The organism is Nocardia sp. NPDC019395 (genome assembly GCF_040632335.1).
GTDB lineage: Bacteria > Actinomycetota > Actinomycetes > Mycobacteriales > Mycobacteriaceae > Nocardia.
In genome coordinates this window covers 1-57,671 of the sequence record NZ_JBEYBT010000013.1, presented here as the reverse complement: position 1 = coordinate 57,671, position 57,671 = coordinate 1, and the positions used below count along the sequence as shown (strand labels likewise).

Below are 57,671 nucleotides of genomic sequence, written 5' to 3'. Positions count from 1 at the left end.
GCCGATGACCATGCCGAGCCAGATCGATATCGTCAAGCGGCATATCGAGGCGGCCATCGCCAGCGGCGGCAAAGCCCTGCTGGGTGGCCCGGAATCGGTCAAGGGCCCCTACATCGACCCGGTCGTCCTCGTCGATGTCGACGAGGACTCCGCCGCCGTCAAGGAGGAAACCTTCGGCCCGACCGTCACCGTCACCACGGTGAGCAGTATCGACGAGGCGATCGACCTGGCCAACAACACCACCTTCGGCCTGGCCTCGGCCGTGTACTCGAAGAACCGCGGGCTCGAGATCGCCCGGCGCCTGAAGGTCGGCGCGACCTCGGTGAACTCGGTACTCGGCTTCGCCGCCATCCCCGGCCTGCCGTTCGGCGGCAGTGCCGATTCCGGGATCGGGCGTATCCACGGCGAACCGGGCCTGCGGGAGTTCGCGCGACCGCATTCGATCGCGGTGCAGCGCTTCGCGATCCCCGGTATGGCGCTCATGAGTTACCGCCGCACCCAGGCGAATATGAAGATGCTGCGCAAGATGGTGCCGATGCTGCACGGTCGCAACAAGTGATCGCCGGCCACAGATGAGCAGGCGGCCGGTGGTGCTCGGCGACACACTCGGGAGCACCACCGGCACGCATGTCACCCCGATGCGCCAAGATGGTCGAGTGAGTTTCTGGCCAGCGCCCCATGTCGACGCCCCCGTGCAGGCGACCGTCACCCTGCCCGGATCCAAATCGATAACGAACAGAGCGCTGGTCCTGGCCGCGCTCGCCGACGGTCCCTCGACCATCACCGGGGCGCTGCGCAGTCGCGATACCGGTCTGATGATCGCCGCGCTGCGTGCCCTGGGCACCCAGATCATCGGTGACGCCGATACCCTCGCCGTCACCCCCGGCCCGCTCCGCGGCGGCGCGATCGACTGCGGGCTGGCCGGTACGGTGATGCGGTTCGTCCCGCCCGTGGCCACGCTCGCGGCGGGCGACAGCTCGTTCGACGGCGATATCGCCGCCCGCGTCCGTCCGCTGCACACCATCCTCGAGGCCCTGCGCGGCCTCGGCGCGTCGATCGACGGTGACGCGCTGCCGTTCACCGTGGGCGGTACCGGATCGTTGCGCGGCGGCACCGTCACCATCGATGCGTCCGGATCGTCGCAGTTCGTATCGGGTCTACTGCTGTCGGGCGCGCGTTTCGACGAGGGCGTGGTGGTCCGCCATTCCGGGAGCGCGCTGCCCTCGATGCCCCATATCCAGATGACGGTGGAAATGCTGCGCCGCGCGGAGGTCACGGTGGAGGCGCCGGCCGATCCCCGCGCCGAACAGGTCTGGACGGTCGCACCGGGTTCGATTCGCGCCGTCGACTGGACCGTCGAGCCGGATCTGTCCAATGCCACCCCGTTCCTGGCGGCAGCGGCGGTCACCGGTGGCACCGTGAGCATCCCGCACTGGCCGCGCCTGACGACCCAGGCCGGTGACGTCATCCGGGAAATCCTGGTGCGGATGGGCGCCGAAGCCGGTTTCTACGACGGCGCGCTCACCGTGACCGGCCCCGATCGGCTGGCGGGTATCGATATCGATCTGCACGATGTGGGCGAACTGACGCCCACCGTCGCGGCGCTGGCGGCACTCGCGGATTCGGAATCGCGGTTGCGCGGTATCGCGCATCTGCGCGGCCACGAGACCGATCGGCTCGCCGCCCTGTCCACCGAGATCAACCGGCTCGGCGGGCAGGTCTCGGAAACCGAGGACGGTCTGGCGATCACCCCCGCCCCGCTGACCGGTGGCCGCTGGCACTCCTACGCCGACCACCGGATGGCCACGGCCGGAGCCATTCTCGGCCTCGCCGTGCCCGGAGTGGAGATCGAGGATATCGGTACCACCGCGAAAACCCTGCCCGATTTCGTCGCCCTGTGGGAAGCGATGCTCGACCCGGACGCGGCCGCACCGGGAGCGGCTCACTGAGCCGGCGCGGCCGCACCACCGCCTCGTACGACGAATCCGATGTGCGGGTGCGTCCGGGGCGGAGTTCACGACCGCGGACCAAAACCCGCCCGCAGCACCGGGACGCCCAGCCCGCGATGGTGGTGTCGGTGGACCGCGGCCGCTGGGGTTGCGTTCTCGACGGCGATCCGGCGCGACCGCTGATCGCGATGCGGGCCCGGGAGCTGGGCCGCACGCCCATCGTGGTGGGCGATCAGGTGGATATCGTCGGCGATCTCTCCGGCCGGCCGGATACCCTCGCGCGGATCGTCCGCGTCGCCGAGCGGAGCACCGTTCTGCGCCGCACCGCCGACGACACCGACCCGTTCGAACGAGTGGTCGTCGGAAATGCCGAACAGTTGTTCATCGTGGTGGCGCTGGCCGATCCGCCGCCGCGTACCGGTTTCGTCGAGCGGGCGATGGTGGCCGCCTATGCCGGTGGCCTGGTCCCGGTGCTGTGCCTGACGAAACACGATCTGGCCGGGGATTCGGAGTTCGCCGCCGCCTTCGACGGTCTCGACCTGACCATTGTCTACGCCGGGGTCGACGACCCCCTCGATCCCGCGCTGGAACTGCTCGGCGGCCGGTTGACCTGCTTCCTGGGTCATTCGGGTGTCGGGAAGTCCACCCTGGTGAACCGATTGGTTCCCGCGGCCGAGCGGGCGGTGGGCGAAGTATCAGGGGTGGGCAAGGGCAAGCACACCTCCACCCAATCGGTCGCGCTGGCGCTACCGGGCGGGGGCTGGGTCATCGATACTCCCGGCATCCGCTCCTTCGGCCTCGCCCACATCACACCCGACGATGTGATCGCCGCTTTCACCGATCTGGCCGGAGCCATCGAGGATTGCCCACGCGGGTGCACACATCTGGGCCCCCCGGCCGATCCGGAATGCGCACTCGACGATCTGGCGGACAGGGCGGAGCGGGTCAGCGCGATCCGGCGCCTGCTGGTCGCGTTGAATTCCAACGAACAGTGGTGAGCTGCCGGCCGCCGGTTCGGCCGTGGTATTCGCTCCAGCGGTCGGGGCCGGTCGATCGCGCCTCAGTACTTCGGTTCCTTGGGTGGTAGCGACCGGGCGAACCGGGCTCCGCGACCTACCCACACCTCCAGCTCCGCCTCAACCTCCACCGCCTCGGCACGCACTCGCAACCATCCGTCCAGTTCCCTGCCCTGCATCACCATCGGCATGACCGATATATCGTCGACCAGAGCAGCGGCCTCGGCGGGAGCCATCCGGACCATCAACCCGCCCCCGCCGCTTACTGCGACCCCCATATGTCCGCCGAACAGAAAAGCCAGACCACCGAACATCTTGCGTTCGGCGGTATCGGGCGCGGCACCCACCACATCGCGCACACGTTCCGCAAGTTCTTCGTCGTATGCCATGGCCCTATGTCTACGCCGCCCAACCGACAGGAACTCCCGATCAGGGGCACCCGCAACCGGTCAATTAACCCTTTGTTATAGTTCAACCATAACAAGGAGGTAGCCGATGAACACACCGAGCACCATCCGGATCGCCCTTCTCGCAGGAATACCACCCCTCCTGTCCGCGGTCCCCAATATCGTGCTGTTGGCCGCGGCCGCCGATCGGCTACCGGACCCGATCGCCACCCATTTCGGCTCCGACGGTGCGGACGGGTTCACCGGCCGGGTGCCGACCATGGTCATCTCCGCCGGTCTCGGCCTCGGTCTCGCCGTGCTGTTCGCCGCGATCCTGGCAGTGGGATTCCGGCAGGGCAGGATGGTGCGCCGGCCGGATTCGACCGTGGACCCGAGCCGGCTACTCTTCGGGACCGCGTGGGGCGTCGGCGGATTCGTCGGAATGCTGATGCTGTTCAGCACTGTGGCGAACCTCGATATCGCAGATCCAGCCCAGGTCACCCTCCCGGGCTGGACCTTCGTCGTCGCCGCGGCCGTCGGCGTACTTTTCGGCGGCGCGGGCTGGCTCGCCGCACCGGAGAGCCCGATAGCAGCGGAACCTTCGAGGGTCGTTCGACCGCTACCGATCGGCGCGACCGAACGAGTGAACTGGTCGCGGCGGATCACCGCGCCGTGGATGTTGCTGACCGGGGTCGTCTCGGCGCTGATCGGTATGACGCTCGGTATCGTCGCACAGCCGTTCGCGGGGGTGGTTCTGGTACTCACGGGCGCACTGGTCGCCCACCTCGCACTGGTCCGAGTGGTCGTGGACCGACGCGGGCTCACGGTGGGGACCGGATTGGCCGGCTGGCCCCGGTGGCGGCTGGAACCGCAGGAGATCACCGAGGTTTCCACAGCCGATATCTCACCGGCCCACTACGGCGGCTACGGTATCCGGCTCATCCCCGGCACCACGGCCGTGGTGCTGCGCGGGGGGCCGGGCATCGTCGTCACCCGCCGGTCGGGCAGGCGGTTCGCGGTATCGGTGGACGATGCCGAAACCGGAGCGGGTGTACTGGCCGGTGTTGTGCACAGGTCGGCCTGATCATGCTGGTCCGGGTGGATCCGGCACGGTCGGAACCACTGGCCGATCAGATCGCGGCGTGCATACGCCGCGCCATCGCCGACGGGGAGGCCCCGGCCGGCCTGCGCTTACCCGGCGCCCGCGAACTGGCCGCATCCCTGGACGTCAGCATCCACACAGTGCTCGCCGGGTACCAACGTCTACGCGACGATGGACTGATCGAACTACGCCGGGGACGGGGCGCCACCGTACGCGCCGGAGCACCGGAGGGCCGGGCCGCGGTGGCCGAGCTCGTAGGACAGCTGGTCGCCGCCGCCCGGCATATCGGCCTGGGTGAAGAGGAACTGGTCGAACTCGTCCGTGCGGCGGCTGCGCGCTGACACAGGAACATCCGGACGCTCGCGACCACCGGCCGGCTCAGCGGACGTCGCTGTATCGGACCCGACCCGAACACCCGAACCGGGAGCGAGCTCACCCACCGACCCCCGCGGCGACCGGCGCGTACCGGCCGATATGCGAGCCGAGTCCGTAGTGGCCGCGCAGTGTGGTCTCGGTGTAGTCGGTACGGAACAGTCCGCGTGCCTGCAGGATCGGCACCACCCGGGCGACGAAATCGGTCAGGCCGCCGGGCAGGTAGGGCGGCATCACGTTGAAACCGTCGGCGGCGCCCGCTTCGAACCAGCGCTGCAGATCGTCGGCGATCTGCTCGGGTGTGCCCGCCACGGTGCGGTGGCCGCGACCGCCACCGAGTTCGGCGATCAGCCGGCCCACCGTCAACGACTCCCGTTTCGCCAAATCCTTGACCAGCTGATAGCGGCTCTTGTTGCCCTGTATCCGGTCGATCGGCGGCAGCGGTGGTAGCGGCGCGTCCAGCGGATATCCGCTGAGGTCCACCCCGACCATCTGAGAGAGCTGGCGCAGCGCGTACTCCGGGGAGATCAGTTCGGTGAATTCCTGTTCCAGTCGCCGCGCGGCAGCTTCGGATTCGGCGATGAACGGCACGATACCGGGCAGGATCTTCACCTCGTCCGGGCCGCGGCCGGCCGCGACAGCGCGTGCTTTCACATCGCGGTAGAAATCCTGCCCCTCCGCGATGGAGCGCTGCGCGGTGAAAATCGCCTCCGCCCAGCGGCCGGCGAAATCCTTACCGCTCCCCGAGGACCCGGCCTGGACGAGCAGGGGCCGGCCCTGTGCGGACGCGGGCACATTGAGCGGGCCGCGGACGGTGAACCGCTCCCCCGCGTGGTCGACAGTGTGCACCTTGTCCGGGTCGGCGAACACCCCGGCGTCGGTATCGAGGACGAGGGCGTCGTGCTCCCACGAATCCCACAGGGCCGTGGCCACTTCGACGAATTCTTCCGCCCGCCGGTAGCGGCCGGCGTGCTCGGGGACCGCGTCGTAACCGAAATTGGCGGCCTCGTCGGTACCCACCGAGGTGACGATATTCCATCCCGCGCGGCCTGCACTGATCTGATCGAGCGAGGCGAGCGCGCGGGCCAGGTTGTACGGCTCGGTGTAGCCGGTGGAGGCCGTGGCGATCAGACCGATCCTTTCGGTCGCCACCGCCATCGCCGACAGAAGTGTGATCGGCTCGAAAATCGTCTGCGTATTGCGCTCGATCCGGTGCCCCACCGCGAGGTAGTCGGCGAAGAACACCGAATCGAGCTTGCCGCGCTCAGCAGTTCGCGCGAGCTCCTGGAAATACCCGACCCGTTGCACATTGCGTGCGTCGGTGCGCGGATGCCGCCAGGCCGCCTCGTGGTGGCCCACACCCATGAGGAACGCGTTGAGATGGAGTTGCGAGGACATCGGTGCCCCTCTAGAGAGCCACACGCCAGCGGGACAGCCGGCGTTCGGTGAATACGAGCACAGCGTTGAAGATCAGGCCGACCAGCGCGATGGCGATGATCCCGGCATACATATCGGGGATCTGGAAATTGAGCTGCGAGGCAGTGATCAGATATCCCAGCCCGGCTTTCGCCCCGACCATCTCCGCCGCGATCAATACCAGGATCGAGGAAGCGGCGGCCATCCGCAGACCGGTGAAGATGGTGGGCACGGCCGCGGGCAGGACCACTTTGTACACGATCGCGAACTGGGAGAAGCCCAGCGACCGTGCCGATTTGATGAGCAACGGGTCCACGGTCCGCACCCCGGAGATGGTGTTCAGCAGGACCGGAAAGGCGCAGGCGTAGATCACCAGGGCGACCTTGGATGTCTCGCCGATACCGAGGATCAGAATGAAAACCGGCAGCAGGGCCAGCGCCGCGGTATTGCGGAACAGCTCGAGTACCGGGTTGAGGAAATCGGCGACCGGCCGGTACCAGGCGATCGCGACCCCCAGCGGTACCGCGAACGCGACAGCGATCACGAAACCGGTGAGCGCGCGGGTGAGGCTGGTGGATACGTGCTCCCACAACTGACCGTTGCCGACGAGCTCGAAGAAGGTGCCGGCCACCTCGGTGAACGGCGGCAGGAACACCTTGTCCACGAGGCCGGCCCGGGGTGCGGCCTCCCAGAGCGCGAGGAAGGCCAGGATGGCGATCGACGGTTTCACCACCCGCCAGGCCAATCCCGTGGCGAGCCTCCCCCATCGTGGAACGCGACTGTCCGTGGGAGCGGCCGGGCGGGCGGGGACGGATTCGGTGACGGGCGAAGCGCTGTCGAGTGTGCCGGTGGCGAGTGCGCTAGACATGCTGAACCTCTTCGGTCGTCGAGATATCGGCGAGTTCGAGCGAGCGGGCGCGTTCGACCTCGTCGTGCAGCAGGGACCAGATCCGGTGCCGCAGCTCCCGGAACTCCGCGCCGGAGCGGATATCGTCGGAGGTGCGGTCGATATCGATATCGACCACCGTCTTCACCCGGCCGGGCCGGGAAGTGAGCACAGCGACGCGCTGCCCCAGGTAGATCGCCTCGTCGATACCGTGCGTGATGAACAGGATCGTCTTACCGGTGCGTTCCCAGATGCGCAGCAGTTCGTCCTGTAGCGATTCCCGGGTCTGCGCGTCGAGCGCGGCGAACGGTTCGTCCATCAGCAGCACCTCCGGGTCGAAGGCGAGACTTCGGGCGATCGCGACCCGCTGCTTCATACCACCGGAGAGTTCGTGCGGATACCGGTCGGCGAAACCCGCCAGACCGACGAGCTCGAGATAGTGCTCGGCACGTTCCCGGCGTTCGGAACGCGGCACGCCCTTGGCTTCGAGCCCGAATTCGATATTGCGGCGGGCGGTGCGCCACGGCAGCAATGCGTACTGCTGGAAGACGATTCCGCGATCGAGCCCGGGCCCGGCGATCGGGGTTCCGTCGAGCAGGATCTGCCCCGAGGTCGGGGTGCTGAGTCCACCGAGTAGATCGAGCAGCGTGGATTTACCGCATCCGCTGGGGCCGACGAGGACCAGGAACTCACCGGCGGCGAGGTCGAGGGTGATATCGGAGACCGCGGACAGCTCGGACTTCTGCCCGCGCAGCGGGAACGTCTTGCTCACCTGAGACAGACGGAGTTTGGGTGTACCACTCATTTCGCACCGGCCGATGCTTGTCCGTCGGGGCCACCATCGGCGGGGTAGGTGCCGTTGGCGTAAGGGTTGTACTCGTTGGTGTAGAGGTCGCCGGCCACGATCTCGCCTTCGTCGAGTTCGCCGTTACGTACCAGCCAATCGATCCAGGTCTGTAGTTCTCGTTCGGCCACGACAGCGCCCGGCACCGGGATACCGGAGCTGCGCCAATACCGGATGGCGTCCACGCTCTCGGCACGCCCACGCTTGTTGATGATGTCGGTGAAGCGGGCGACAACCTCGTCCCTCGGTCGTGTCTGCGTCCAGCGAATGGCGCGTGCCGTGCCCTGTACGAAATCACGGACCGCCTCGGGGTTGGCGGCGATGAAATCGTCACGCAGGACATAGGTTCCGTAGCTGAAGGCGCCGAACAGGTCGCGGTCGGTGAACAGCGGCCGGATACCGCCACGTTCGAGGGCCGTCTCCCGCTGGACACTGTTGAGGGTCGCGACATCGATCTGGCCCTCGCGCAACGCCTGTTCGGTGTTCACCGGAGGCACCACGGCGAGCTGCACGGTTTTGATCTCCTCCGGCGTCAGCCCCTGCTGGGCGAGCCACTCCCGGGTCAGGAACTCGTGGTGCGCGCCGAGCGTATTCATCCCGACCTTCTTGCCGATCAGGTCACGTGCCGACCGGATCGGGCTGTTCTCCAGCACGTAATACCCGGTGTACTCGGCCGCGTCGGCACCGTAGGAACTGAGGACCGAGGTGATCGGTGCGCCGGCCGCGTTGAGTTTGACCACGGCACCGTTGAACGCGGACCCGAACTCGATCTCCCCGGTCGCGGCCGACTGGATGTCCTGCGGACCGCTGGTGGTGTCCCCCACCCACTCGAGCTGGACTTTGTCGTAGTAGCCGAGGTCGGCGGCCAGTTCGTGGAAGCCCACTTTGCCGGACCAGCCCTGGTACCGCAGGACGGTCTTACCGTCGGCGGTCTCGGTCGCTTCTCCGCCCGCACCGCAGGCGCACAACAGCAGCACAACGGCGGCGACCAGCGCGGTCACAACCGACCTCAGCGGCCGGTTGGGCACTCGTGGTTTCAGGCGTCCTGGCATGGCTTCGATCCTTCGATTCGGCTGCCCGTCATCGTGCGGCCGTGGATACGAACTCTGAACCGTTTGCGTCAGCACGAGTCGAACCCGCCACGGCCGTCACCGGCGCGCCCACCTCCGGTCCCGCCCTCGGCCCGACCGGTCACTGCGGCATCCGCAACGGGGATATCGCGTCGAATTTCCCTGTGCGCCATGGGGAATTCAATGTCCTGCGATGTAATCCGGAGGCGTGTCCGGCGTGCGCCGCGGACGTATCCGCGGAGGCGCGCCGCGCCGGTCCGGTTTCCGAAGGGAAGGTCAGTTCCGATGGTTCAAGAGCCGGGCACCTGGGCCGGTCTGAAGCAGGACGCATCCCAAGATCTCCTGTATTTCGATCCCGCCGCCGCGGTGACCGGCGCAGACGCCGCCAGTCGGATGATCGAACAGATGATGGCTATGAAGGCCGCGATCGGTGACTACGGCCTCGACAGCGTTATCGACCTCACCGGGGGTGTGCTGGGCTCGGGCAAGGAACTTGCCGCGATATACAGCAAGCGGGCCGAGCGGCTCGCCGTCGTTCTGCAGGACCACATCAATATCGGCACCGAAATGGCCAACGCGTTCATCCAGGCCGGGCTCTACTACAAGCGGGTCGAGGAAGAGAACTCGGACGCGCTCGACAAACTCGCCGACTACGACGTACCGACCGAATCATCGGCGGAGATCCCGGTAGCCGACTCCAGATACAGCGATATCGACGTACCCGACGGAGTACCGCACGACGCGGGCCGGCCGGGGACCCAGGACGACTTCCGGTACTACGACGCATACGACGTACCGGATGAACTGCACGACTACGTCGGCCGGCAGGAATCGATATCGCCGGATGCCGTCGGATTGGAAAACAGTGCGGCGCTCGGAATGCCGGAATTCCGTGGGCTCGCGGACAACACGGGATGGGCGATATTCGGGCTGCTGGGGTATTCGGAGGGCTGGTGGCGGCTGGCCGCGAATACCAGAAACGAATTGCAGAAGTTCGAAGAATCCATCGAAAGCATCCAGAACAAGTGGCGCGGTGACGCCGCGGACAAGGCCCGAACCGCTACGAAGAACTACTCGGACGCGATCGCCCCGCTGTGGAAATCGATGTTCTCGATGAGTGAGAACATGCACTACAGCGCCGAATGGCTACGGCGCACAAAGATGTCGATGCCGCATGAAGATCTCAAGTTCAACAGCGATTCGGTCAGGCAGACCGTACTGCGGCGCTACCGCGAGGAGTGGGAGAAGCACTACTCCGACGGTATGAAGAACTCCCTCCGGGAGATGCCGGTGATCGAAGGGCCGATCGCCGAGCCCAAACCGCCACCACCGCCGCCGCCGAACAACGACGAGAACAACAACAACGACGAGAACAACAACAACGGCGGGAACAACAACGGCGGGAACGGAGACGGCAACGGCAGCGGAAGCGGGGGAGGAAGCGACAGCGCGCAGACCCCCGAGGAGGCATACGACGAGGGCTACGACGAAGGGTACGAGAAAGGCTTCGAGGAAGGGTCCCAGCAGGGCGGGGGCAAAGGCGAAGGTCAAGGCGGCGGCCAAGGCCAAGGCAGTGGCGGTCAAGGCGGCGGCGAGGACCAGGGCGGCGGCGAGGGCCAAGGCAGTGGCGAGGGCCAAGGCAGTGGCGAGGGCCAAGGCAGTGGCGGCGGCCAGGGCAGTGGCGACGACCGAGGCCAAGGCCAAGGCGGCGGCCGAGGTGGCAACCAGGGTGGCAACGGCGGGGGCGAGAATACGCCCGATGTACCCAGCTACGACCAGGCGGAGTACGAATCCGACGACAAACCGGCCGGCGATACCCACCAGGAACCCACCGAGAACGAACCCGGCGACACCGGCCAGGGCATTACGGCTCCGGTCACCGGCACCACCATGCCGAAGAATCCCACGGCCGCCGATGTGCTCAGCAAGCTCACCGGTATCCCCAAATCGCAGCTACCCGATTCTCTGAAGAACATCCCGATCACAGGTCAGGACGGCAAGCCAGCGACCCTCGCCGACGCGTTGGCGAAGATCACCGGCATCCCAGTCGACGAGATGCCGCAAGAATTGCAGAACACCCTCCTGAAAGAGCTCTACTCGCAGGATTCGCCGTACGGATCGGATTCCACGCTGTTCGGCGACAAGGCAGAGCCCTCCGGAACCGACGGCAAGGAGCCGGTGCCCGCCGGGGACAAGAGCACGACGCCGATGTCTCCTCTGCTCAGCGAAGACCCCGGCGCGATACCGTCCGGGGATACCTCCGGGCAGAGCAAGAACAGCCTGGACCAGCTGGTGAACATGCTGACTCAGGGGGTCCAGGCGTTCACCCTGAACGGTGCCGGCTCGATGCCGGGAATGGATCAGCTGGCCCGGATGCTGGATCCGGCTCAGCTGCAACAGCATCTGGGCGGCCTGCTGGATCCACAGGTGCCCCAGCCTGCGATGGGTGGTCTCCCCGGCGGCGGAGCCGCGCTTCCGGCCGGCGATTCGTCGCCCCCGGCCCTCGCCCCGTATCCGGGGTCCGAACCCAGCGCCGGTCCCTTCCCCCGGGCCTCCCTCCCTACCCCGGGCGTCGAACTAGCGGGATATTCGGGATCACCGGGCGGTTCGTCGAACCCGGGTGGAATGCCGGGTATGCCGATGATGGGGTCGCCGGGTGCGGGCGCGGGCGCGGCCAGCACACCCGGGCAGACGGGTAACCACACCCCCGGCGAGTTCCTCACTTCCCACGAGAATCTGGACGAGGTCTTCGACGACACCCCGTCCAAGGTGCGTCCGGTGATCGAGCAGTGATTCGTACCTGGGCCCTTACCGACCTCGAATTCGTTATGCTGTGTGAGGAATTCCGCCAGGGCGGCTTGCCGGAACCGTTCACCTACACCAGCCGGACCCGGCTGGCCGCGGACTACCGCAGAGAGAAGGCCGAAACGCTGCGTGCGCTGCACGACCGCGACGATTCCGATCTCTACGCGATGGCCGATGCCATCTCGCGTCCGGATGTCACCATTCTGGCGAAGGCCTGGGATGACCAGAACCCCGAGGAACCCGCCGGCTGGACCCGGGTGCACGCGGTCCGGCAGCGGGCGCGCGGTTTCGTGATCACCCAGCGGCCCGGTGAAACAGTCTGGCACAGCGGCGGTTTCGATGTGACCGCCTGCGACCCGCACGACCTCGCCGAATCGGTCCTGGCCCTGTTTCCCGAAGCGAAGGCAGGCCGGATGCAGCAGATCACGCTGGTCGATCCGGAGGCCGAGCCGGATGCGCGGCCGTACATCCCGCTGATCTCCGATGATGACGAACCCGAGGACGACGAGGCCTACCGCAGTGCCGCCTTCCTCGCGGCACCCGCGACAGCGGCCGGAACTGTCCAGGTCTTCCAGGGCCGCTCCATGTTCGGGCCGCGCGGACGCGTCGATATGGGGATTCGCTGGCGGGATCTGCCCGACGACGGACGCTATGTGATTCCGATGAACCAGGACGTCGAAGTGGCGACCGGGATGGGCACCAAACGAATGATCGAATGGATCCAGGAGCAGGTCGCCGAGGTACTGCTGCGGCTGGACCGGAATCTGGAACACGAGGAGTGAAAGCGGGCTCCGGCCGGAGTGCGGTGCTCGCACCGAGGACGACGCCGACACCGTGGTGGAATGCCGTTCGGCGGTTCTACCCCGAATAGCAAACAGTCAGCATCGATTCCGGATACTATGCGCGCACATCGATGCAATACCTCCGCGATGGTCACGGGATATCGATGCGATCGTCCGGGCCCGCGGCGTCCGGATTTCTGTGTACGACAGCTCCTCCCATCCGCGTGTCATTCGAGCACAGAAGGAACGATGTTCAGAATATTGATCATCAGCGCGGTAGCATCCGCGATCGTGTTCGGCAGCTCCCCGGCCATCTGGGCGAATCCCCACTCGGGCACGGCCCGGCCGGAGGCTGCGGGAAAAACCGGCCCGCACCGGCCGGCCGGTAAAGACGATTCCGTCGCCCAACTCCCCTTCAGCGATCGAGAATTCCTCCGGGCCAGCGCATTCGACGACGAGGATCGCCCCCTCCAGGACGGGGCGATCGCACTCGCCCGCGCTCAATGCGAGTACCTCGACAAAACCGGCAACACCGCGGCGAATCGCACCTACCTCGCCGAGGAAGCACGTCCGTTCGTGGAGTACCCGTACCTCTTCTTGGAAGCGGCGGTCCACTCCTACTGTCCGCGGCACACCGTGCTGAGCTGATCGGAACCGTCCCCGGCGGGAACTCCCGGGACTCCTACGAAGACCGCGGGACCCCACCGTAATGGTGGGGTCCCGCAGTTCCGGAATCAGTTCTTACGACGGGACTTCGGCCCCTTACCCTGCTTCGTCTGTGACCGGGCCGCCTCGCGACGCTGGCGGCGGGTGCCCTGCGGCTGATCGTCGCCACCGTATTCCTCGGCATCGCTGTGCACCGCCGTGCTCCCGCCTTCCGCCGGACCCGAGTAGCTGAGACCCCGCGGACCCGACTGGTCGATACCGCGGGCCCGCAGGGCCGGCGGCGCACCGTTCAGGATCGGCAGTTTCTCGGTCGGGTACTGGCTGCTGGGCGGCAACGGCTGCGCACCGATCGGCGAGCGCAGCCCGCCGTCGACCTGCACACCCTCGGGCTGCGGCTGCTGGACCTCCACCTGGACGTTGAACAGGATGCCGACGGCATCTTCTTTCAAGCCTTCCAGCATGTTCGCGAACATATCGAAGCCCTCGCGCTGGTATTCGACCAGCGGATCACGCTGCGCCATGGCGCGCAGGCCGATGCCCTCCTTGAGATAGTCCATCTCGTAGAGGTGCTCACGCCATTTGCGGTCCAGTACCGACAGCAGCACCTGACGCTCCAGCGTGCGCATACTGCCCTCGCCGGCCAAACCGTCGATTTCGGACTCGCGCTGTTCGTAGGCGGCGTGGGCGTCGTCGAGCAGCGTCTCCCGGAGATCCTCGCGGGTCAGTTCACCGGCCTCGCCGACCGCGGTCTCACCGGTGAGGTCCTGGTGGCTCATGCTCACCGGGTACAGCGTCTTCAGCGCGCCCCACAGTTTGTCCAGGTCCCAGTCCTCCACATAGCCCTCGGCGGTGGCGCCGTCGACATACGCGGTGATCACATCGGTGATCATGCTCTGGACCTGCCCCTCCATATCCTCACCGCGCAGGATCTGGTTGCGCTCGCCGTAGATGACGGTGCGCTGCTGGTTCATGACCTCGTCGTACTTGAGGACATTCTTGCGGATCTCGAAGTTCTGCTGTTCGACCTGGGTCTGCGCGCTCTTGATGGCCTTGGAGACCATCTTCGCCTCGATCGGCACATCGTCGGGCAGATTGAGCCGGGTCATGATCGATTCCAGCGCGGCACCGTTGAACCGCCGCATCAACTCGTCACCCAGCGACAGGTAGAACCGGGATTCGCCCGGATCGCCCTGACGGCCGGAGCGGCCGCGCAGCTGGTTGTCGATACGCCGGGAATCGTGGCGTTCGGTACCCAGCACGTACAGACCGCCGGCCTCCCGCACCGCCTCGGCGTCCTCGGCGACCTGCTTCTTCACCTTCTCCAGGGCATGGCCCCAGTTGGCCTGGTATTCGTCGGGTGTGTTCACCGGGTCCAGCCCCTGCTGGCGCAGCAGAGTGTCGGTGATGATGTCCGGGTTACCGCCGAGCACGATATCGGTACCGCGGCCGGCCATATTCGTCGCGACGGTGACCTGACCGGGACGACCGGCCTCCGCGATGATCTGCGCTTCCTTCTCGTGGAACTTGGCGTTGAGCACGTTGTGCGGAACGCCGCGCTTGGTCAGCTGTTTGGACAGATACTCCGAACGGTCCACGCTGGTGGTACCGATCAGCACCGGCTGCCCGGCTTCGTAGCGTTCCACCACATCGTCGACCACAGCGGCGAATTTCGACTCTTCGGTCTTGTAGATCAGATCCGCCTGGTCGGCCCGGACCATCGGCCGGTTGGTCGGGATCGCGATAACACCGAGGCTGTAGATCTGGTGCAGCTCGGCGGCCTCGGTTTCGGCCGTACCGGTCATACCGGACAGCTTGTCGTAGAGGCGGAAGTAGTTCTGCAAGGTGATCGTGGCCAGGGTCTGGTTCTCCGGCTGGATCTCGACCTCTTCTTTGGCCTCGATCGCCTGATGCATACCCTCGTTGTACCGGCGGCCGACCAGGATGCGCCCGGTGAACTCGTCGACGATGATCACCTCACCGTCCCGGACGATGTAATCCTTGTCCCTGGTGTAGAGCTCCTTGGCCTTGATGGCGTTGTTCAGGTAGCTGACCAGCGGCGAGTTGGCGGCTTCGTACAGGTTGTCGATCCCGAGCTGGTCCTCGACGTACTCCACACCGGCCTCGTGCACACCGATCGTGCGTTTCTTGATATCGACCTCGTAGTGCAGATCCTTTTTCAGCAAAGGCGCAATTCGGGCGAATTCGGCATACCACTTACTGGAGGCATCGGCCGGGCCGGAGATGATCAACGGGGTCCGGGCCTCGTCGATCAGAATGGAGTCGACCTCGTCGACCACGGCGAAATTGTGGCCACGCTGGACGAGATCGTCCAGCGAATGGGTCATATTGTCGCGCAGATAGTCGAAGCCGAATTCGTTGTTCGTCCCGTAGGTGATATCGGCGTTGTAGGCGGCTCGCCGCTCCGCGGGAGTCATCCCGGCCAGGATCGCCCCCACCTCGAGGCCGAGGAAACGGTGCACCCGGCCCATCCATTCGGAGTCACGTTTGGCCAGGTAATCGTTGGTGGTGACGATATGTACGCCGTCGCCGCTGATCGCGTTCAGATAGGCGGGCAGCACCGAGGTCAGGGTTTTGCCCTCACCGGTCTTCATCTCCGCGATATTGCCCAGATGCAGCGCCGCCCCGCCCATGATCTGCACCTTGTAATGCTTCTGCTGCAGGACCCGCCAGGAGGCCTCACGCGCCACGGCGAAAGCCTCGAGGAGCAGGTCGTCGAGGCTTTCACCGTCGGCGTAGCGCTCCCGGAACTCATCGGTTTTGGCCTGTAGCTCGGGGTCGGTGAGCGAGGAGTAATCGTCCTCGAGCTCGATCACTTCGCGCGCGAGATGGGACAGCCGCTTGACCATGCGACCCTCACCAAAACGTAGCAACCTCGACAGTGTCAGCGCAGGCACGAGTCTCGTCAATCCTCTGGGTCGGTTTCGGCTCCGATGTTCGCGGCTGCACGTCCCGGTGACGGGCATGTAGCCACAGCTTGCTTCATGGTAATGCGGCTCCCATGGTAGGCGCCGCCGCGTACCCGGCCACTGTGCCTTCGTCACAATTTTCGACGGCGCCCGGGGTGTGGGGCGATATACCACCACCGGTCGCGGCGCAAGGTACTGAATTCTGTATCGGAAAATCCACACAATGGTGCGGGAACGGCTGCCGACTGGTCACAATGGAGTCCGGATTCCGGACTCCGAAGGGGCAGATACCAGCGTGATAGCCAGGCTGACACCGCAGGACGCCGACTTCTTCCGGCTGGAATCGACCACCCACCCGGTACACATCGGTTCGCTGATCGTCCTGGACAACACCGCCGGCGACGACCGGCTCCTCGATTACCGGGTACTGGTCGATCTGGTCGAATCACGCCTGCCACTGGTTCCCCGATACCGGCGCAAGGTCCGGGAGATCCCGTTGTCGCTGGGGCGGCCGGTCTGGGTCGAGGACAGCCGGTTCGATATCACCTACCACATCCGCCGCTCCGCGCTGCCGTCCCCGGGTAGCGACGATCAGCTGCACGAACTCGTCGCACGGCTGGGCTCACGGCCGCTGGACCCGGCCCGCCCGCTATGGGAGATATACCTGATCGAGGGCCTGGCGGATGGCCGCTGCGCCATCTACACGAAGTCTCATGCCGCCCTGGTGGACGGTGACGCCGCCCTGGAGATCGGCCATGTCGTCGCCGACAATGCCGAATCCCCGCGCGATATCGCCGACGACCGGTGGCAGCCGGGGCGTGAGCCCAGCGATACCGATCTGTTCCTAGGTGCGCTGGGTCATATCGTGGCGCAGCCCGCATCGGCGGTCGAGGTACTGCGCGAGGCCGGCGCGAACGCGGCCGGGCTGATCGGCACGGCGGGCAGAACGCTGGATACCGTGGCGTCGGCGATACGGTCGGCGGCGGGCGGCGCCCCGGACAGTCCGTTGAACGCGCGCACCTGCCGGCAGCGCCGGTTCGCCACCGCGGTGACCGACCTGGCCGACTACAAGCGGGTGCACCAGCACGTCGGCTGCACGATCAACGACGTAATGCTGGCGGTGCTGACCGGTGCGCTACGTAACTGGCTGCTGTCGCGCAACAAAGGAATGACCGAATCGACCGTGCTCCGGGCGGTCGTGCCGATGTCGGGGTACGGCAGCGAACCCCGCGCCGGCCGGACCCTGCCCAGCGAGATAACCCCGCTGCTGATCGATCTGCCGGTGGGCGAACCGAGCCCCGTGATGCGGTTGTCGCATATCGCCCACGCGACTTCCGAGGACGGCCGGCAGCGGCACGCGGTGCGCGCCCGGACGCTGGTGCATCTCGCCGGCTTCGCCCCGGCCAGCCTGCATGCGATGAGTGTCCGGGCGGCGAGTACGTTCGCAGACCATACGTTCAATGTGGTGATCACCAACGCGCCGGGCCCGCAGACGGCTATGTACGTCGGCGGTGCGCGGATGCTGGAGATGTACCCGGTTTCGCCGTTACTGCGCAATCAGGCCACGAGTATCGGGATCACGTCCTACGACGGGCGGGTCTGCTACGGACTCAACGCCGACCGCGAGGCAATGGCCGATATCGAGGTGCTGGCCGCGTCGGTGCCCGAATCGATGGAGGAGATACTCGGTGCCTGCCTCTGACCGCAAGACCATGCGCGTGTACGTGCCGGCTACCGTCGCGATGCTGCGGGAACTCGTGGACAAACGCGAACTCCACGCGATGGGCGGGACGGCCTTCGCGCTCACGCCCGCGCTGCGCGAGGCCTACGCGTCCGGTGACGACGAGGAACTCGCGGAGGTCGCCATGGCGGAGGCGGCACGCGCGTCGCTGCGGCTGCTGGCCGACGACGTCCACAGTTCGGCCACGCCGATGTACCGGCGGGCGGTGATCGCAGTGGATGTCACCGGCGCGACACTGCGCCCGGACCTGGACGACGCGGTGGTGAAACTGGATGGTCCGATCCAGTACAAACGGGTCGGCTCGGTACATATGGACCTCGCCGAGGCCGAATCCGCGGTGGCCAAAGCCGTGGACATCATCGACGCCGCGGACCTGGGCGACGAGGACGCCGAATTCGTCCTCGGCGACGCCGAGGATCACCAGCTCGCCTGGTACGCCACCCAGGAACTGCCGTTCCTCCTCGACTTACTGTGAGGCGTCCGAGCTTTCACCGCCCGATCCACGGACTCATCGGCGACGAGGAGAGCGTCGACACGCTGCCGGGATGAACGGCGGATCGTTGTGACGGCGCACGAACCCAGGCCAACCTACGATGCCGTAACCTGTGGGAAGGCGGTCGCCGACGGTGGCCACGACGACAGAAGGACGAAACGGCACCGATGTTTCTCGATAATGTCCGGGAGTGGCTGGAAGCTCCGGCGGCCGATGTCGCCGAGCGCGGCGGCAGGCTCAACCTGCTGCGCGGGGCGGTGGCCCGGGCGACCACCCCGCTGCTACCCGACGACTATCTGCATCTGGCCAACCCGCTGTGGTCGGCGCGGGAACTGCGCGGCCGGGTGGTGGACGTCCGCAAGGAGACCACGGATTCGGCCACCCTGGTGATCAAGCCGGGCTGGGGTTTCGATTTCCGGTACGAGCCCGGGCAGTACATCGGGATCGGCATCCTGGTCGACGGCCGCTGGCACTGGCGGTCCTATTCGCTCACCAGCCCGCCCGACTGGGACGACCCGCGCTACGGCAAGAAGGTCATCGCCATCGCGGTGAAGGCGATGCCGGAAGGGTTCCTGTCCAGCCATCTGGTGAACGGGGTGACTCCGGGCACCATTGTGCGCCTGGCGGCTCCGCAGGGCGCGTTCGTCCTGCCCTCGCCGCCGCCGCCGAAGGTGCTGTTCCTCACCGCCGGTTCCGGCATAACACCCGTTATGTCGATGCTGCGCGCCCTGGACCGCCGCGACGCGGTGACCGATGTGGTGCATATCCATTCCGCCCGCACCGCCGAGGAGGTGATGTTCGGGGCCGAACTCGAGGATCTGCACCGGCGGTATCCGGGATTCGTCTCGCATATCCATCTCACCGGCGCGAAGGGCAAGTTCGCCCCGGCCGCGCTGGACCAGCTGTACCCGGATTGGCGGCAGCGCCAGACCTGGGCCTGCGGCCCGCTGGGCATGCTCGACGAAATCGAGAAGCACTGGCACGCCGCCGGCCTCGACAACGCGTTGCACGTGGAGCGCTTCGAGGTGGAACGGTCCGCGACCACCGAAGGCGGCGCCGTCACCTTCGGAAAGACCGGGCGCACGGTGACTGCGGACGGGGCCACGACTCTGCTGGAGGCCGGTGAATCCGCCGGAGTTCAGATGCCGTTCGGCTGCCGGATGGGTATCTGCCAGACCTGTGTGGTGACCTTGAGTTCGGGCCGTGCCCGCGATCTGCGCAACGGCGCCGAACGTTTCGAAGGGGAAAAGGTGCAGACGTGCATCTCCGCCGCGGCCGGTGACTGCACCCTCGACGTATAGCCACACCGGCGCCCCCGGCAATTGCCGGGCGCAGGTATTCTCGGGGTGAGTCGCAGGTTGCGTCCCGGCCCGGGAAATCACGTAAAACGTGTTCTCGTTTCCGACGTGTTCCGCTCTCGTCTCCGCATATCGTGCCTACAGAAGGGACGCCGGTGGCCATCACCGACATCAGAGCCTTTGCCCACCTCACGGCCGCGGATGTCGAGACCCTGGGACAGGAACTCGACGGTATCCGCCGCTCGGTCGAGCAATCTCTGGACGAACGCGATGCCCGCTATATCCGGCACACCATCGCCGCCCAGCGCGGCTTGGAGCTCGCGGCCCGCGCCGTGCTGTTCGGCAGCCGCAACCGCTGGGCTTGGCTGGCCGGTACCGCGATGCTGTCCGTCGCCAAGATCATCGAGAATATGGAGCTGGCGCACAACATCAGCCACGGTCAATGGGATTGGATGAACGATCCCGAAATCCACTCCACGAATTGGGAGTGGGATATGACCGGACCGTCGGCACAGTGGCGGCGGGCGCACAACTACTCCCATCACACCTACACCAATGTGCTCGGCATGGACGAGGACCTGGGATTCGGCATTCTGCGGATGACCCGCGACGAACAGTGGCGCCCCCTGCACCTGGTGCAGCCGATCGCCAATATCGTCCTCGCCGCCGCCTTCGAATGGGGTATCGCGCTGCACGATTGGAAGATCGAGAAGCAACTTTCCGGGACCCCCCGCTTCCAGCTCGGAAGCGAACCGAACAAACTGTTCGGCCGCAAGATCGTCCGGCAGGTCGCCAAGGATTTCGTCATCTATCCGGCGATCACCGGGCCCGCCTTCACCGCAACCTTGAAGGCCAATGCCACCGCGAACCTGGTCCGCAACCTGTGGGCCTACGCGGTCATCTTCTGCGGCCATTTCCCCGACGGCGCCGAGAAGTTCACCGAGGAACAGCTCGAGGGCGAGACCCGGGGGGAATGGTATCTGCGCCAGATGCTGGGCAGCGCGAACTTCTCCGCCGGGCCCGTGATGGGTTTTATGAGCGGGAACTTGAGCTACCAGATCGAACATCATCTTTTCCCGGATCTGCCGAGCAACCGCTACCCGGAGGTCGCGGTGGCGGTGCGCCAACTGTGCGAGAAGTACGATCTGCCGTATACGACCGGCTCGCTGGGAAAGCAGTACCTGCTGGCCTTCCGCACCATCCACAAACTGGCACTCCCCGACCGATTCCTGCGGCGCACGGCGGACGACGCTCCGGAAACATCATCCGAGCGCAAATTCACCGGACTCACCTCCCGTCCGGGCGCCGAACACCGGCCGTGGAGTATCGATCCGGAGACCGGTAAACGGCGCGGTTTGAAATCCGCCCTGCACGACGCGAAGGTCGCGCTACGGGCCAAGGCCCAGCACGAGAAAGAAGTGCTGCGTGCCGCCGAGCGGACAGTGCGGGCCAAGGCCCGGCAGGAGCAGGATCTGCTCCGGCGGGCCCGGTACGCGCTGCGGAAAACGAAGACCGCTCAGTCGGCTCGGTAGTCGACGTCCGGTCTGCCCGAAGAGGGGTTTCGCCCTGTCGATTTCGGATGTAACGTCCGCTCCGGACCGGGCGATTATGCAGTCGAGTCCCGATAGTGATCTATAACGTCGATGTTGTCGCTCGGCTTATCACCCGGACTTGGGACATGCAATAGGGCGCACGCCACATTTTCTACTAAAATCTCCAAACCTACGGTGGCGTAACTTACGGTAGGGTAGCCCGCATGGCTATATCGGATGTCAAGGAATACGCGCACCTCACCGAGGCGGACGTCGAAGCACTCGGAGCCGAGTTCGACGCGATTCGCCGGGACATCGAATCGACCCGTGGCGAGCGCGACGCCCGCTATATCCGCAACGTCATCCGATTGCAGCGTGCGCTCGAAATCAGCGGCCGCACAGTCCTTTTCGCCAGCTTCCTACCGCCGGCCTGGCTGGCAGGCGTGGCACTGCTGGGCACCTCCAAGATCATCGAGAACATGGAGATCGGGCATAATGTGATGCACGGCCAGTGGGATTGGATGAACGATCCGGAGATCCACTCCAGCCGCTGGGAATGGGATAACGCGGGCCCGTCCAAACACTGGAAGCACACCCACAACTACCTGCACCACAAGTACACCAACGTGCTCGGAATGGACGACGATATCGGCTACGGGCTGCTCCGGGTCACCCGCGACCAGCGCTGGAAGCCGTTCAATATCGGAAACCCGGTGTACAACCTGATCCTGCAGTCGCTCTTCGAATACGGAGTCGCGATCCAGCATCTGGAACTGGGCAAGGTCGCGGCCGGTAAAGTCGCGCCGGGAACCCCGGAGCGGGCCGAATTCGACCGGAAGGTCGACGAGGCGCTGGCCAAGATCAAACGGCAGGCGTTGAAGGATTACGTCGTCTTCCCGCTGCTGACCGGCCCGTCTTTCTTCCACACCCTCACCGCCAACTTCGCGGCGAACGTCATCCGCAATATCTGGTCCAACGCCGTCATCTTCTGCGGGCACTTCCCGGACGGCGCCGAGAAATTCACCAAGGCCGATATCGACAACGAAACCCACGCCCAGTGGTACCTGCGTCAGATGCTGGGCAGCGCGAATATCTCCGGCGGTAAGCTCATGCATTTCATGACCGGGAACCTCAGCCACCAGATCGAGCACCACCTCTTCCCGGACCTCCCCAGCAACCGGTATGCCGAGGTCGCGGTCCGGGTGCGGGAACTGTGCGATAAGTACGACCTGCCGTACACCACCGGTTCGTTGCCCGTCCAGTACTTCAAGGCGTGGCGGACCATCCTGAAACTGGCACTGCCCAACAAGTATCTCCGCCACACCGCGGATGACGCTCCGGAAACAGCCTCGGAACGTAAATTCGACGGCCGGGCCGTCTCCACCATCGACCCGGTGACCGGAAAACGTCGCGGTCTGCGTACCGCGATAGCGAAGGGGCGGCGGCGAGTCGCCGTATCGTTCGCGCGCTGACGCTCGACGGGTTGCGGTTCGCCGGCACTCCGCTTTCCGCAACGTGGATACCAACCGCAACCCTCGGCGCGCTACTCAGTGGCCGAGTACTACTGATCGGGCCGGCATCGCCTGTCCACGGCCGCCGGTAGTAGCAGGCGACCGGACCGGCCGCCTGCTCGACCTCGTCGTCGACGCACTCCGTCCGCCCCTGGGCCGCTCATACGGGCGCCGGAACCCGAAGAGCGGCGAACGCGCCCGGACAGAGCAGCGGGCAATAGATACTGTTTCTGTGGGTACTGCGGAGATGAGCGTGTACGAGGCAATCAGGACGCGGCGTGATGTCCGGGCCGAGTACACCGGCGAGCTGGTCGACGACGCGGTCCTGTGGCGGATTCTCGAAGCGGCGCATTGCGCACCGAGTGTCGGCAACTCCCAACCGTGGGATTTCGTGCTGGTGCGCAACCGGGCATCGCTGCGGAAATTCGCGGCTCATGTCGCGGAGAAGCGGTTGGAGTTCGCCCGTTCGCTACCGGCCGATCGCGCCCGGACCTTCGACCCGATCAAGATCGAGGGTATCGAGGAGAGCGGAACCGGAATCGTGGTGGTCCACGACGATTCCCGCGGCGGTCCGCATATTCTGGGCCGGGCCTCGGTCCCCGAGACGGGCGTGTACTCCACAATCCTCGCGATCCAGAACCTCTGGCTGGCAGCGACCGCGGAACAGGTCGGTGTCGGGTGGGTGTCGTTCTACGACGCGCCGTTCCTCGCCGAACTCATCGAATTGCCCGCCGGTATCAGGCCGGTGGCCTGGCTCTGTATCGGCCCGGTCAGCGAATTCCAGCGCGTCCCCGATCTCGAACGGTTCGGCTGGCGTCACCGGCGGCCACTGGACGAGGCAGTGCATTTCGAGGGATACCGGAGCAGCCGTACGGAATGAACACGGCCGGCCCTTCGCGGGCCGGCCGACGTCCTTCCGGGCTATGCGAGCCTGATCAGGCCGTAATCGAACGCGTGCCGGCGATACACCACCGACGGACGGTCGCTTTCCTTGTCCTGGAACAGGAAGAAATCGTGGCCTACCAATTCCATCTGGTAGAGCGCGTCATCGACCGTCATCGGAACGGCCGGGTGGACCTTGGTACGCACAATATGGCCGGGACCCTCGTACTCCGGATAGTCCGCGGCGAAATCCGCGCGCTTGGCACTGTGCCGGGAATGGTCGTGGGTGGCATCGAACAGGCCTTCGGTAATGGCGTCATCGGCCAGATCCGCGGTGGCGTCGTGCACCGAAACCGGCGTTTTCTCCCCGTAGTGCACCCGGCGCCGATCCTTGGTGCGGCGCAGCCGGCTCTCGAGTTTGGCTGTGACGGCCTCGAACGCGGCGTAGAAGCTGTCCGCGCAGGCCTCGGCGCGAACAATCGGCCCCTTACCGCGCGCGGTGATCTCCACCCGCTGGCAGTTCTTGCGTTGACGACGATTGCGCTCGTGGAAAAGTTCCACATCGAAAAGGAAGATCGATGGATCGAAGCGTTCCAGCCGGGACAGCTTGTCCGACACATAGACTCGGTAATGGTCGGGCACTTCGACGTTGCGGCCCTTGACCACAATTTCCGCGCGGGTTTCCCGTGGCTGGTCGAGCTGGTCGTCCAACTGCGGCTGGGCTGTGTCCTGAACTGAAGGTCGTGAAGATGTCGTCACGCGTACCTCCCGGATCTGGCCGCGCACCTCCGACGCGCGCGGCGGGATGAAACCATGCCGGCCACGTCCCATCAGTCGGCCGGCACTCGTATCGCAGGCCCACCTCCAAACTCCCGGAACGGGGTGTGTGAACGCGACGCTAGTCCGCGGACCGGACGTTCGCCACTGTTCACGCAAATTTCGAGAGATTCACGCGGCGCAGGTCACCAAGATGTCATCGAGGTATGACCCGGCAGCCGCCATGGCCCGGGCACACGCCAGCGCCGTGGCACCGGTTGTGAGCACATCGTCGATCATGACCACCTGCGCGTTCCCCGCCGCGGCCGGTAGCGGTGCGGCGCTGATCCGACCGCGCAGGTTCCGCTCGCGCTCACGCGCCGAGAGGCCGGCCGAATCGCGGACTCCCCACCAGACTCGCAGACACGGTACAACCTGGCAACCATCCAGCGACCGGGCCGCCGCCCGAGCGCACCGCAGCACCGGATCACCGCCGCGCCGCCGGGCGGATGCCCTCCGGCTCGGCGAGGGTACAAGTATCAGCGACCGGCCCGGTGTCCGCAACTCGGCCAGCCCGGCGGCGAGCGCGAGCCCGAGCGGTCGTACGAGATCGCCTCTGCCACGTTCCTTCACCGCCAGTACGGCCTTGCGCGCGGGCCCGCGGTAGGGACTCAGCGCCCAGCACGGCACTCCCGGATCGTGACGCGGCCGGATCCGGGTCGGCGGACCGGCCACGGTCCGCGCACACTCGGCGCACCACAATGTGCCGGGCCGCCGGCAACCGCCGCATTCGGACGGCAGCACCAGATCCAGAAGCGTCCGCATACCGGCCGAGTATGCCGCCGGGTACCGACACACCCGGCTCGATATCAGCCGGGAAGTATCGGCACCGCGTCCGCGCCGAGGCCGGGGACCTCGCGCCAGTAGGGGTCTCCCCCTTCCGGGGTACGGGTCAATTCAAGAACAGCGCGCGAATCCGCCACGTACTGCCGCTCTACGGAAGCGGTGACCTGGCGGACCGGCGGGGTCAGATTCCGGCCACCCAGCGAGATCAAATCGGAACCATCGATCCGCACGGTGCGCACCGGGTCCACTGTGCCGCTACCGGCGAGGATGATCGTATCGTTGCTGTACCAGTCCAGCGAGACCGCCGGAGTACTCAGTTCTATGGCGATCTGCCGCGGTGCTGTCAGCGCGTAGCTGCCGTCCGGGCGCACCAGCACCAGCGCGATATATACCTTCCCATCGGCGATCAACGCCGCGGTGACCCCGTCGCGAGAGATCCGGAGTTCGGTGATCGGCGCTTGGATCGGCGTGGACGACCCTCCGTCGAACAGTTGAGCGGTGTCCACCCCCTCGGGTAATACTGTGCCGGTCTCACCGTTGGTGACCGCCCGGATCACCCGGTTACCGTCGACAACCGCCCAGGCCTCGCTACCATCCGCAGTCCAGGACGGACGGGTGATGGTGCCGCCGTCCGCGACCGGGAAGACCTCACCGCCGTCGCTACCCATCATCAGGATGCGCTGCGGCTGCGGCGGCGCCCGGCCCGCGTCGGCCACCGCGGCGATCCTTTTGCCGTCCGGCGACAGACCCACCGATTCCAGGTTCTGCACGGTGCCGAAATAACCGGGCGCCGGTTTCGGGCCGCCGTCGGCGTCGACCTCGACCAGCGTTCCGTCGCGTAACGCGTGCAGCGGGATCTGGGCCTCCGGTTGCACCGCATCGGCAATCGGGCCCAGATCGGTGACCGACCAGCCGCCGTCGGCGAACCGCTCGTCCAGCGGGCGCCCGTCGGACAGCAGAATGTAGGGACCGAGCACCTCGGCGGCGGACAGGGTCAGTATCACCTGCGCGGCGAACAGTTCGCGATCACGCGGGGACAGCTGATCGATACCGGAGAAGTCGATCCGGACGCCGCCGAGACCGACTCCCACCCCGACCGGATCACCGTTGGCCTTGGTAAGCGGACCCCGCACCGCGACCGGTGGACTCAGATAATTACGCACCACCGGCGCGATATAGGGCTGGGGGCCGGCGATCAGCATATCGATCAGCCGCCGCGCCAAATCGTCCGGACGAACGACCGAGATCCAGCGCAGATCCGGGACCACGTGCCGGCCGTCGCCGGAGACGAAATACAACGCCTGCCGCCGATAGGACTGGCTGAACGCGCTGTACTCCATGACCACACCGTCGGGGAGTTCATCGATCCGCCATTGGCCGTCGACCAGGGTCATCTCGATTTTGTCCTCGATGATCCCGTCCGCTACGTGGTAGGACCCGTCCTCGGCGAGTTCACCTACCTTACGAGCACGCAGGACATAGGTCGCCTCGGTCTCGGTGCGGGACTCGCGCAGCGTATCCGCGCGTTCGACGATGACATGCGAATCCTCGTCGTTCCACTGCGTGGACGCGGCCGGGGTCATGTACTGCCGGGCAGCCAGATGACCGTCCGCGGGATCGGCGGTGGCCTGCAGAAAATCGCGCAGCAGCAGATCCGGGTCACGGCCGGGGCTGGGGGGCAACGGCCGCTCGGCGGACGGTTCCTGGTTGATCGTGCCGAGAGCCTGGGGTTGGGAGGAGTCCGGCAGGCTCGCGCAACCGGCGACCACCACCATCGCCACAATGGCGAGGAGCGCCGTGATGAGGCTGGACTCCGCGCGGCCGCTGGGCGAGTCCGGGCGGCGGTGTGGGGGGCGCAGGGTCATGATTTCTGGTCTCCGGTGTCTGTGAACACGGGCCCGTCCGGTGCCGGCCCGGCGGCCGCCGGGCCATTCGGATTCACATCGGAATCTTTTGCAGGCGTATCGGTTTCCGGGGCAGAACCTTCGGATTCGGTATCGACCGGGGGGCCGGCGCGGCCTGCGCTGTCATCGGACCTGCCCGCACCGGCCTGCTCGCCGGTGCCGGACGATGCCGGGTCCGGCTCCGCCGCGGCCGCGGGCCGGGGGGCCCACGGTTCGGTCTCGGACACCGGAGGTCCCAGTTCCACCCGTTCGCCGGCACCCTGTTCGCCCTCACCGTCCGGGCGGCGGGGCGCTTTGCGCATCCCCGGTTCCAGCGGCAGCGGGCTGCGGCCCAGCTTCTGGCCGCGGACCAGCGGCAGGGTCAGCCGGAAACTCGCACCGACATTGGGGCGGCCCCAAGCCTCGAGTTTTCCGTCGTGCAGATTCGCGTCCTCGACACTGATCGACAGTCCGAGCCCGGTACCGCCGGAGCGGCGCATCCGCGACGGATCGGAACGCCAGAACCTGCTGAAGACCAGCTTCTCCTCGCCCGGCCGCAATCCGACACCCTGATCCCGCACCACCACCGCCAGCGCGTTGGCCTCCGTGTCACCGCGCATCCGGATGAGTACGGGTTTACCCTCGCTGTGGTCGATGGCATTGGCCAGCAGATTACGCAGCACGCGCTCCACCCGGCGCGGATCGACCTCGGCGACCACCGGCTCCTCCGGCAGATCGATCACCACCTCGACGGCGGCGTCGCGGGCGAGATGGCGCACAGTGGAGATCGCGGCGCGCACGCACATCCGCACATCCAGCGATTCCACCTGGAGTTCCGCGACACCGGCATCGTGGCGGGAGATCTCGAGCAGATCGTTCAGCAGGCCTTCGAACCGGTCCAGCTCGGTCACGAGCAGTTCGGCGCTACGGGCCAATGCGGGATCCAGATCGTCGCTACTGCCGTGGATCAGATCCGCGGCCATCCGCACCGTGGTCAGCGGGGTACGCAACTCGTGGCTGACATCGGAGGTGAAGCGACGCTGCAGATTGCCGAATTCCTCGAGCTGGTTGATCTGGTTGGACAGGCTCTCGGCCATTTCGTTGAACGCCTTGGCGAGCCGGGCGATATCGTCGTCGCCGCGCACCAGCATGCGTTCTTTGAGACGGCCGTCGGCGAATCGCCCGGCGATCCGGGCCGCGGACCGGATAGGCAGTACGACCTGGCGGGTGACCAGTGCGGTTATCGCGGCGAGGAGGATCAACAGCACCGCGCCGCCGACCATCATGGTGCCGCGCATCAGCGACAAGCTGCGTTCCTCGTTACCCAGGGGGAAGATCAGGTAGATCTCCAGCGTGGGCACTTCGGCGCTGGGACTGCCGATGATCAGCGCCCGGCCGTGATAACCGTCCGGATCGTCGACAGTGGCGAACTGGTAGCTCACCTGGTTGCGCTGGACGAACCGGCGCAGCGAATCGGGCACTTCCTGGACGGGGCCGGCGGTGATCAGCTGCTGCGGCGCACCGCCGATCATGCTGAGCGCCGAATCGAAGCTGCCCGCGGCGCCGCCGGACCGGCTGTCGCGCCGGTTGGACAATGAGTCACGGGCATCGGACAGGCGCTGCTGCTGGCTGGTGACATCGTGCACCCCGGCGAGTTGCCCCTCCACGGTGTTACGGACCCGGTCCATCTCCTCGACGCCGGCGTTGATCTTGGCATCCAGCAGCCGGTCGGTGATCTGGCTGGTCAGCACCACGCCCAGCACGGTGATGACGATCAGCGACAGCGTCAGCGTCGAGACGATGACGCGCAGCTGCAGCGAGCGCCGCCAGAGCAGCCCCAGCGATTTACCGACGTGCTGAAACCATTCGTTGACCGGAACCAGCGCCTGCCGCAACCGGGCCGCCGGCCCGCTCCCGCCCGGATCGGAACGTGTGCGGGACCCTTGATGGTCGCGCAAGTTACCGCCTCCGGGCCCTGCGGGCAGCGGAGCGGATCACGGCGGACCGGCCTTGTATCCCACGCCCCGCACGGTCAGGACGATCTCCGGATTCTCCGGATCCTTCTCGACCTTGGCGCGTAATCGCTGCACATGAACGTTCACCAGCCGGGTATCGGCCGCATGCCGGTAGCCCCAGACCTGTTCGAGCAGCACCTCGCGGGTGAAAACCTGCCGGGGTTTGCGCGCGAGCGCCACCAGCAGATCGAATTCCAGCGGGGTCAGTGAGATCTGCGCGCCCTCGCGGGTGACCTTGTGCGCGGGCACATCGATCACGATATCGGCGATATTGAGCAGTTCGGCCGGTTCTTCCTCGGTGCGGCGCAGCCGCGCCCGCACCCGCGCGACCAGTTCCTTCGGCTTGAACGGTTTGACGATGTAGTCGTCGGCGCCGGATTCGAGACCGAGCACCACATCGACGGTGTCGGTCTTCGCGGTGAGCATCACGATCGGCACACCCGAATCGGCACGCAGGACCCGGCATACGTCGATACCGTTCATCCCCGGCAGCATCAGGTCCAGCAGGACCAGATCGGGCCGGATCTCACGGACCGCCGACAGGGCCTGGGTGCCGTCGCCGACCACGTGCGGGTCGAAACCCTCGCCCCGCAGGACGATGGTGAGCATCTCCGCGAGGGCCATATCGTCGTCGACGACCAGAATCTTCGGCTTCATAGTTACTATGTTGTCATCTCCCGGGCTCGTAACGGGTCGCCACGCCACACAATGGCGCGTTCCCGCCGGATATCCAACACTAATTCGTTGCCGATGCGGCGAGCCGCGCGGCCAATGCCTTCATTTCGCCGGTGCGCGGGCCGGATCCTTCTTCGCTGGGCCGGAAAACCCACCAGGTTCCATACCAATCGCGCCGAGCGAGATCACGGTACACCGCGGCCGTTCTTTCCTGTAATCCACCATCGCGTTCATAGGCATCCAACTCCCTGGACGCATCGAGTTCGCCGCGCCGCCGGGCACGTTGGGCCGCGACCTCGACCGGTACATCCAGCAGCAACTGCACCCGCGGCACCGGAAGTTCGAACCGGCCGAATTCCAATTCCCCCACCCACCGCACGATTTCCCCGTCGGACGATTGGCCCAGCCGGGCCGCGTTGTACGCCGCATTCGAGGCGACATAGCGGTCCAGGACGACCACATCGTTGCCGGCCAGTAATTTCGCCAGATCGTCGGCCGCGGCGGCCCGGTCGAGTGCGAACAGAACGGCCATGGCGTTCACCGAACCGGCCAGATCGCCGTGCGCGCCGCGCAGTGCTTCGGCGGCCAGATCGGCATGCACCGACCGGCCGTATCGCGGGAAGGCCAGGGTGTCGGCACGTAACCCGAGCCCCTCGAGCTCGGCCACCAGATCGGCGATCAGTGTCCGTTTACCCGCACCGTCGAGGCCTTCCACCGAGACCAGCACTCCCATGATGAGCACCCTACTCGGACAGCCGCGCCCGCCTGCCGAGGCAGGCGGGCGCGACCGGAGACCGGAAAGGGAGCCGGATCAGTAGCGGTAGTGCTCCGGCTTGTACGGGCCTTCGACATCGACATTGATGTACTCGGCCTGGTCCTTGCTGAGCTTGGTCAGCGTGCCCCCCAGCGCCTCCACGTGGATGCGGGCGACCTTCTCGTCCAGCACCTTGGGCAGGCGATAGACCTCGTTGTCGTATTCCTCCGGCTTGGTCCACAGTTCGATCTGCGCGATCACCTGATTGGAGAAGCTGTTGCTCATCACGAACGACGGATGCCCGGTGGCGTTGCCCAGATTGAGCAGCCGCCCCTCGGACAGCACGATGATGGATTTACCGGAATCGCCGAACGTCCACAGGTCGACCTGAGGTTTGATATTCAACTTGGTCGCGCCGGAGCGTTCCAGGCCCGCCATATCGATTTCGTTGTCGAAATGGCCGATATTGCCCAGAATGGCCTGATCCTTCATCGCCCGCATGTGGTCGAGGGTGATGATGTCCTTGTTCCCGGTCGAGGTGATGACGATATCCGCGTCGGCGATGGCCTGCTCCACGGTCACCACATCGAAGCCGTCCATCAGCCCCTGCAGCGCGTTGATCGGGTCGATCTCGGTGACCTGCACCCGGGCACCCTGCCCGGCCAGCGATTCCGCACAGCCCTTGCCGACATCGCCGTAGCCGCAGATCAGCACCTTCTTGCCGCCGATCAGCACATCGGTGCCGCGGTTGATGCCGTCGATCAGCGAATGCCGGGTGCCGTATTTGTTGTCGAACTTGGACTTGGTGACCGAATCGTTCACGTTGATCGCCGGGAAGGTGAGTTCACCCGCGGCAGCGAACTGGTACAGCCGCAGCACGCCGGTGGTGGTCTCCTCGGTGACACCCTTGACGCTCTCGGCGATCGCGGACCATTTACCTTTATCGGTCTCGAACCGCTCACGCAGCAGGTTCAAGAACACGGTGTATTCGGCGGAGTGTTCCTCGTCGGCGGGCGGCACCACGCCGGACTTCTCGAACTGGGCGCCGCGCAGCACCAGCATGGTGGCGTCGCCACCGTCGTCGAGGATCATATTGGCCGGCTCGCCGGGCCAGGTGAGCATCTGTTCAGCGGCCCACCAGTACTCCTCCAGCGTCTCCCCCTTCCAGGCGAAGACCGGGGTGCCCGCGGGCTCCTCCACGGTGCCGTGCGGCCCCACGACCACCGCTGCCGCGGCATGGTCCTGGGTGGAGAAGATATTGCAGGAGGCCCAGCGGACCTCGGCGCCCAGTGCGGTGAGGGTTTCGATCAGCACGGCGGTCTGCACGGTCATATGCAGCGAGCCGGAGATACGAGCACCCTTCAGCGGCGCGACGTCGGCGTATTCGCGACGCAGGGCCATCAGCCCGGGCATCTCGTGTTCGGCCAGCCGGATCTCCTTGCGGCCGAAATCGGCCAGCGACAGATCCGCGACCTTGTATTCGACGCCGTTGCGGCTATCGGTGCTCAGCGATGTGCGAGGCAATTCGGAGGTCGTCATCAGCGTGGATCAGCCTTCTCTCGTTATCGGTCTCGATCGCAAGGCTAGCCGGTTCGGTGCCCCCGCGGTCCGGCCGTACCGGTCGGCCCCGGTACCGGGCGTGCACGTGCACGGCACGCCCGCGGTTCAGCCGGTGACCATCCCCGGGCCGGTCGGTGCGGCCTCGATCGCCCGCCGCTTCCGGGGGCCGAGATTGATGCGGGTGAGATCGCCGTCGTAGTGCGCGAGCACCCGTTTGTCCATGACCCGATGCCACAGCGGCGGGATCACCGCGAGGACCACCATGGCCGCGTACCCGGCGGGCAGTTGCGGTGCCTCCTCGGAACTGCGCAGGGTCTGGTACCGGCGACCGGGGTTGGCATGGTGGTCGCTGTGGCGCTGCAGATGGAACAGGAAGATATTGGTGACGAGACGGTCGCTGTTCCAGCTGTCGCGTGCGGTGCAGCGCCCGTATCGTCCGTTGGGGCGCCGTTCCCGCAGCAGTCCGTAGTGCTCGATGTAGTTGACGGTTTCCAGCAGACCGGCGCCGAGGACCGCTTGCAGCAACAGATACGGGAAGATCTGCCAGCCGAAGACCAGCATCAGACTCCCGAACAGCACCACGGTCATCGCCCAGGCCTGCAGGATATGGTTGCGCGGACTCCACCAGCCATTTCCCGTCCGGCGCAGCCGTAACCGCTCGAGCCGCAGCGCGGAGCGGAAACCGCCGACCACACTGCGCGGCAGGAATTCCCACAGGCTCTCGCCGAACCGGGCGCTGGCCGGATCCTCCGGCGTAGCGACCCGGACATGGTGGCCCCGGTTGTGCTCGACGAAGAAATGCCCGTAGCCGGATTGTGCCAGGGCGACCTTGGCCAGCCACCGTTCCAGGCGCTCGACGCGATGCCCGAGTTCATGGGCGGCGTTGATCCCGATACCGGAGACCAGTCCGAGCGTGCCGGCGAGGCCGATCTTGTCGGCGATGCTGAGTTCGCTGCCGGCCCACAGGTATCCGGCCAAGGTGAGCCCGACCAGCTGAATGGGCAGGAAGAGGTAGGTGCACCACCGGTAATAGCGGTCGTTGGAGAGAGTCTCGTAGTCCTCGTCGCGCGGATTCGTCCCGTCGTCGCCGACCAGGATGTCGAGCAACGGGATGGCCACCAGGACCATGATCGGCCCGATCCACCAGAACACCTCGAGGCCGGTATGCAGCACCAGCTGGGAGGGCAGCAGCGCACACGCGGGAGCGAGCAGACCGAGGATCCACAGATGGCGCTTGGGATCGGCCGATCCGGCCGACTTGCCAACCAATTGCACGTTTGCCCCGCTATTGAATACCGAACTTGCAGCGGGCTACATATTGGCAGACCCCGCGTCTCTATTGCGTCATTGTTCGGCCCAAACGTGGGGACTGTTACATGCCACAACCGTACCCAGGGGGCAGAACGGGCCGAGGTCCCGTCCTCGCACGGCCGCCGGTATCGGCCGAGGACCCGCCCGGCCCGGCTGCGTGGCGGTCATCCGGAACCCGGTTCGGGCGTCGCGCGTTCGGCGAGCACCGCGGCCACGTAGGGACTGAAGACCCGGGCGAGTTCGGCCGGGGCGTCGTGCCCGGGCCCGGGCGGCGTGGGTATGTAGCTGATCGCCAGCCGTACCAGCGCGTGGGCGAAGGTATCGGCTTGCGCCGGAGTGGGTGCCACCCAGCTGCGTTGCATCACCCCGGAGAGCCGTTCGGTGGCATGCCCGATCAGCGGTCCGGCGTCGAGAGTGATGAGGCGGAGTAGATCGAGTTTGACTTCACCGAGCAACAAAGACTGCACCAGCGGGTCCTGGGCGGCGTCCCGGAAATAGCTCGCGAGGCCTTCGCGAATGGAGGCGTCGGCGTCACCGATATTGGCGGCCAGCGCGGTCTCCACGTGATCGACGAGATCGTCGGCCAGGCGCACGGCGTAGGCCTCGGCCAGACCACCGCGCGAGCCGAATTCGTTGTAGAGCGTCTGCCGGCTCACCCCGGCACCGGCCGCCACATCGGTGAGCGTGATCTTCGACCAGTCACGCTGTCCGAGCAGTCCGCGCATCGCGTCGAGAATGGTGGTGCGCAGCAACTCATGCGCAGACCCCTGAGCCGATTTCCGGGATCCGGTAGCGGTCATAGCAGCGACCCTGGCACGTTCCACCTGCACGAGTCAAAGTTTCAAGTTCGTTCGATCTCGACCATGAAGAAATCCGCCTTCGCGGCGCCGCAGTCGGGACACGTCCAGTCGTCCGGGATATCCGACCAGCGGGTACCCGGCGCGATACCGTCGTCCGGCCAGCCCTGGGCCTCGTCGTATTCGAAACCGCACTGGGCACATTGATAGAGCTTGTATTCGGTCATCGGAGTGAACGGCCTTTCGTCGAGCGGCGCCCGCCCGGGTCAGGAACGGGCGGGCACCGGTTCGAAATCGATCTTTTCCCGGACCGCGCAGTCCGGACAGCACCAGTCGTCGGGCACGGCGGACCACGGTGTCCCCAGTGGAAAACCCTCGTGCGGCGCACCTGCCACCTCGTCGTAGATGTACTCGCAGACCGGGCAGCGGTAGGCGCTCATCCGGTAGCCCCCGGGGTCGCCGTCCGGTATCGAGCGAGTATTCGGTCCCGCTGGGGCGGATGGATATTGGCGCGGGTGATATCGCCGTCGTAGTGCGCCAGCACGCGTTTGTCCATCACCCGCCGCCACAGCGGCGGAAAGTAGGCGAGCAGGATCATGCTCGCGTAGCCGCTGGGCAGCTCCGGCGCCTGCTCCCAGCTGCGCAATATCTGATAGCGGCGGGTCGGATAGGCGTGGTGATCGCTGTGCCGCTGCAGGTGGTAGAGGAAGATATTGGTCACCAGATGGTCGCTGTTCCAGCTGTGCGTGGGCGCGGGACGTTCGTACCGCCCGGAGGGAGTGCGCTGCCGGACCAGCCCGTAGTGTTCGAGGTAGTTCACCGCCTCCAGCAGGCTGAATCCCACCACCGCCTGCAGCAGCAGATAGGGCAGCAGTTCCGGGCCGAACACGGCGGCGAGCGCGGCGTACAAAACCACGGTGAGGAGCCAGGCGGTGAGCACATCGTTACGCAGGCTCCACGGCCCGGAATCCAGACGCCGCAGCCGCGTGCGTTCCAGGTCCCACGCCGAACGCACGCTCCCCCAGACGGTCCGCGGCCAGAACGCCCAGAAGCTTTCGCCGAAGCGGGCGCTGGCCGGGTCCTCGGGGGTGGCGACCCGCACGTGATGGCCGCGGTTGTGCTCGATATAGAAATGGCCGTATCCGGTTTGTGCCAGGGCGATCCGCGAGAGGCGGCGTTCCAGACCCACTTTCTTGTGCCCGAGTTCGTGCGCCGTGTTGATCCCGATCCCGCCGATCACCCCTACCGTGAGCGCCAGTCCGATCTTGTCGGCGACCTGCAGTCCGCCGTCGACACCGAGCCAGTTCAGATCGCCGGCGGTGATCAGGTAGCAGGCCGCGAACAGGGTGGCGTACTGGCACGGCAGGTACAGATAGGTGAGGTAGCGGTAGTACCGGTCGTTCTCCAGCGCTGTCATCACCTCGTCCGGCGGGTTGGACCCGTCCGCGCCGAAGGCGAGGTCCGCGATCGGGATGACGATATAGAGCAGCACCGGGCCGAGCCAGTACGGGATATGGGCGAGGCCGTGCCAGCCGATGGCGTTGAGGCCCCAGATCAGTGGTAGGCCGATGGTGAACAAGCCGGTGGGCGCGAACAGCCCCCACAACCACAGGTATCGCTTGGGATCCCGCCAGGTTTCCGGCGGAGCCGATTCGTCGGGCACGGCAGACATCGCTGTCTCACTTCCTCACGCCGCGCTGTGATGCGCGCAACAATCAGCACCGACCATAGGCGCGAAGAAGCCCCGAAGTGGACATTTTTATTGATCTGTAAACCTCGGATCCGCGCTCGACCCCGGCGTTACCGGCGCCGCCGGACCCGGACACCACCGGTGGCCAGGACCGATGCCGCCGACCGCCCAGGCAGCCGCGGGCCGTGTTGTCAACGGCGCACGACAGGCCGGCACCGGCACGAGCCCCCAGTGAGTCGAAGTCTCATCGTGATCGAGCTCGTATCCGGCCACCGGCTTGCCGGCCGCCCGGGCTCACCCGGGATTCAGGGCCGGGCAGGAACGGGTTCGAAATCGATCTTCTCCCGGACCGCGCAGTCCGGACAGCACCAGTCGTCGGGCACCGCGGACCACGGCGTGCCCGGTGGGAAGCCCTCGCGCGGAGCCCCCTCGGCTTCGTCGTAGAAGTACTCACACACGGGACAGCGATACACGCTCATTCCGACACTCCAGCCCTGGCGGCCCCGTATTGCGCGAGCACTCTGCGCCGGACGGGCGGGTGGATATTGGCGCGGGTGATATCGCCGTCGTAGTGCGCCAGGACGCGTTTGTCCATCACCCGCCGCCACAGCGCCGGTATGTAGGCGAGCACGATCATGCCGCCATATCCGGCGGGTAACGCCGGAGCCTGCTCGCAACTACGCAGCGCTTGGTAGCGGCGGGTCGGGAAGGCATGGTGATCGCTGTGCCGCTGCAGGTGGTAGAGGAAGATATTCGTCACCAGATGGTCGCTGTTCCAGCTGTGCGTGGGCGCGGGACGTTCGTACCGCCCGGACGGAGTGCGCTGCCGGGCCAGCCCGTAGTGCTCCATATAGTTCACCGCCTCCAGTAGACCGATACCGATTACCGCCTGCAGAAGCAGGTACGGCAGCAGTTCCAGGCCGAATACCGCGACGAGCGCCCCGAACAGCACGACGGTCAGCAGCCAGGCGCTGAGCACATCGTTGCGCAGGCTCCACGGGCCGCTGCCCAGCCGCCGCAAGCGGGTGCGCTCCAGCCCCCAGGCCGACCGCAAGCCGCCCCGGACCGACCGCGGGTAGAAGGCCCAGATACTCTCCCCCATCCGGGCGCTGGCCGGATCCTCGGGGGTGGCGACCCGCACGTGGTGACCACGGTTGTGCTCGATGTAGAAGTGGCCGTACGCGGTCTGGGCGAGCGCGACCCTGGCCAGCCGTCGCTCCAGTCCCACCTTCTTGTGTCCGAGTTCATGGGCGGTATTTATCCCCACCCCGCCGATAATCCCCAGCGTGACGGCCAATCCGATCTTGTCGACCAGTTGGAGACCGCCGTCGATCACGGGCAGACTCACCTCGTCCGCGGTGATCAGGAAACAGGCAGCGACCAGCGTTGCGTACTGACACGGGAGATAGAGGTAGGTGAGGTACCGGTAGTACTTGTCGTTCTCCAATGCCGCCAGCACTTCGTCGGGTGGATTGGAACCGTCCGGCCCGATCATCAGATCGGCGAGCGGGACGACGACGTACAGCATGATCGGGCCGAGCCAGAAGGCGATGTGGATGAGACCGGGCCACCCGAGGGCATCGAGCGCCCAGACCAGCGGCAGACCGATGGTGAAGAGTCCGGTCGGCGCGAGCAGGCCCCACAGCCACAGGTAGCGCTTGGGATCCCGCCACGATTCGGGCGCTGTGGGTCTATCGGACTCGTCAGACATCACTGACTCACTTCTAGTAGGGCCCGGCAGGCATCGCTGCTCACTTCCGCAAACCGGCGCGCTCAGGTGCGCGCCCACACTCTTCACGACGGTAAACGTGCGACGGTCCCGACACGGATACGTTTATGAGTTCGGTAAAGAAGAGATACGCGTTGACGCATACGTTATGCGCCCACCGGACCCGGCCGCGACAGTACCCGTTGCCCGACCGCGAGCGGCCGGGCAACGCGGCCGTCAGCGGATCAGGACATCGGCATCGGCGGGCAGCGCGTCCACCGCCCACCACCGGAGATCGGTGGATTCCGCGCTGCGCACGGGTACCGCACCCGGTGGCGCGGTGATCCGGAACAACAGATCCAGATGACGCGTGGGCTGCCCGAGCGAACAGGTGATCGGATGCGCCTGGGCACCGTAGAGTTCCGGCTCCAACCGCAGATCCGCGATACCCGACTCCTCCGTGGCCTCGCGCAGCGCGGCCGCGGCCACCGTCTCGTCGGTGGCCTCGCAGTGCCCGCCGAGCTGGATCCACCTCCCGACCCGCGGGTGCAGGGTGAGCAGTACCTCGCGACGGTCGTACGAGAACACAACCGCCGAGGCGGTGATATGACCGGGGGCGTGCTCGCGCAGACAGCCGAGCGGAGCCGAACCCAGGAACGCCAGCATCGCCTCACGCAACGAGGCCTCGGCGCCGGTATCCGGTTTCCACCCGGTCAGCAGTTCGGTCGCCGAGGCATGCAGCGATTCCGCGCTCACAGTTCCACCAGACCCGCGGCCGGATCGCGCGGTGCACGCGGTGTCAGTTCCTCGACCGGATGGCCGACCGCTATGGCCCCCAACGGATTCCAGTCGCCGTCGAGACCCAATACCTCCCGGGTGATCTCCGGCGCGAAGATCGTCGAACCGATCCAGCAACTTCCGAGACCCTCCGTCGCCAAGGCGACCAGCAGTCCCTGAACCGCGGCGCCGACAGCAACCGTGAACATGGTCCGTTCCGCGGCCCGGCGCCGATCGTCCGGATAATCGTGGGCCCCGTCCGGCACACAGCACGGGATGATCACCTCCGGGGCGTCGAACAGGATGCGACCACGGCCCACCCGCCGCTCCACCCGCTCGGGGTCCATACCGTCGGCGGTGAGATCGGCCCGCCATTGATCGGCCATCGCCGTGAGCAACCGTTCGCGGCGCGCTCGATCCCGCACCCAGACGAAACGAACCGGCCGGGTGTGGTGCGGCGCGGGTGCGGTCAGCGCCACCGCCGTCGCCGCCCGGATCCGTTCCGGATCGACCGGGTCCGGGGCGAAGCTCCGTACCGAACGCCGTAGCAGCAGTGCTTCCTCGCGACCCCGCTGCAGCGCCTCGGCCGTGCCGAGCCAGAACAGGTCGTCGGTTCCCGCGCGAACCAGATCGGCTGCGGTGGAACCGTTGTCGGAGAGCGCCAGACCGCGCACCACCGCGATGGGAACGCCGCCCAGTTTGCCCTTCACCAGATCGGCGGCGGCGGCCAGTTCGTCCGCGATGGCCACCTCGGTGACCTGCAGTTCGTTACCCTGCCCGTCCACGGCACCCGAATAATCGTGCAGTACCCGCAATCCCGCGGAGCCGATCGCGATATCGGTCTGGCCGTTGCGCCAGGCGCGGCCCATGGTGTCTGTGATCACCACCGCCGTATTCACACCGAGCCGGGTCGCCAGAGCCGAGCGCAGGCCCTTGGCGCTGCCGTCGGGATCGGCTGGGAGCAGGACCAGTTCGTCACGCTCGACATTGGAGCCGTCCACCCCGGACGCGGCCTGCACGATACCGAGCCGGTTCTCGGTGATCAGCGTGCGACCACGGCGGGCCACGATACGAACCGATTCCTGTTCGACCAGCCGCCGGCGCGCGGCATCGCGCTGCTCCGGATCCGTCGGTGCCGCCACGATCCGCCCCTCGGCCTTGGCGACGATCTTGCTGGTGACCACGAGAACGTCCCCGTCCGCCAGCCATGGAGCGCACGCGGCGATATGTTCGGCGAGGTCGTCGCCGGGCCGGAATTCCGGTAATCCGGTAACGGGGAATATCTGCAATTGCGCGGCGGCATGATCGGTAATTACCTCGGGAAACGACTCCGTCACGGCTTCACTCCTGCCAGATCGAGGGCGGCGCGCACCATTTCGGCCGTCGTGGGCGGGTCTGTCATCAACAGGGGGACGCTGCGCACCTCGACGCCGGGCACCTCGGCGGAGTCGGTGGTGTGGATCAGCCAGCCGTCGAGAATGCCGGTGGCCGAACGGGATCCGTAGTGCCGGCCGACCGCCTCGGCGGTGGTCTCCACACCGATCACCGACAGACATTCGTCGGCCATCCCGCGCAAGGGCTTTCCATCGATAACCGGCGATACCCCGATGACAGGCGCCGCGGTGGTACGCAATGCACCCCGAATTCCGGGCACTGCCAGGATCGATCCCACGCTGACGACCGGGTTCGAGGGAGCCAGTAATACAACATCTGCATTAGCTATGAGTTCGGTCACATTTGGCGCCGGTTTGGCGTCATCCGCCCCGATTGTGGCGAATCCGTGAGTTCGAACGTCGGCACGATAGCGAACCCACCACTCCTGAAAATGGATCGCGCGACGTTCGCTGGGACTGTCCGGATCGCTGATAACAACATGCGTTTCGCAGCGATCGTCGGTTGCCGGGACAAGTTCGACGCCCGGTTGCCACCGATTGCACAGCGCCTCGGTAACCGCCGAGAGGGGATAGCCGGCGCGCAACATTTCCGTGCGAACCAGGTGCGTTGCGATATCCCGATCCCCCAGCCCGAACCAGTCCGGCTGGGCATGATATTTCGCCAACTCTTCCTTGGCGTGCCAGGTTTCTCCCAGCCGGCCCCAGCCGCGTTCCGGGTCGATTCCGCCACCGAGCGTATACATGCAGGTATCGAGGTCGGGACAAATTCTCAGCCCGTGCATCCAGACGTCGTCGCCCACATTGACGATGGCCGAAACCTTCGCTTCGGGCAGCAGCTCCCGTACGCCCAGCAGGAACCGCGCGCCACCGACTCCGCCGACCAGGACGGCGATACGGGGACCATTGGCGGGCCCCAAGTCCGCTTGTTGTGAAGTCACATCTGTACACCCTATGCCGCGTAGGAAATAGTGCGTCTTCCGCTATATTTGCCGCTCATTTGCTATTCGGGTCACAAGATCGACTCGGAATGCCGCGCGGGATAGTAACGGAATAGTGACGGTGGCTTGACCATCACACCTGGCGGCGTGTCTAATCACAGACATGTCATTCCGGACCGCGCGGGAAGTACAAGGCGCGAACGGAAATTCGAACAGATGTTCGAGTTCTTATGACGGGCTCGGGGAAGTCCGCGAGACAACATCGCGGAGTTAGGCCGTCGATATGCGTGTGGATCGACGGAAAGAATTCATTCTGCGCTAACACACAGTGAGGAGGCGGAGCGATGGCCGAAGAACTGGCCCCGGCCGGCATTCCGGTGGGTGTATCGCGAACCGATTCCACAGCAGGCGCAGCACGAAGCGTCGCTGCTGACAACGGCTGGACCGATCACGATCGGAGTGAGCGAGAATCGACGCCCCGGCTCAGCCTGATCGTGACCGGTTTCGACGAAATGTTCGACTCCATCGAAGAACAGTGGCAGGAACGCGCACTGTGCGCGGAAACCGACCCGGAGGCCTTCTTCCCGGAGAAGGGCGGATCCACCCGCGAGGCCAAACGCATCTGCATGGGATGCGAGGTCCGCGACGAATGCCTGGAATACGCGCTCGCGCACGATGAGCGCTTCGGAATCTGGGGCGGCCTGTCGGAGCGGGAGCGCCGGCGCCTCAAGCGCGGTATCGGCTGACGACACCGCTCGCGTCGGTGCGCCCCGGAGCAGGTAGCCGGGGCGGGCCGTCACGATCGGTTCTCGGTGACTAACGTTCGAGGGCATGGCACGTTCCCGCAATCGCATACCCCCGACCGCCCGGTCGGTCAGTCGCCGGGGCCGCGGCGTGCGCGGGCCCATGCTGCCGCCCACCGTCCCGGCGTGGCGCACCCGTGGCCAGAAGTTCGACCGGCTCGTCCTCGAGGCATTCGCGCCCCTGGACACCCGCTGGCACGATCGCCTCACCAAACTGGATATCGCCGTCGACGATGTCCCGAAAATTCGCCCCCTGCACCCGGATTCGGTCACCTGGCCGGACGAGGTCGTCGCCGACGGCCCGGTCCCGCTGTCCCGGCTCATCCCGGCCGGCGTCGACCGCCACGGCACCCCCATCCGCGCCCGTGTCGTCCTCTTCCGCAAACCTCTCGAACTACGAGCCGGAGACCCGGAAGATCTGGTGGACCTGCTCCGCGAGGTACTGGTGCAGCAAATCGCGACCTACCTCGGCGTCGACCCCGACGTAATCGACCCCGAACCCGAGTAACCGGTTTCTATCCCACGACCACTCCTCAACTTTTGCGGGTGGGGCCCGCCCGGTTCTGGAGCGCCCAGAGCGAAGGAGCGCAGCGACTGAGCGCCGGGAGTGAAGAACCGGGCTACCCGGGGCCCCACCCTCGAGCCGCGGAGCGGCTCCAAAATTACAGCCCGCCCCTTCACGGACGGTCTACGCCGACAGTGCGGTTATCTTCACGAATGGTCTACGCCGAGAGCGCGGGAATTGTCTTCACGGATGATCCACCTCGAGAGCAGGGCCAGATGGTCCACGTCGAGAGCGGCGTCAAGTCGAGAGCAGGATCAATACGGCCCCGACCCCGCGCCGCCGAAGACAGCGCAATACATACAGCGGTATTAATCACACCCCGACGCGCCGGGCACAACCGGATCCATGAGCGTGTCTGCCACCCCCGCGCCCGCTCGGCGGGTTACTCTCGTCGACGTGATCTCCATGCGTCGTTGCTGCCGACCAGGCTGCAAGAATCCGGCCGTCGCGACGCTCACCTATGTTTACTCGGACTCGACCGCGGTGGTGGGTCCGCTGGCGACGGTAGCCGAACCCCACTCCTGGGATCTCTGCGGAACTCACGCCTCTCGGATCACGGCCCCCAAAGGCTGGGATATGGTCCGGCACGAAGGCGGTTTCGCCACCAGCCCGGATGACGACGACCTCACGGCGCTGGCCGAAGCGGTCCGCGAAGCGGGTCTTCGGCGCCGTCCACCGGAACCGGAGCAGCGTGGGTATCGCGAGCACAATCCGCCCCCACGGCCCACCCGCACCGGCCGGCGTGGGCATTTGCGGGTTCTTCCGGATCCGCCCAGCTGAAACCGGTCTTCCTGTGAGCTGACCCCTTCCTGTGTTTCCGGTGCGGTGGGGTGTGCGTCGCGGTGATTGCGGCGTTGGGTCTGGGAGGGGCAGGACCGTGGGGTGAGAAGCGGGGTAAGGCGCTGTGCAGGTGACAAGCGGGGTAGGGCCAGCTCACGAAGGTGAGAAGCTGAGCAGTCCGTGAAGGTTCTGTGTTTTTTGGCGCCGCCTGCGGCGTCGCGGGGTTCGGGGCCCCCTTGGTCTCGTTCTTCACTCCCGGCGCTCAGTCGCTGCGCTCCTTCGCTCTGGTCGCTCCAGAACGAGACGGGCCCCGAACCACCAACGCTGACCGACCGCATGCGGGGAAACGGGGCGGGGTCGCATGTGGGCAGACGGGCGGTAGGGGATCAAACGCGCCGGCGACGGCGAGTTCGGCTGTTCGGCGAGGGGCCGGGTGAGCGTGGGACTAGGTGAGCGTGGGCTTGCGGGGAAGTGCGCTGGGCGCGATGGGTTCGGCAACGGCGCCGGTTCGACTACCTCGCTCGGGCTGTGTTTTCGGCGCGCCTTCGGCGACGCGGGTCTGGCCTCTATTGGGTCCTGTTTTCAGCTCTCGGGACTTGCGGCGGCGGCGCATGCGCTTGCGGAGTACTGAAAGCAGGGTCAGCCAGGGCCTCATAGAACTCGGCGCCGCCACTGGGCACGTTCAATCGAAGTGATAGAACGCCGAGGGCCTCACCAGACTCGGCACCACCGGCTGTATACAAACTCCCGCATGTCAACCTTTCCGGGCGGGGCCCGCCCGGTTCTGGAGCGACCAGAGGAAGGGAGCGCAGCGACCGACCGGCGGGAGTGAAGAACCGGGTTAACAGGGCCCCGCCCTCGAGCCGCGGAGCGGCTCCAAAATTACAGCCCGCCCCTTAACGAATGGTCAACGTCAAGAACAGGGCTAGTGGGTCAACCCCCGCAAGCAGGACCAGATGGTCAGCGTTGAAAGCAGGGTTGATAGCCCCCCGCCCCCACACCACCGGAGGCGGCGCCATTGACACAGCCCTGCGGCGCCCGGGGTGGCGCCAAAAGATTAGGGTAGGGCTATGACAGTCGCCCGCTCTGCCGAGTCTGTGAACGCGGTGATCAAGGCCTACGACATCCGCGGCGTGGTCGGAGACCAACTCGATGCCGATTTCGTCCGGGACACCGGATCGGCGTTCGCCCGGCTCATGCGGGCCGAAGGTGCGGGGCGCATCGTGATCGGTCACGATATGCGGGCCTCGTCGCCGCAGTTGGTGGGCGCTTTCGCCGAAGGCGTGCTGGCGCAGGGGTTGGACGTGGTGCAGATCGGGCTGGCCTCTACCGATCAGCTGTACTTCGCCTCGGGGAAACTCGACTGCCCCGGTGCGATGTTCACCGCCAGTCACAATCCCGCACGCTACAACGGCATCAAGCTGTGCCGGCCACGCGCGTTGCCGGTCGGTCAGGACACCGGCCTCTCGGTTATCGCCGAGGAGCTCGTCGCGGGTGTACCGGGCTACGACGGGCAATCCGGTAGGTCCACGGATCTCGACCTGCTCGCCGACTATGCGGCGTTCCTGCATGAGCTGGTGGACCTGGACGATATCCGGCCGTTGACCGTGGCAGTCGATGCCGGCAACGGGATGGGCGGGCATACCGTTCCCGCTGTGCTCGGGGCATTGACGCAGGTGAAGATCGTGCCGCTGTATTTCGAACTGGACGGCTCGTTCCCCAACCATGAGGCGAATCCGCTCGATCCGGCGAATCTGGTGGATCTACAGAAATTGGTGCGCGAGTCCGGTGCCGATATCGGGCTCGCTTTCGACGGTGACGCCGACCGCTGCTTCGTCGTGGACGAACAGGGCGAGCCGGTATCGCCTTCGGCTATCACCGCCCTGGTGGCCGAGCGCGAGCTCGCCGCGGAACCCGGTGCCACGATCATTCACAACCTGATCACCTCGCAGTCGGTGCCGGATCTGGTGACCGAACTGGGCGGCAAGCCGGTGCGGTCCCGGGTCGGGCATTCGTTCATCAAACAGCTGATGGCCAGTACCGGCGCGGTGTTCGGCGGGGAACATTCCGCGCACTACTACTTCCGGGATTTCTGGGGCGCTGATTCCGGGATGCTGGCCGCGCTGCACGTCCTGGCCGCCCTGGGTGAGAAAGATCGTCCCGTCTCCGAGCTGATGGGCTCCTACACGAGATACTCGGCGTCAGGTGAGATCAACTCGACCGTCTCCGATGCCGGCGAGCGCACCGACGCGGTGCTCGACGCGTTCACCGGACGCGCGGTCGCTGTCGACCGGCTCGACGGTGTCACGGTGCAGCTGCCCGGCAATGCCTGGTTCAACCTGCGCGCCTCCAATACCGAACCGCTACTACGCCTCAACGTCGAAGCCCGGACATCGGAGGAAGTAGACGCACTCGTGACCGAGATTCTGCGCATCGTCCGCGCCTGACTGGAATAGTGGAATTACACACCGTGGATTCGCCCGTTCCAGGCTCGGTGTCCTCGACCGGGGCAGTGGCGGCGACCGATAACAGCGCGATGAGGGGAGGTGCCACGCCCGATGATCGCTGATACCCCGGTACTCGATCTGGACGATGCCGCAATGCTCGAGGCCGCCGATACCGGCGGCGCCCTCCGTTCCGCCGCATCCGGTGGCGCCCAGGTGCGCGCGACCGCGGCGGCCGTGGCCGAGAACGCTCTCGCCCGGCTGAGCGGTCTGCGCCCACGCAGCCTGCTACTCGTTTCCGGCCCGGGCCGGGCCAGCCGGGCAGCCGGTCTGCTGGTGGCCGCCCTCGGCGACCGGGCGGGGTTGCCCCTGGTCCCGGTCACCACGGTGCCGTCCTGGGCCGGCCCCCTGGATGTGGTGCTGGTAAGCGGTGACGATGCCGGCGACCCCCGGCTGATCGACGCGGTGGACCGGGCCGTGCGCCGCGGCGCGGAGGTGGTCGTGGCGGCACCGAACGAGGGTCCGCTGCGCGCGGTGGCGGCCGGGCGGGCCGCTCTCCTGGAACCGCGTGTCCCGGTGCTGGACGACAACCGGTTGTTGCGCTACCTCGGGGTCGGGATCGCGGTGCTGCGGACGATCGATCCCGGCCGTGGCGCGACCGAATTACCCGATCTCACCGAACTGGCCGATGTGCTCGACACCGAGGCCCTGCGGGACGGACCGCAGCACGAGGTGTTCCACAACCCGGCCAAGAACCTGGCCGCCCGCACTCAGCAGCGCGGACTGATACTCACCGGTGATACGGCCGCGACCACCGAGCTGGCGGTCCATGCCGCAGAGGTTCTCCTGCAGTCCGCGGGACGTACCGCCACCGCGGTGGACCTGGCCGTCGCGGTAGCCGCGCTACCGCAGCTCGTCGACTCCGCGACCGCCGCCGCGCCGGACTACGATCCGCTGTTCCACGATGAGCAGCTCGACGGTCCTCCCCCGGTCGAGAAGAAGCGGGTCTTCCTGTGCAGCACCGATTCCGATATACCCGCCGCCCGGCGCAAGCTCGCCCTGTTCGGCGGCGCGGGCGGCGGAACGGTTGACGCCGACCTGGTCACGGCGGATATCGAGACCGTTCCGGCGGATCCGTCCCGCGCCGCGTCGACCGAACCGGAGCCGGAGCCGGCCACTCGGGCGGGCGCGGAACTGGAACGTCTCGCGGTGCTGGCGTTGCGCTGGGAAATGACTGCCGCCTATCTGCGGCTCATCGGTGGCCGAACGGTCGCAGCGAACCCGGACGGTTACGACGGGGGACACTACTAGTGCACGAACTCGTGGGCGCGCTGCGCTCATACGCCTGGGGTTCGCGCACCGCGCTGGCCGAACTCTGCGGCCGCCCGGTCCCTTCCGCCCACCCGGAAGCAGAGCTCTGGTTCGGCGCACATCCCGCGGACCCCGCCTATATCCATACCGATGGCGGGAAACACTCGCTGCTCGAGGTTATCTCGGCCCAGCCCGGCCGGGAACTCGGTGTGGCCGCGGCGCGATTCGACGACCGTTTGCCGTTCCTGCTGAAAATCCTGGCCGCCGAGGAGCCGCTTTCGCTACAGGCGCACCCGAGCGCGGAACAGGCGGCAGCGGGTTTCGCCCGGGAGAACCGCAAGGGTGTGCCGTTCGATTCGCCCATGCGAAACTACCGTGACGACAGTCACAAACCCGAACTGGTTGTCGCCCTGGAACGATTCGAGGCGCTGGCCGGTTTCCGTGACCCGCTGCGCACGGTGCAATTGTTCCGCGCGCTGGATGTCGCCGAACTGGGCAATTACACGGAGCTGCTTGCCGCGCAGCCGGATTCCGACGGCCTTCGAACCCTGTTCACCAGCTGGATCACGCTACCGCCGACGGTGCTGGACACGGTGCTACCGGCTGTATTGGACGGCTGCGTGCGCTACCTGTCGAACTCCGAACGAGAATTCGCGGCCGTCGCACAGACCACACTGGAACTCGCCGAAGCCTACCCGGGTGACGCGGGCGTCCTGGCGGCGCTGCTGCTGAACCGGATCACTCTGCAAGCCGGCCAGGGCCTGTTCCTGGCCGCCGGGAACCTGCACGCCTATCTGCGTGGCGTGGCGGTGGAAATCATGGCGAATTCGGACAATGTGCTGCGCGGCGGGCTCACACCCAAACACGTGGACGTACCGGAACTGCTGAAGGTCCTGGATTTCGAACCGATCGATCTCCCGCTGGTTCTACCGCAACCGGCCGGCGACGGCTCTGTGCGCTACCCGACCCCCGCACCGGAATTCGCTTTGCGCCGCTTCGACCTCACCGCGGGTTCTGCGCTGGTACCGCTCACGGACGCCGGCCCGGGCATCGTCCTGTGCACGGCCGGCGCGGCACGCCTCCTGGACGGGTCTTCGGAGGTGGACCTGCACCGCGGCACCGCGGCCTGGATCTCGGCCACCGACACGGATATCCGCGCCCGGGCAGCGGACGGCCCGGCGACACTCTTCTGCGCCTGTGTGGGCGGGTAGGCGTAGATACTTCCGGCGCGCTGGGTCCCCGGGGTGCGGGGCTGGGCCGGATAACGAAGGCACGCGAGGTGTTTTCGACGCTCACAGGGTTTGACCCACGTCTACTGCTATCTCGAGGCGACCTGTCACATTCGCTGATCGGCGCGCGAAAATCACACCCTTTAGAATGCGGTAGCCCTACTCGGGTCCCGAGCCTGCCGCGCGTTCTCGAGAGACCCTTCCGTATGGTCGACATCCGTGGTTCGGGGCCCGTCTCGTTCTGGAGCGACCAGAGGAAGGGAGCGCAGCGACCGACCGGCGGGAGTGAAGAACGAGACCAAGGGGGGCCCCGAACCCCGCGCCGCCGGAGGCGGCGCCGAAGACACAGCGCCGGAGGCGGCGCCAGAGACACAGAGGGCGGCAGATGTCGGCTGGTGGAAGTAAGAAGGCGATCCTTGCCGCGTTATCGGCGAATGCCGGGATCGCGGCGGCGAAGTTCGTGGGTGCGGGTATCACCGGCTCGGCCTCGATGCTCGCCGAGGGCGTGCACTCGGTCGCCGATACCGCGAACCAGGGGTTGCTGCTGTTCGGGCAGAATCGCGCCGAGCAGGAAGCCGACGAACTGCATCCGTTCGGGTACGGGCGCAGCCGCTACTTCTATTCGTTCGTGGTGGCGCTGGTGTTGTTCACCCTGGGGTCCGTGTACGCCCTCTACGAAGGCGTTCACAAGGTTCAGCATCCCGAGGAGCTCACCTCCCCGATCGTGGCCATCGTGATCCTGGTGATCGCCATCGGGTTGGAGAGCTACAGTTTCCTGACCGCGTTCCGGGAATCCAAGCCGCTCAAGGGCGAGGCGAACTGGTGGCAGTTCATCCGGAACTCGCGGAGCCCGGAACTGCCGGTGGTGCTGCTGGAGGATACCGGTGCGCTGATCGGGCTCGTCCTGGCGCTCGGCGGTGTCGGGCTCACCATGCTGACCGGAGATCCGGTCTGGGACGGCGTCGGAACGCTCGCCATCGGTGCCCTGCTCGGCGTTATCGCGATCATCCTGATCATCGAGATGCACAGTCTGCTGATCGGTGAGGGCGCGACGGCGGACGAGGATCGCGCCATCCGTGCGAATGTCACCGACGGCACCACCATCGACCGCCTCATCCATATGAAAACCCAGTACATCGGGCCCGAAGAGTTGCTGGTGGCGGCCAAGGTCGCGGTGGTTCCGGGCCTGGATATCGCGCAGATCGCGGCGGGTATCGACGAGGCGGAGAGCCGCATCCGGGCCGCCGTGCCGACGGCTCGGGTCATCTACCTGGAACCGGACCTGTACCGGGAGTCCGCGGACAAGGTTTAACCGCCCGGGGTGGTGCCGGGTGCGGGGGCGGCCAGATCGTACGGATCGGTGCGGTCGCCGAAGACCGTACGCAGCGCGTGCGCCGCGGCGTACGTACCGGCCATTCCGTGGACCCCGCCGCCCGGCGGTGTCGCCGACGAGCACAGATAGACGCCGGGAAGTCCCGTGGTGTACGGATTCCAGCGGGGCACCGGGCGAAAGACCGTCTGCATCAGGGTCATCGCACCGGCCCCGATATCCCCGCCCACGTAATTCGCGTTGTACGCGGGCATCTCGGCGGCCGTACGGACGTGTTTCGCGAGGATGAGATCGCGGAATCCGGGAGCGAAACGCTCGATCTGGCCGATCATCAGATCGCTGATATCGCGTTCGGAACCGTGCGGAACATGCCCGTAGGCGTACAGGGTGTGCTGCCCCGCCGGGGCGCGCGTGGGATCGACGACACCCGGCTGGATGACCAGTGTGTAGGGACGGTCGGTGTGTACTCCCGCCGCGACCGCGTGTTCGGCGGCGACGGCCTCGGCGCGGCTGCCGACCAGGTGCAGGGTTCCCGCTTCGGCACACCCGGCAGCCTGCCACGGCACCGGACCGGAAAGCGCGAAATCGACTTTGCAGGCACCCCCGCCGTAACGGACCTTTTCCAGCCGGCGACGGTAACCGGCCGGGAGACTGTCGCCCGCGATACGCACGAGTTCGGCCGGGGAGGTATCGCACAGGATCGCCCGGGCCCCGCCGAGTTCGGCCAGCGAGTCCACGCGGTGCCCGGTGATCACTCGCCCGCCGCGCCGGCGCAGTTCCGCGGCGAGCGCGTCCACGATCGCCTGACTACCACCGCGCGGCACCGGCCAGCCGCCGACATGCCCCAGCGTGGCCAGCAGCAACCCGGCTCCGACCGCGGGGAGGGCCCGCGGCTGAGTGATGACATGGGTGGCGACACCGGTGAACAACGCCGGTGCTATCTGCCCCGTAAAGCGACGGTTCCACAACGGTGACCCTTGCTCCAGCAGTCGCAGACCGAACCGGACCGCCGCCGGGGACACCGGAACATGCCGCATATCGGACATGGCGGTATCCACCACCGCGGGCCAATCGCGCACCAGCGGCGCGAACAACCCGCGCCACGCTTTACCGTCACGCCCCAATCCGTCCACAGTCCGATCCAGATCCCGCCACGCCACCCCCGCGACACCCGAATCGAGCGGGTGGGCGTAGGAAGCTTCCGGGGTGAGCAGTTCCACCCCGTGCGCGGCCAGGTCGAACGCACGGAAGAACGGGGAAGCGAAGGCCATCGGATGCGCGCCCGCACAGATATCGTGCCGGAACCCCGGCAGTGTCACCTCCGAGGTGCGGCACCCGCCCCCCAGCGTCTCCCCGGCCTCGTACACCTCGACCTCGAGCCCCGCCCTCGCCAGCACCACCGCCGCCGCGAGCCCGTTGGGCCCAGATCCGATTACCGCAACATCACCCACATCCCCAGCCTATTGGAGATGCTGTATCCCTCGTCGTGTTCGCCCGGTCACGCCCCCGACCACAGGGGGCAACCGCCTCGCTCAACCCGCGGGTTGGTGGCTGCGCACGCGCGGCCCGGTGTGCGCCGGTAGATGCGAATAACCGTGCAACGTGAACAGCGGGCGGCGCGTGGGCTCAGTAGTGAGTCGCAGCTCGGGGAAAGTTTCCATGAGCGCACGCAATGCGTAGGTGGCTTCCATACGGGCCAGCCCCGCACCGAGGCACACATGGATTCCGCTGCTGAAGCCCAGATGGTTCTTGGCGTTATCCCGGGTGATATCGAAACGGGCCGGTTCGGGGAATACCGCGGGATCACGGTTCGCACCCGCCAGAGAGAGCGCCACCGTGGCACCTTTGCGCAGCCGGTGTCCCGCGATCTCGATATCGGTACGAGCGGTGCGGGCAGTCGTCTGCACCGGCGGGTCGATTCGCAGGATCTCCTCGACCGCGTTCGGCCAGAGGTCCGGTTCCGCGCGTAACCGGTCCAGCTGATCCGGGTGGTTCAGCAGCCAGATGATGCCCTTGCCGATGAGATTGACCGTCGTCTCGAAACCCGCGCCCATCAGCAGAGTGGCCGACGCGCACAGTTCGTCGGTGGACAGCTCCCCCTTGGTGACCAGGCTGCTGAGGATATCGTCGCCCGGTTCGGCGCGGAGTCGATCGATATGGTCCAGCAGGTACCGGTGGACCCGCTCGGAGGACTCCATCGCCCGGCTGTGCACCCGCCAGGAGATACCGAGGTCGAGAAGTGGGCTGATGTCGTCGCCCCAGCGCAGGAACATATCGCGATCGGCGTCCGGGAATCCGAGCATCTCGGAGATGATGGCGATCGGCACCTGGGCCGCGAACTGGGTCACCAGATCGGCGGGCCCGTTATCGGGCAGGGCGGTGAGCAGTTCGTCGGTGACCGTGGTGACCCGGTCCCGCAGCCGGCCGACAGCGCGCGGCGTGAAAGCCGCGGCAACGGGCTTACGCATCCGGGTGTGTTCCGGTTGGTCGATCATCAACATGGACGGCGGGTCCACTGGATTGGGCGGGACCGGCCACCGCTCCAGCATCCGCCGCGCCTTGTCCGGGAGGCGCAGCACAATGGGCATACCGACACCGAAGTTGTTGTCCCGCAGAATTTCCCGGCACAGGTCGTGGTCGAATGTGACCCATAAGGGCGCCGACCGATGCAATCCTCCGGCGCCGCGCATCTCCTCGATCAACGCATAAGGGTTCTCGATACCTTCCGGCCCCCCGTTGAGACGGGCGAACAGATCCCCTCGGCGCAACTTCACCTGCTTGGCCGCTCGGATCAGTCCGTGATCGTTGACCCACCGGTACACATACTGCGGTTTCATCCGGCCCCTCCGTCGTTGCTCCGTCGCATCTCTGTACGACGCTACGTACGGCGCGGGCGCGGCGGAACCTGCCGGAGTCGGATTTCGGCACCTACCGTGGTAGTAGGCCGGGCCGGTCAGAGGATCTGGGTGACCCGCTCGGTATCGACGCGCCGATCCCGCAGCGCCGGATCGGGATCGGCCACCTGCACCAGCGAGGCGCCCGCGGCGAGCACCGCGAGGTAGCGGTCGATCAGCTCCTCGGCGGTATCCCAGCTACCGCTCGACAACACCCGATCGGTTTCCGAGAAACCTTGCCGGGCCGCCGATTTCCGTGCCGCCGTGAGAACCTCCCGCACCGGCATACTGTCCAGTGCGGCACCCGCCCCGCCGGGCAGGAAATGGTCACCGTGCACCCGGACAGCCGTCGCGTAATCGGTGACGCCGATCGGCAGATCGCGCACCGGCGCGCCCATCGGGTCCAGGGACAGTGCCGCGACCTCGGGGGCGTCCTCGGTTTCGGCGAGCCTGTCGGCGGCGGCGAATACGAGTTCCGCGTCGGGGTCCGGCCGCAGGACCACCTCGGTTCCGGCCCACCAGCAGCCGAGCAGTACGGCCGCGGTCTGCCAGTGCGCGGGCAGCAGTACCGCCACCCGGGCGCCGGGGGTCAGCCCGAATTCGTCGCGGATGAGGTTCGCGGTTTTGGCGGCCCAGTTCGCCAGGGTCAGGCCGGACAGCTCGATACGGGCGCCGGTCGCATCGTCGTACCAGGTGATCCGAGGCGCGGCCGGTTCGCGTTCCAGAATCGGATCGAGCACCGCTTCGGGGAGGGTCGTGGCCTGATCTACGTCACGCATTGTCTGCTTTCTGCGTTCGATCCACACAGGGGTTCAGTTCACACAGTTGGGTCCGTTTTCGGCCGCCGCGATGGGCGGGGCGGGCGGCACCGGGGTGGCCGATGTCGACGATCCGCCGAAATCGATAACGTCCTCGCTACCGGATCCGGGGCCAGCGTAGTCGCTCGCCAGCACCACGCTCACCGTCCCCTCCGCGACCGAAGGGTCCGAGACGACCGGGAGACCGCCGAGCGATACGGCGACCGCCGCAGCCCCGGGATCCGAGCTCGACGCGGCGAGCACCTGACTTTCCGATACCTGCCCGTCGGAATAGTTACCCACATCGCCCTGGACATAACCGAGTGCCGTGAGTTCCTGCGATACCGTTCCGGCCAGGCCGGAGACCGGACTGGAGTTGTAGACGTTCACCTGCACCGTTCCCGAGTCGATATCCGGCGGCGCGGCGGTCGTGCTCGGTTCGGTACCGGAGCTGTGTTCCTCGCCGACCAGTCCGGCGACGTAATCTTGTACCTCGCCGGGTTCGACCCGGACCACCGACTCCCCGTCGGAGGTGGTGCCGTTGAGGTCGGCGACCGGGATCGTTTCGAAGGTGACCTTCCCGGCGGTGAGATCCTGGAGCTGGTTCAGGAATGCCAGAAGATCCCAGCCCTCGTCGAGCACGATGGTGCGGCCGACCGCATCGCTCAGTTCGCGGAGCCGGGTCGGATTGCTGAGGGTATCGGCGCTGATCACCTGGTGTACGAGCTGGGCCATGAACACCTGCTGACGGACGATCCGGTCCAGATCACCGCGTTCAAGGTTGTGCCGTTGCCGGACGAAACTCAAGGCTTGCGGCCCGTCCAGTTTCTGGCGGCCGCCCGGGAAATACGCACCCGACAGCGGTTCGTCGACCGGGTGTCGCAGGCATACGTCCACTCCGCCGACCGCATCGGTGAGTAGCACGAACCCCAGGAGGCTGACCTCGGCGTAGTGATCGACGGTGATCCCGGTGAGTCCGGCGACGGATTCGATCAGCGCCTGCCGACCGCGCTGGGTGGATTGCTCCTCGGCCGCCTCCGCCGTGGCACCGTCGGCGAGCATATCGTCCTGCACGGACTGTTTCGTGATCCCGTACGCAGAGTTGATCTTGCCCTTACCCATGTCCGGGATATCGACGTAGGCGTCACGGGGAATCGATATCGCGGTGGCCGAGCTGCCGTCGTTGGGCACCCGCACCAGCACGATGGTGTCGGTGTTGGTGCCGATCTCGTCACCCGCGTGCAGCATCGCGCGTTCGGCGTCGCTGAGCGGATTGCCCTTGGCGTCGGTACGCGAATCCACCCCGACGAGCAGGATGTCCACCGCGCCGTCGCGGTGCCCGCCCAGGCCCAGATCGCTGATCCGCTCGATATTCGATACCAGCGAATCCACGCCCCGCCAGGCGAATCCGGTACCCACCAGCACAATCAGAGCAACCGACGCGACGAACACCCGCACCGGACTCCACAACGTCGGCTCCCCACGCTGTGCCACCTTTGAACTTCCTCTCCCCGTACGGATCGGTCGAGGACCCCGATCTACTTCGCGTATGCCGTCGAAACACCTTCCGCACCACGCAGGCTAACCAACGGCAGCCCGGGTGACACCCATTCGGCAATTCGACGGCGTGCCAGACTGGGCCGGTGAACGACGTCGCACCGCCCGGAACCGATCTCACCGCCCGGCTCGTGGTCACCGGGGCCGGCGGCCAAGTCGGCCGGGAGCTGCTCCGGCTGGTTCCCGCCGCCCGCGCCTATCCACGATCCCTGCTCGATATCACCGATCCGGCAGCCGTGAAATCGATCCTGCGGCCGGGCGATATCGTCGTCAATTGTGCCGCCTTCACCGCAGTCGACAGAGCGGAATCGGAACCCGAGGCGGCATTCGAGGGGAACGCGACCGGCCCGGCCGTCCTGGCCGCAGCCTGTACCCGGGCAGGCGCCCGCCTCATCCATCTCTCCACCGACTACGTGTTTCCCGGAACCGGGAGCACACCGTACGAACCCGGCGACCCGACCGGCCCCGCCACCGTCTACGGCCGCTCCAAACTCGCCGGAGAACATGCCGTGCGCGAGAACTGCGCGGACGCCCGGATCGTCCGGACAGCCTGGGTGTACCGCGGTACGGACGGCGATTTCGTCGCCACCATGCGGCGGTTGGAGCGCGAACGCGACACCGTGAACGTCGTCGACGACCAGATCGGTTCGCCCACCTACGCCGCCGACCTCGCCGCGGGTCTGCTCGAACTCGCATACCGGCCCGATACCCCCGCGGTGCTGCACGCCACGAATTCGGGACGGGCTAGCTGGTTCGATCTGGCGCGCGCGGTATTCGCCGGTATCGGCGCCGACCCCGAACGCGTACGCCCGTGCACCTCCGCGGAATTCCCCCGGCCCGCGGCCCGGCCCGCCTTCTCCGTACTCTCCGGCGCCACCTGGCGCAACGCCGGCCTGACACCGCTGCGCCCGTGGGAATCCGCGCTGACCGAGGCACTGGCCGGGGGCGCCCGTTAAGGTGGGGCGCTGTGAACGCTTCCGATACCCCCGGTCATCCCCATGATCGGCCGCGCCTGGCCGTGGTCACGGTCACGTACTCGCCCGGCGAACATCTCGAGCATTTCATCAGCACCCTCAACACCGCGACCGCGGAGAAGCCACAGGTCATCCTGGCCGATAACGGTTCGACCGACGGCGTCCCGGAACTGGTCGCCGAAGCCAACGCCCATGTGCGTTTCCTATCGACCGGCGGGAACATCGGCTACGGCGGTGCCATCAACCGCGCCGTCGCCGAACTGGACCCCGACCTCGAATATGTGATGATCGCCAACCCGGATATCCGCTGGGGCAACGACTCCATCGACATCATGCTCGAAGCCGCCGAACGCTGGCCCCGCGCGGGCGCGGTCGGTCCGATGGTCCGGGAACCGGACGGCAGCGTCTACCCCTCCGCCCGGTCGGTGCCCGGCCTGCTCGACGGCGCCGGGCACGCGATACTCGGGGCGATCTGGAAGAGCAACCCGTGGACCCGCCGCTACCGGCAGGAGAACGAGGAGATATCCGAACGCGCCGTCGGCTGGCTGTCCGGGTCGTGCCTGCTGGTCCGCCGCGAAGCGTTCGACTCCATCGAAGGCTTCGACTCCCGCTACTTCATGTACATGGAGGACGTCGACTTCGGCGACCGGATGGGCAGGGCCGGCTGGCACAACGTTTTCGTACCGGACGCGGAGGTCACCCACGCCAAAGGGCACGCCGCCGGACGCAACCCGGAGAAGATGCTGCCCGCCCACCACGCCAGCGCCTACCGATTCCAGGCCGACCGGCATCCGCACTGGTGGCAGGCCCCGCTGCGGCTGGCGCTACGTGCCGGACTTGCGATCCGCTGCCGCATTGCGGTTCGATCCGCACTGCGTGCACGGCAGCAACAGCAGGCCGGCTAGCCGGTAGCGGGAACAGCCCGCCCCGCTGGCCGGACCGGCGCCGTGCCGGGTCGGTGGACGGATGGGAACAAGGGAGATCATGGCATCACAAGCAGGCGCGGACGCGGTCATCCTGGTCGGCGGTAAGGGCACCCGGCTGCGGCCGCTGACCCTGTCGGCGCCCAAACCGATGCTGCCCACCGCGGGGGTGCCGTTCCTGACCCATCTGCTGTCCCGGATCGCGGCGGCCGGTATCACCCGCGTGATACTCGGGACCTCGTACAAGGCCGAGGTCTTCGAGGAGCATTTCGGCGACGGCGCCGATCTCGGCCTGCAGATCGAATACGTCACCGAAACCGAGCCGCTGGGCACCGGCGGCGGAATCCGCAATGTGCTGCCCCGGCTCACCGCGGACAACGTGATGGTGTTCAACGGCGATGTCCTCGGCGGCACCGATCTGCGGGCCATCCTGGAAACCCACGAGAAGAACGAAGCCGACGTCACCCTGCACCTGGTACGGGTGAGCGACCCGCGCGCCTTCGGTTGTGTGCCGACCGACGCCGACGGCCGGGTCACCGCCTTCCTGGAGAAGACCCAGGACCCACCGACCGACCAGATCAACGCCGGATGCTACGTATTCCGGCGCGAATACATCGAGAAGATTCCCGCCGGGCGACCGGTCTCGGTGGAACGCGAGGTGTTTCCGGCACTGCTCACCGAGGGCGCCCGGGTGCAGGGCCACGTGGACACCTCGTACTGGCGGGATATGGGGACCCCGGAGGATTTCGTGCGCGGCTCGGCCGACCTGGTACGCGGTATCGCCCCGTCCCCGGTGCTCCCCGGTCAGCACGGTGAATCCCTCGTCCACGAGGGCGCCGGGATAGCACCCGGAGCCCTGCTCATCGGCGGTACGGTCGTCGGCCGCGGCGCCGAGGTCGGCGCCGGCGCCCGCCTCGACGGCGCGATCCTGTTCGACGGCGCCAAGGTGGAGGCGGGCGCCACGGTAGAACGCTCGATCATCGGCTTCGGCGCCCGCATCGGCCCCCGCGCCCTGGTCCGCGACGGCGTCATCGGCGACGGCGCCAGCGTCGGCGCCCGCTGCGAACTCCTCCGCGGCGCCCGCGTCTGGCCCGGCGTCGATATCCCCGACGGCGGTATCCGCTTCTCCACAGATGTCTGATGACGCTGCGTTCGGCGTGCCTTACCCCCAGTCTGTCCACATGCATCCCCACCCCCGTTTCCCGCATGCGGCCGGTCCGCGTTGGTGGTTCGGGGCCCGTCTCGTTCTGGAGCGACCAGAGCGAAGGAGCGCAGCGACTGA

Annotated in this window: 51 protein-coding genes (1 of these 51 running past the window's edge); 24 read left to right on the top strand and 27 right to left on the bottom strand. The window is 66.6% G+C overall.

The window, feature by feature from the left end; genetic code table 11:
- The 3 genes from ABZ827_RS23840 to rsgA all read left to right on the top strand — a co-directional run.
- Nucleotides 1–559, top strand: partial view of an aldehyde dehydrogenase family protein gene (locus tag ABZ827_RS23840; RefSeq protein WP_357240516.1) — the 3' end only. 947 nt of this gene lie to the left of the window's left edge; the window shows 559 of its 1,506 coding nt (coding positions 948–1,506); its start codon lies beyond the left edge, outside the window; its stop codon occupies nucleotides 557–559.
- Between the two features lie 79 nt (nucleotides 560–638).
- A complete protein-coding gene (gene aroA / locus ABZ827_RS23835; RefSeq protein WP_357240715.1) occupies nucleotides 639–1,949 on the top strand; it encodes a 3-phosphoshikimate 1-carboxyvinyltransferase in 1,311 nt (436 codons plus the stop codon).
- Nucleotides 1,946–2,947 (top strand): ribosome small subunit-dependent GTPase A, encoded by a 1,002-nt coding sequence (rsgA, locus tag ABZ827_RS23830; protein WP_357240712.1) that lies wholly within the window; start codon nucleotides 1,946–1,948, stop codon nucleotides 2,945–2,947. The genes aroA and rsgA overlap by 4 nt, the downstream gene beginning before the upstream one ends.
- Before the next feature lie 62 nt (nucleotides 2,948–3,009).
- Here the strand turns inward: rsgA and ABZ827_RS23825 are convergent, their stop codons facing one another.
- Entirely contained in the window at nucleotides 3,010–3,354 is a 345-nt protein-coding gene (locus ABZ827_RS23825) for a TfoX/Sxy family protein (RefSeq protein ID WP_357240513.1), read from the bottom strand.
- Between the two features lie 106 nt (nucleotides 3,355–3,460).
- Here ABZ827_RS23825 and ABZ827_RS23820 point away from each other — a divergent pair, with 106 nt between their 5' ends.
- A complete protein-coding gene (locus ABZ827_RS23820) occupies nucleotides 3,461–4,435 on the top strand; it encodes a DUF1648 domain-containing protein (RefSeq protein ID WP_357240510.1) in 975 nt (324 codons plus the stop codon).
- A gap of 14 nt (nucleotides 4,436–4,449) precedes the next feature.
- The gene (locus ABZ827_RS23815) at nucleotides 4,450–4,794 is read left to right on the top strand and encodes a GntR family transcriptional regulator (protein WP_357240507.1); all 345 of its coding nucleotides are present in this window, start codon (nucleotides 4,450–4,452) and stop codon (nucleotides 4,792–4,794) included.
- A gap of 91 nt (nucleotides 4,795–4,885) precedes the next feature.
- Here the strand turns inward: ABZ827_RS23815 and ABZ827_RS23810 are convergent, their stop codons facing one another.
- The 4 genes from ABZ827_RS23810 to ABZ827_RS23795 are packed head-to-tail and all read right to left on the bottom strand — an operon-like array spanning nucleotide 4,886 to nucleotide 9,023.
- Nucleotides 4,886–6,223 carry an LLM class flavin-dependent oxidoreductase gene (locus ABZ827_RS23810; protein WP_357240504.1) on the bottom strand — a complete coding sequence of 446 codons (1,338 nt, stop codon included), beginning with the start codon at nucleotides 6,221–6,223 and terminating at the stop codon, nucleotides 4,886–4,888.
- 10 nt (nucleotides 6,224–6,233) lie between these two features.
- Nucleotides 6,234–7,109 (bottom strand): ABC transporter permease, encoded by an 876-nt coding sequence (locus tag ABZ827_RS23805; RefSeq protein WP_357240501.1) that lies wholly within the window; start codon nucleotides 7,107–7,109, stop codon nucleotides 6,234–6,236.
- Nucleotides 7,102–7,932 (bottom strand): ABC transporter ATP-binding protein, encoded by an 831-nt coding sequence (locus ABZ827_RS23800; RefSeq protein ID WP_357240498.1) that lies wholly within the window; start codon nucleotides 7,930–7,932, stop codon nucleotides 7,102–7,104. The genes ABZ827_RS23805 and ABZ827_RS23800 overlap by 8 nt, the downstream gene beginning before the upstream one ends.
- A complete protein-coding gene (locus tag ABZ827_RS23795) occupies nucleotides 7,929–9,023 on the bottom strand; it encodes an ABC transporter substrate-binding protein (protein ID WP_357240495.1) in 1,095 nt (364 codons plus the stop codon). Before ABZ827_RS23795 ends, ABZ827_RS23800 begins: the two co-directional genes overlap by 4 nt.
- 303 nt (nucleotides 9,024–9,326) lie before the next feature.
- Between ABZ827_RS23795 and ABZ827_RS23790 the strand changes: the two genes are divergently transcribed.
- From ABZ827_RS23790 to ABZ827_RS23780, 3 genes are all read left to right on the top strand, one after another.
- Nucleotides 9,327–11,834, top strand: a complete 2,508-nt coding sequence (locus ABZ827_RS23790) for a hypothetical protein (protein ID WP_357240492.1) — start codon at nucleotides 9,327–9,329, stop codon at nucleotides 11,832–11,834.
- Entirely contained in the window at nucleotides 11,831–12,628 is a 798-nt protein-coding gene (locus tag ABZ827_RS23785) for an ESX secretion-associated protein EspG (protein ID WP_357240489.1), read from the top strand. The genes ABZ827_RS23790 and ABZ827_RS23785 overlap by 4 nt, the downstream gene beginning before the upstream one ends.
- 249 nt (nucleotides 12,629–12,877) lie before the next feature.
- On the top strand, nucleotides 12,878–13,276 hold the full coding sequence (locus tag ABZ827_RS23780; RefSeq protein ID WP_357240486.1) for a hypothetical protein: 399 nt from the start codon (nucleotides 12,878–12,880) through the stop codon (nucleotides 13,274–13,276).
- 86 nt (nucleotides 13,277–13,362) lie between these two features.
- On the opposite strand, the gene secA is transcribed toward ABZ827_RS23780, so the two are convergent.
- Nucleotides 13,363–16,209: a preprotein translocase subunit SecA gene (secA, locus tag ABZ827_RS23775; protein ID WP_357240483.1), complete on the bottom strand. Its 2,847-nt coding sequence runs from the start codon at nucleotides 16,207–16,209 to the stop codon at nucleotides 13,363–13,365.
- Between the two features lie 307 nt (nucleotides 16,210–16,516).
- On the opposite strand from secA, the gene ABZ827_RS23770 reads away from it, so the two are divergent.
- From ABZ827_RS23770 to bluB, 6 genes are all read left to right on the top strand, one after another.
- On the top strand, nucleotides 16,517–17,923 hold the full coding sequence (locus tag ABZ827_RS23770) for a wax ester/triacylglycerol synthase family O-acyltransferase (protein WP_357240480.1): 1,407 nt from the start codon (nucleotides 16,517–16,519) through the stop codon (nucleotides 17,921–17,923).
- Between the two features lie 10 nt (nucleotides 17,924–17,933).
- Nucleotides 17,934–18,437, top strand: coding sequence for a hypothetical protein (locus ABZ827_RS23765; protein ID WP_357240709.1), 504 nt, complete (start codon nucleotides 17,934–17,936; stop codon nucleotides 18,435–18,437).
- A 185-nt stretch (nucleotides 18,438–18,622) separates the two neighbouring features.
- Nucleotides 18,623–19,756 (top strand): ferredoxin reductase, encoded by a 1,134-nt coding sequence (locus tag ABZ827_RS23760; protein WP_357240477.1) that lies wholly within the window; start codon nucleotides 18,623–18,625, stop codon nucleotides 19,754–19,756.
- Nucleotides 19,757–19,908: 152 nt separating this feature from the next.
- The gene (locus ABZ827_RS23755) at nucleotides 19,909–21,285 is read left to right on the top strand and encodes a fatty acid desaturase (protein ID WP_357240474.1); all 1,377 of its coding nucleotides are present in this window, start codon (nucleotides 19,909–19,911) and stop codon (nucleotides 21,283–21,285) included.
- A 224-nt stretch (nucleotides 21,286–21,509) separates the two neighbouring features.
- A complete protein-coding gene (locus tag ABZ827_RS23750; RefSeq protein ID WP_357240471.1) occupies nucleotides 21,510–22,757 on the top strand; it encodes a fatty acid desaturase in 1,248 nt (415 codons plus the stop codon).
- A 271-nt stretch (nucleotides 22,758–23,028) separates the two neighbouring features.
- The gene (gene bluB / locus ABZ827_RS23745) at nucleotides 23,029–23,676 is read left to right on the top strand and encodes a 5,6-dimethylbenzimidazole synthase (RefSeq protein ID WP_357240468.1); all 648 of its coding nucleotides are present in this window, start codon (nucleotides 23,029–23,031) and stop codon (nucleotides 23,674–23,676) included.
- Between the two features lie 41 nt (nucleotides 23,677–23,717).
- Here the strand turns inward: bluB and raiA are convergent, their stop codons facing one another.
- The 17 genes from raiA to cofD all read right to left on the bottom strand — a co-directional run bounded on the left by raiA (nucleotide 23,718) and on the right by cofD (nucleotide 40,761).
- On the bottom strand, nucleotides 23,718–24,389 hold the full coding sequence (gene raiA / locus ABZ827_RS23740; protein ID WP_357240706.1) for a ribosome-associated translation inhibitor RaiA: 672 nt from the start codon (nucleotides 24,387–24,389) through the stop codon (nucleotides 23,718–23,720).
- A gap of 237 nt (nucleotides 24,390–24,626) precedes the next feature.
- Nucleotides 24,627–25,259 carry a ComF family protein gene (locus tag ABZ827_RS23735; RefSeq protein WP_357240465.1) on the bottom strand — a complete coding sequence of 211 codons (633 nt, stop codon included), beginning with the start codon at nucleotides 25,257–25,259 and terminating at the stop codon, nucleotides 24,627–24,629.
- A gap of 44 nt (nucleotides 25,260–25,303) precedes the next feature.
- Nucleotides 25,304–27,145 carry an MtrAB system accessory lipoprotein LpqB gene (lpqB, locus tag ABZ827_RS23730; protein WP_357240462.1) on the bottom strand — a complete coding sequence of 614 codons (1,842 nt, stop codon included), beginning with the start codon at nucleotides 27,143–27,145 and terminating at the stop codon, nucleotides 25,304–25,306.
- Nucleotides 27,142–29,046 (bottom strand): MtrAB system histidine kinase MtrB, encoded by a 1,905-nt coding sequence (mtrB, locus tag ABZ827_RS23725; protein WP_357240704.1) that lies wholly within the window; start codon nucleotides 29,044–29,046, stop codon nucleotides 27,142–27,144. The genes lpqB and mtrB overlap by 4 nt, the downstream gene beginning before the upstream one ends.
- 111 nt (nucleotides 29,047–29,157) lie before the next feature.
- The gene (gene mtrA / locus ABZ827_RS23720; protein ID WP_174372438.1) at nucleotides 29,158–29,844 is read right to left on the bottom strand and encodes an MtrAB system response regulator MtrA; all 687 of its coding nucleotides are present in this window, start codon (nucleotides 29,842–29,844) and stop codon (nucleotides 29,158–29,160) included.
- A 70-nt stretch (nucleotides 29,845–29,914) separates the two neighbouring features.
- Complete coding sequence (locus ABZ827_RS23715) at nucleotides 29,915–30,586, bottom strand: dTMP kinase (RefSeq protein WP_357240460.1); 672 nt, start codon at nucleotides 30,584–30,586, stop codon at nucleotides 29,915–29,917.
- 78 nt (nucleotides 30,587–30,664) lie between these two features.
- Nucleotides 30,665–32,146 carry an adenosylhomocysteinase gene (ahcY, locus tag ABZ827_RS23710; protein ID WP_357240458.1) on the bottom strand — a complete coding sequence of 494 codons (1,482 nt, stop codon included), beginning with the start codon at nucleotides 32,144–32,146 and terminating at the stop codon, nucleotides 30,665–30,667.
- A gap of 126 nt (nucleotides 32,147–32,272) precedes the next feature.
- Nucleotides 32,273–33,442, bottom strand: a complete 1,170-nt coding sequence (locus tag ABZ827_RS23705; RefSeq protein WP_357240456.1) for an alkane 1-monooxygenase — start codon at nucleotides 33,440–33,442, stop codon at nucleotides 32,273–32,275.
- A 200-nt stretch (nucleotides 33,443–33,642) separates the two neighbouring features.
- Nucleotides 33,643–34,278: a TetR family transcriptional regulator gene (locus ABZ827_RS23700; RefSeq protein WP_357240453.1), complete on the bottom strand. Its 636-nt coding sequence runs from the start codon at nucleotides 34,276–34,278 to the stop codon at nucleotides 33,643–33,645.
- Between the two features lie 41 nt (nucleotides 34,279–34,319).
- A complete protein-coding gene (locus ABZ827_RS23695) occupies nucleotides 34,320–34,502 on the bottom strand; it encodes a rubredoxin (protein ID WP_357240450.1) in 183 nt (60 codons plus the stop codon).
- 39 nt (nucleotides 34,503–34,541) lie between these two features.
- Nucleotides 34,542–34,715 carry a rubredoxin gene (locus tag ABZ827_RS23690; protein ID WP_357240447.1) on the bottom strand — a complete coding sequence of 58 codons (174 nt, stop codon included), beginning with the start codon at nucleotides 34,713–34,715 and terminating at the stop codon, nucleotides 34,542–34,544.
- The gene (locus ABZ827_RS23685) at nucleotides 34,712–35,947 is read right to left on the bottom strand and encodes an alkane 1-monooxygenase (protein ID WP_357240444.1); all 1,236 of its coding nucleotides are present in this window, start codon (nucleotides 35,945–35,947) and stop codon (nucleotides 34,712–34,714) included. The genes ABZ827_RS23690 and ABZ827_RS23685 overlap by 4 nt, the downstream gene beginning before the upstream one ends.
- 323 nt (nucleotides 35,948–36,270) lie before the next feature.
- Complete coding sequence (locus ABZ827_RS23680; RefSeq protein WP_357240441.1) at nucleotides 36,271–36,444, bottom strand: rubredoxin; 174 nt, start codon at nucleotides 36,442–36,444, stop codon at nucleotides 36,271–36,273.
- Nucleotides 36,441–37,676, bottom strand: coding sequence for an alkane 1-monooxygenase (locus ABZ827_RS23675; protein WP_357240438.1), 1,236 nt, complete (start codon nucleotides 37,674–37,676; stop codon nucleotides 36,441–36,443). The genes ABZ827_RS23680 and ABZ827_RS23675 overlap by 4 nt, the downstream gene beginning before the upstream one ends.
- Nucleotides 37,677–37,910: 234 nt before the next feature.
- Nucleotides 37,911–38,429, bottom strand: coding sequence for an NUDIX domain-containing protein (locus ABZ827_RS23670; RefSeq protein WP_357240435.1), 519 nt, complete (start codon nucleotides 38,427–38,429; stop codon nucleotides 37,911–37,913).
- On the bottom strand, nucleotides 38,426–39,787 hold the full coding sequence (locus ABZ827_RS23665; protein WP_357240432.1) for a coenzyme F420-0:L-glutamate ligase: 1,362 nt from the start codon (nucleotides 39,785–39,787) through the stop codon (nucleotides 38,426–38,428). Before ABZ827_RS23665 ends, ABZ827_RS23670 begins: the two co-directional genes overlap by 4 nt.
- On the bottom strand, nucleotides 39,784–40,761 hold the full coding sequence (gene cofD, locus ABZ827_RS23660) for a 2-phospho-L-lactate transferase (protein WP_357240699.1): 978 nt from the start codon (nucleotides 40,759–40,761) through the stop codon (nucleotides 39,784–39,786). The genes ABZ827_RS23665 and cofD overlap by 4 nt, the downstream gene beginning before the upstream one ends.
- 533 nt (nucleotides 40,762–41,294) lie before the next feature.
- Between cofD and ABZ827_RS23655 the strand changes: the two genes are divergently transcribed.
- The 7 genes from ABZ827_RS23655 to ABZ827_RS23625 all read left to right on the top strand — a co-directional run bounded on the left by ABZ827_RS23655 (nucleotide 41,295) and on the right by ABZ827_RS23625 (nucleotide 49,226).
- On the top strand, nucleotides 41,295–41,528 hold the full coding sequence (locus tag ABZ827_RS23655) for a WhiB family transcriptional regulator (protein WP_033243613.1): 234 nt from the start codon (nucleotides 41,295–41,297) through the stop codon (nucleotides 41,526–41,528).
- Nucleotides 41,529–41,613: 85 nt separating this feature from the next.
- The gene (locus ABZ827_RS23650; RefSeq protein WP_357240429.1) at nucleotides 41,614–42,093 is read left to right on the top strand and encodes a metallopeptidase family protein; all 480 of its coding nucleotides are present in this window, start codon (nucleotides 41,614–41,616) and stop codon (nucleotides 42,091–42,093) included.
- Between the two features lie 453 nt (nucleotides 42,094–42,546).
- Nucleotides 42,547–42,930 carry a DUF3499 domain-containing protein gene (locus tag ABZ827_RS23645; protein WP_357240696.1) on the top strand — a complete coding sequence of 128 codons (384 nt, stop codon included), beginning with the start codon at nucleotides 42,547–42,549 and terminating at the stop codon, nucleotides 42,928–42,930.
- A gap of 1,070 nt (nucleotides 42,931–44,000) precedes the next feature.
- Nucleotides 44,001–45,377, top strand: a complete 1,377-nt coding sequence (locus tag ABZ827_RS23640) for a phosphomannomutase/phosphoglucomutase (RefSeq protein ID WP_357240427.1) — start codon at nucleotides 44,001–44,003, stop codon at nucleotides 45,375–45,377.
- Between the two features lie 111 nt (nucleotides 45,378–45,488).
- The gene (locus tag ABZ827_RS23635) at nucleotides 45,489–46,685 is read left to right on the top strand and encodes a tobH protein (protein ID WP_357240424.1); all 1,197 of its coding nucleotides are present in this window, start codon (nucleotides 45,489–45,491) and stop codon (nucleotides 46,683–46,685) included.
- Nucleotides 46,685–47,896 (top strand): mannose-6-phosphate isomerase, class I, encoded by a 1,212-nt coding sequence (gene manA, locus ABZ827_RS23630; RefSeq protein ID WP_357240421.1) that lies wholly within the window; start codon nucleotides 46,685–46,687, stop codon nucleotides 47,894–47,896. The genes ABZ827_RS23635 and manA overlap by 1 nt, the downstream gene beginning before the upstream one ends.
- Before the next feature lie 403 nt (nucleotides 47,897–48,299).
- A complete protein-coding gene (locus ABZ827_RS23625) occupies nucleotides 48,300–49,226 on the top strand; it encodes a cation diffusion facilitator family transporter (protein ID WP_357240418.1) in 927 nt (308 codons plus the stop codon).
- On the opposite strand, the gene ABZ827_RS23620 is transcribed toward ABZ827_RS23625, so the two are convergent.
- From ABZ827_RS23620 to ABZ827_RS23605, 4 genes are all read right to left on the bottom strand, one after another.
- On the bottom strand, nucleotides 49,223–50,695 hold the full coding sequence (locus ABZ827_RS23620) for an NAD(P)/FAD-dependent oxidoreductase (protein ID WP_357240415.1): 1,473 nt from the start codon (nucleotides 50,693–50,695) through the stop codon (nucleotides 49,223–49,225). The genes ABZ827_RS23625 and ABZ827_RS23620 overlap by 4 nt on opposite strands.
- Before the next feature lie 81 nt (nucleotides 50,696–50,776).
- Nucleotides 50,777–52,081, bottom strand: a complete 1,305-nt coding sequence (locus tag ABZ827_RS23615) for a cytochrome P450 (protein WP_357240412.1) — start codon at nucleotides 52,079–52,081, stop codon at nucleotides 50,777–50,779.
- Between the two features lie 116 nt (nucleotides 52,082–52,197).
- Entirely contained in the window at nucleotides 52,198–52,917 is a 720-nt protein-coding gene (locus ABZ827_RS23610) for a TIGR03089 family protein (RefSeq protein ID WP_357240409.1), read from the bottom strand.
- 33 nt (nucleotides 52,918–52,950) lie between these two features.
- On the bottom strand, nucleotides 52,951–54,429 hold the full coding sequence (locus ABZ827_RS23605; protein WP_357240406.1) for an LCP family protein: 1,479 nt from the start codon (nucleotides 54,427–54,429) through the stop codon (nucleotides 52,951–52,953).
- A 149-nt stretch (nucleotides 54,430–54,578) separates the two neighbouring features.
- On the opposite strand from ABZ827_RS23605, the gene rfbD reads away from it, so the two are divergent.
- From rfbD to ABZ827_RS23590, 3 genes are all read left to right on the top strand, one after another.
- A complete protein-coding gene (gene rfbD / locus ABZ827_RS23600) occupies nucleotides 54,579–55,448 on the top strand; it encodes a dTDP-4-dehydrorhamnose reductase (protein ID WP_357240403.1) in 870 nt (289 codons plus the stop codon).
- A gap of 11 nt (nucleotides 55,449–55,459) precedes the next feature.
- Nucleotides 55,460–56,371, top strand: coding sequence for a glycosyltransferase family 2 protein (locus ABZ827_RS23595; protein ID WP_357240400.1), 912 nt, complete (start codon nucleotides 55,460–55,462; stop codon nucleotides 56,369–56,371).
- A gap of 79 nt (nucleotides 56,372–56,450) precedes the next feature.
- Entirely contained in the window at nucleotides 56,451–57,530 is a 1,080-nt protein-coding gene (locus ABZ827_RS23590; protein ID WP_357240397.1) for an NDP-sugar synthase, read from the top strand.
- The last annotated feature ends 141 nt before the right edge of the window (nucleotides 57,531–57,671 follow it).

What these genes read in the sequence shown, in the direction of transcription:
- ABZ827_RS23700 (WP_357240453.1), bottom strand. Translation starts at nt 34,278, where the DNA reads ATGACCGCTACCGGATCCCGGAAATCGGCTCAGGGGTCTGCGCATGAG.
- ABZ827_RS23820 (WP_357240510.1), top strand. Translation starts at nt 3,461, where the DNA reads ATGAACACACCGAGCACCATCCGGATCGCCCTTCTCGCAGGAATACCA.
- ABZ827_RS23675 (WP_357240438.1), bottom strand. Translation starts at nt 37,676, where the DNA reads ATGTCTGACGAGTCCGATAGACCCACAGCGCCCGAATCGTGGCGGGAT.
- ABZ827_RS23735 (WP_357240465.1), bottom strand. Translation starts at nt 25,259, where the DNA reads ATGCGGACGCTTCTGGATCTGGTGCTGCCGTCCGAATGCGGCGGTTGC.
- ABZ827_RS23635 (WP_357240424.1), top strand. Translation starts at nt 45,489, where the DNA reads ATGATCGCTGATACCCCGGTACTCGATCTGGACGATGCCGCAATGCTC.
- ABZ827_RS23690 (WP_357240447.1), bottom strand. Translation starts at nt 34,715, where the DNA reads ATGAGCGCCTACCGCTGCCCGGTCTGCGAGTACATCTACGACGAGGTG.
- ABZ827_RS23790 (WP_357240492.1), top strand. Translation starts at nt 9,327, where the DNA reads ATGGTTCAAGAGCCGGGCACCTGGGCCGGTCTGAAGCAGGACGCATCC.
- ABZ827_RS23800 (WP_357240498.1), bottom strand. Translation starts at nt 7,932, where the DNA reads ATGAGTGGTACACCCAAACTCCGTCTGTCTCAGGTGAGCAAGACGTTC.
- ABZ827_RS23590 (WP_357240397.1), top strand. Translation starts at nt 56,451, where the DNA reads ATGGCATCACAAGCAGGCGCGGACGCGGTCATCCTGGTCGGCGGTAAG.
- ABZ827_RS23805 (WP_357240501.1), bottom strand. Translation starts at nt 7,109, where the DNA reads ATGTCTAGCGCACTCGCCACCGGCACACTCGACAGCGCTTCGCCCGTC.
- ABZ827_RS23610 (WP_357240409.1), bottom strand. Translation starts at nt 52,917, where the DNA reads ATGCGTGACGTAGATCAGGCCACGACCCTCCCCGAAGCGGTGCTCGAT.
- lpqB (WP_357240462.1), bottom strand. Translation starts at nt 27,145, where the DNA reads ATGACCCTGCGCCCCCCACACCGCCGCCCGGACTCGCCCAGCGGCCGC.
- ABZ827_RS23825 (WP_357240513.1), bottom strand. Translation starts at nt 3,354, where the DNA reads ATGGCATACGACGAAGAACTTGCGGAACGTGTGCGCGATGTGGTGGGT.
- ABZ827_RS23780 (WP_357240486.1), top strand. Translation starts at nt 12,878, where the DNA reads ATGTTCAGAATATTGATCATCAGCGCGGTAGCATCCGCGATCGTGTTC.
- ABZ827_RS23715 (WP_357240460.1), bottom strand. Translation starts at nt 30,586, where the DNA reads ATGGGAGTGCTGGTCTCGGTGGAAGGCCTCGACGGTGCGGGTAAACGG.
- ABZ827_RS23695 (WP_357240450.1), bottom strand. Translation starts at nt 34,502, where the DNA reads ATGACCGAATACAAGCTCTATCAATGTGCCCAGTGCGGTTTCGAATAC.
- ABZ827_RS23680 (WP_357240441.1), bottom strand. Translation starts at nt 36,444, where the DNA reads ATGAGCGTGTATCGCTGTCCCGTGTGTGAGTACTTCTACGACGAAGCC.
- ABZ827_RS23650 (WP_357240429.1), top strand. Translation starts at nt 41,614, where the DNA reads ATGGCACGTTCCCGCAATCGCATACCCCCGACCGCCCGGTCGGTCAGT.
- ABZ827_RS23750 (WP_357240471.1), top strand. Translation starts at nt 21,510, where the DNA reads ATGGCTATATCGGATGTCAAGGAATACGCGCACCTCACCGAGGCGGAC.
- ahcY (WP_357240458.1), bottom strand. Translation starts at nt 32,146, where the DNA reads ATGACGACCTCCGAATTGCCTCGCACATCGCTGAGCACCGATAGCCGC.
- ABZ827_RS23625 (WP_357240418.1), top strand. Translation starts at nt 48,300, where the DNA reads ATGTCGGCTGGTGGAAGTAAGAAGGCGATCCTTGCCGCGTTATCGGCG.
- ABZ827_RS23795 (WP_357240495.1), bottom strand. Translation starts at nt 9,023, where the DNA reads ATGCCAGGACGCCTGAAACCACGAGTGCCCAACCGGCCGCTGAGGTCG.
- ABZ827_RS23810 (WP_357240504.1), bottom strand. Translation starts at nt 6,223, where the DNA reads ATGTCCTCGCAACTCCATCTCAACGCGTTCCTCATGGGTGTGGGCCAC.
- ABZ827_RS23685 (WP_357240444.1), bottom strand. Translation starts at nt 35,947, where the DNA reads ATGTCTGCCGTGCCCGACGAATCGGCTCCGCCGGAAACCTGGCGGGAT.
- ABZ827_RS23760 (WP_357240477.1), top strand. Translation starts at nt 18,623, where the DNA reads ATGTTTCTCGATAATGTCCGGGAGTGGCTGGAAGCTCCGGCGGCCGAT.
- aroA (WP_357240715.1), top strand. Translation starts at nt 639, where the DNA reads ATGCGCCAAGATGGTCGAGTGAGTTTCTGGCCAGCGCCCCATGTCGAC.
- ABZ827_RS23615 (WP_357240412.1), bottom strand. Translation starts at nt 52,081, where the DNA reads ATGAAACCGCAGTATGTGTACCGGTGGGTCAACGATCACGGACTGATC.
- ABZ827_RS23765 (WP_357240709.1), top strand. Translation starts at nt 17,934, where the DNA reads ATGCGCGTGTACGTGCCGGCTACCGTCGCGATGCTGCGGGAACTCGTG.
- ABZ827_RS23640 (WP_357240427.1), top strand. Translation starts at nt 44,001, where the DNA reads ATGACAGTCGCCCGCTCTGCCGAGTCTGTGAACGCGGTGATCAAGGCC.
- ABZ827_RS23655 (WP_033243613.1), top strand. Translation starts at nt 41,295, where the DNA reads ATGTTCGACTCCATCGAAGAACAGTGGCAGGAACGCGCACTGTGCGCG.